Raw genomic sequence first — 57,671 nt, 5'->3', positions numbered from 1 at the left:
GCAGCGATCCGCTGACCGAACTTTCCGATATCAGCGAGGTATATGTTTACTTTGCAATGAGTGAGTCGGATTTTCTTTATTTCCGTAAAAAATATGGCAAATCGGATTCAACATCAACCGGTTCTGCCGACACGGCACAGTTGATTCCTAATGTGTCCTTGGTAATGGCCGACGGCACCGTTTATCCCGAAAAGGGGGTGGTAGACGCCATCAATGGCCAGGTAAACCGTACGACCGGATCCATCAGCCTGCGGGCTACATTTCCCAACAAAGACCATGTGCTCCGTTCGGGCAATACCGGCACACTCAAAATGGAAGAACGCCAGCGCAGCGTACTGACGGTACCCCAAGTCGCTACCACCGAATTGCAGGACAAGATCTTTGTATATACACTCCAACCAGATAATCGGGTAAAGCAACAAGCGATCGAAGTGACCGGCAAAAGCGGAAAGCAGTATATCGTAAAGAACGGAATCAAACCGGGCGACCGGATTGTGTTGTCCGGGCTTGATAAACTCGAGAACGGAATGGAGATCAAACCCCTAACTGTTCCCTCAGCATCTGCAGAGTAAACATCTTTCTCATTTATTCCCAGCTAACGCTTGATGCTATCGGCGGCGATTCCTGTCCGCTGCTGGCACACGTTTTAAACGAAATGTAATGCTCAAAACATTCATCAATAGACCCGTATTAGCCACCGTAATTTCCACCTTGCTGGTAATTCTTGGATTGGTATCGATGTGGCAATTACCCATCACCCGGTTTCCGGAAATCGCACCGCCGAGTGTCACCGTTTCGACGTCCTATCCAGGAGCCAATGCGGAAACTGTAGCCGGTGCCGTATTGCTTCCCATCGAAGAAGCAATTAATGGCGTTCCCAACATGACCTATATACGCTCGTCGGCCACCAACTCCGGATCCGGAAATATTACCGTTTTTTTTAAAACAGGTACCGATCCAAACCAGGCGTCGGTAAACGTACAAACCCGGGTTTCAAAAGCGAATGCCCGTATCCCCGCCGAAGTTATCGAATCGGGGATCACGGTCGAGCCCCGCCAAAGCGGGATCATCATGACCATCAACATTTTCAGCAACCGCCCCGATACCCTATATGATGAAACATTCCTGCAAGCCTACGCACAGATTAACCTGATGCGCGAATTGGCACGGGTAAGTGGTGTGGGCGAGGTACGGCGTGTAGGAGCCCGTGATTATTCAATACGTACCTGGTTGAATCCGGAAAAGATGGCCGTATATGGGTTGATTCCGCAGGACGTCCGGGCAGCTATCCGGGACCAGAACTTTGAAATTGCGCCCGGGAAATTCGGGGAAACTTCCGATGAGGCTTTCGAGACCATCTTACGGCACCAAGGGCGGTTTACCACGCCAGAAGAGTTCGAGCAAATTGTCATTAAAACCAACGAAGACGGTTCCGTACTTTACCTGAAAGACATTGCCCGGGTCGAACTCGGCGCCACTAACCTCGGAAGCGATAACAAGGTAAACGGACACCCGGGGCTCACCCTGAACATTCTTCAGACCAGTGGTTCCAATGCACGGGAAATCGACATCCAAATACGTGATGTATTGGAACGGCTCTCCAAAGACTTTCCCGATGGCATCCAATATGAAATTTCTTACAGTGTACGCGATCAGATTGATGAATCCATTAATCAAGTGCAGCACACGATTTTCGAAGCGTTCATTTTGGTGTTTATCATTGTATTCATTTTTCTGCAGGATTTCCGATCGACACTCATTCCGGCCATCGCCATCCCGGTTTCGCTGGTGGGCACGTTTTTCTTCCTTCAGCTATTCGGATTTTCCATTAACGTACTGACCATGTTTGCCCTCGTACTGGCCATCGGCATCGTGGTAGATGACGCTATCGTGGTGGTCGAGGCTGTGCATCAGAAGATGCACTCGACAAACCTCGGGCCCCGGAAAGCGACCCTCTCTACGATGGGCGAAATCACACGTGCCATCGTATCCATCACCCTCATTATGTCCGCCGTATTTTTTCCCGTCGGATTCATGGGCGGTCCTTCAGGCGTATTTTTCCAGCAATTTGCCTATACCCTGGCTACGGCTATTCTGATTTCAGCCCTGAATGCGTTGACACTTACCCCTGCACTTTGCGCATTGCTGCTCAGAAAGTCGGATGCACATCCGACGCCTACGACGGTGGCCGATACGATGGCTGATACCACTACGGAAAAGAAACCTGGCTTTAGCGGGTTTAAATCCCGGTTTTTCAGTGCATTTAATACCGGCTTTGCAACTGTCACAAACAAGTATATTGGTTCGCTGCGCTTTCTAACTGCACGCAAATGGTTAGCGCTGGGCGGACTCGCACTTGTTACTGCCATTGGCGTATGGCTGATGAACCGCACCCCACCGAGTTTTATTCCTACAGAAGACGACAGCTTTATCACCTACTCACTTTCCATGCCCCCGGGGGCGTCGCTGGCCCGTACCACTGCCGCACTATCCAAAGCGGACAGTATCTTGAAAAAACGGGAAGCCATCGAGGGAATGACCACCGTTTCCGGATATAACGCCATTGATGCCAGCGCGAGTTCAGCGTTTGCCGTCGGCTACATTAACCTCAAGCCTGCGAAAGAACGTGGGGAGATCCGGAACATCAACGTCCTCATGGACACCATACGTCAGGATTTGTCCAAGATTACCGAAGCATCGTTCAGCGTATTCCCACGCCCCACCATTCAAGGATTCGGCGACTTCTCCGGCCTTGAATTCGTATTACAGGATCGCATGGGTGGCTCGATGTGGGATTTTGGCATGGTGGCAGATACCTTCATGCGCGAGCTGGAAAAACGGCCGGAAGTGGCGTCTGCCTACACCACATTCAACGCCAACTTCCCACAGTACCTATTGGAGGTAGACCCCGTAAAAGCGAAAGCCCTGGGTGTGAGTATCAACGAGATGATGCGAACCATACAAGGATATTACGGAAGAGTCATGGTGAGCGATTTCAACCGTTTCGGCAGACAGTACCGTCTATATATGCAGGCAGACTTTGAATACCGTGCAGAACCCGAATCCTTCAAATCCATTTTTGTGCGCAACAGTGCGGACGAAATGGTGCCCGTAAATACCATTGTAACCCTTAAAAAAGTAATGGGACCTGAAATTGTAAACCGTTACAATTTATATAACGCCATTGCCATCAATGCGATACCGTCTGAAGGGTACAGTACCGGCGAAGCAATGAAGGCGATGGAAGAGACAGCCGCCGCATACCTGCCCGGCAACTACAGCTATGAGTGGACGGGCATGAGTCTGGAAGAAAGCCAATCGGGCAACGAGACTGTATTAATTTTTGCATTGAGTATCCTCTTTGTTTACTTTCTATTGGCAGCTCAATATGAAAGTTACATCTTACCCTTAGCGGTGATGCTCTCCGTTCCCGTAGGATTGATCGGCGTATATACACTCGTCAATCTTGTCGGATTGGAGAATAACATTTACGTGCAAGTGGGGCTTATTATGCTCATTGGGTTGTTGGCAAAAAACGCCATCCTTATTGTCGAATTCGCCGTGCAACAACGACAGGCAGGGTTGAGTATTTATGAATCTGCCCTCGAAGGTGCGCGTATGCGACTTCGGCCAATTCTGATGACCTCCCTGGCGTTTGTAGCCGGTCTGATTCCGCTAATGTGGACGGTAGGTCCGTCTGCTCAGGGCAATCATTCCATCAGTTTCGGGGCTGCGGGAGGTATGTTAATCGGCGTTACGCTCGGCATCTTTATCATCCCGGTATTGTACGTAATTTTCAAATACCTCGATGAACAGGTAAAAACTAAATTGACAACAACAGAAGAAGATTGATCATGAACACTATCATTCGATATACCGGGTTAATTCTCATTTCCGGCTGCCTTTTGTTATCATCGTGCAAAGTAGGAAAAGATTACGTCCGTCCTGAGCTACCGACTGCAGACACCTTCCGGGGAGTCGGCACGGCGGCAGATTCCGCGACGATTGCCGACATTCCATGGAATGATTTCTTCACCGATAGCATGCTGATGATACTTATTGACAGTGCCATCGTCAACAATTACGACATGCAAACGGCACTGAAGAACATCGAAATAGCCAATCAATCGTTGCGGCAATCCCGTGCAGCCTTTCTGCCCGAAATCGACGCTCAACTGGGCGGCACCAACCACCAGTGGCGGTCGCGTGACTTCTACGGTTCTCCATCATCGGGCTGGTATGATCAAGAGGGACAGTCTGATCCTCCCGAGAACTTGTTCTTGTATCAGTCGCAATATTTTTCGTCTGTCGGCCTGAGCTGGGAACTGGATATCTGGGGAAAATTGCGCAGGCAAAAAGAAAGTGCCCTGGCCGGGTATCTTCAAACGTTTGAAGCCAGGAAAGCGATACAGACCAGTTTGGTGGCTGCCATCGCCGAAGGGTATTATAACCTGCTTATGCTGGATGCACAACTGGAGGTTGCACAGCGCAACCTTAAACTCAACGACAGTACCCTCCAGATCGTCAAGCTGCAACGGGATGCGGGCGAAGTCAGTTCATTGGCTATCCAGCAAACCCAATCACAAATGTTGGTTGCGGCCTCCCTTATTCCCCAATTGGAACAGGAAATTGCCATCCAGGAAAATACCTTGCGGGCATTGACCGGACAGATGCCGGACAGCGTATATCGCTCGTCTGCATTGATGGATTGGCGTATACAGGACACCTACGATGCAGGTGTACCCTTGCAGCTGCTTGTCAACCGGCCCGATGTTCGCGAAGCCGAGCTCGCTTTGCGCGCAGCTAACGCCGATGTGGGCGTTGCACAAGCATACCGGTATCCCACACTTACCATCGAGGCTTCGGGGGGGCTCAATGCCATGTTACCCCAAAATTGGTTCAACATCCCCGGGGCGTTGTTCGGTGGCATCATCAGCGGCGTCACTCAACCCATTTTTGCTGGGAGAAGACTGAAAACGCAGCATGAGATTGCGAAACTGGAGCGTGATAAAGCAGAAATCAGCTTTCAGCAAACGGTCATGGATGCCGTACACGAAGTAACCAATGCGCTGGTGATGATTGAAAAACTTAATGACCAATATGCAATCAGTGAACAGCGCGTTGTCACAGCGCAACTTGGCGTCAAAAACGCCAACCTGCTCTTTAAAAGCGGTGAGGCAACCTATTTAGAAGTTATTACCGCGCAAAGTAACGCGCTCAACAGCGAACTGGATTTGGTGAGTATAAAACAGGAACAATTGAATGCCAAGGTCACGCTTTACAGGGCATTGGGGGGCGGTTGGAAATAGCGTAACAAAAAGGCCAATCCAGCAACAGGGATTGGCCTTTGGATCTAATCGATGATCGATCCGGTTAGTTGATAGCGTTACTCCTAATAGGCTAACACGGTGACTTCCGTGCGCCGGTTGGCCTGATGCTGTTCGCGCGTGCAGGGCACGCCGTTGCCGCAGTCGTTCACCAGCCGCGTCTCCCCGTAGCCCCTGGCCACCATCCGGTCGCGCGCGATTCCACGGCTCACCAGGTAATCCACCGCCGACTGGGCCCGCCGCTGTGATAGCGCCAGGTTGTAGGCATCGCTGCCGCGGCTGTCCGTATGGCTCGACAGCTCAATCCGCAGCGTCGGGTTGTCACGCAGCGTACGCACCAGCTCATCCAGTACCGCAGCAGCATCCGGCCGGATGTTGTGCTTGTCAAAGTCGTAATAGATATTCTCCAGCTCAAAGGTTTTGCCCACCTCGAATACAGGCTCCAGCAGCAGCGTCACCTCCAGCGTATCCGATTCCGTGATGCCCACCGTGGTTACCTTGGCCGAATCGCCGTGGTACTTCTCCTTCTGGCCCAATACCGTGTAGGATTTGTCCCTGTCAAGCACGAACTCAAACGTCCCGCTGCCGTCCGTGCGCTTCCTCGCTACGATTTCACGCATGCCGTCGTACAGCGTCACCGAGACATCCGCCAACCGGTCGTTCGTATTTTTATCCGAAGCCGTGCCTTTCAGGATGATGATGATCTTCGGTTTCTCAAACGTAAACGAATAGATATCGTCACTGCCACGGCCGCCTTTCCGGTTCGAGGAAAGGTAGCCGGCTAAGCCTTCTTCGCCTTCATAGGTGGTGATGTATGCGAAGTCATCCCCCGGCGAATTAACCGGAAACCGAAGGTTGACAGGCCGGGTCCACCCTGCCCTGCTGCCCGTGGAACGGAATATATCCAGTCCGCCCATTCCCGCAAACCCGTCGCTCGAATAATACAGCGTGCCGTCCGGTCCGACGTTCGGAAACAGCTCATCACCCGCGCTGTTGACGGTGGCTCCCGCATTCACAGGGGTACCCCAGCTCCCGTCCCCCTGCCGTTCACTGTACCAGATGTCCGTGCCCCCCTGTCCCCCGGGCATGTCGCTCACGAAGTACAGGATACCTCCGTCCACGCTCAATGCGGCATGGCCAACCGAATATTCCTCCACGTTGTTATAGGGAAACGGGGTAGCCTTCCAACTACCGCCCTCTCCCTGTGTGTAGATGTATAATTCCAGCTTATGGGTCCGGTACTTCTGCCGTTCCTCACGCGTCACGGCACCCTTCTTCCCTGGGTAGGTGCGTGTTACGTAAAGCGTGGTACCGTCTGCAGACGCAGCCACCGGACCCATGTGGTACGGCGTGTTATTGATATCTTCAACCGCTATCACCGCATCCGAAAGCCCGTTGTCCGCCCCACGGTCAGCCGTGTACACCCGAAGGAACGAATTACCCGTCCAGCCGTACGTCCCCACACCCCGCATCTGCCCGTCAGGCTCTCCGGCGTAATAGGCCTTATCCCCTACCGGAAAAACCGAAAACTCCGACAGCGAGGTATTTACCCCTTCATTGCGCAGCCGGTGCACCGTCGGAGCGGCCATCCATACCAGTGCCGAATCGCACCCCGCAAGCTGTACCGACACCCGGCTCCGGTCTCCCGTCTTCGCCGCATACGCCTCCAGCTGCTTTTTCGCCTCCGCGTATTTCGTGTTCATCTTCAGCACCTCCCCGTAGCGCAGCAGGTTTTCCGCTTCACTGCCCTCCATGGCCACCACCCGGGCGTACCAGTTCTCCGCGGCCTCGTAATCCTTCATCTGTGCATAGCAGTCCGCAAGCCGTTCCAGATCCAACAGTCTGGGCCGCCTGCTGTCTGCCAGCCTGGTGTATAAAGCCGCCGCATTGGCGTATTCGTATTTACGGTACAATTCATCCGCCCGGTCGCGCAGCGATGGCTGTTCCTGTGAAACCGCAACCCCGCTCATGCAAAGCAGCGCCGCTAAAAAAAAGAGTTGTTGCAACTGATATCTCATGGTAGTTATCTGATGTCTATATCCGGTGTCCGGTGTCTAGTGTCTCGTATCTATTAAAAAAACCTCGGGCTCAGCAGACGTTGATCCTTGCGCCCGAAGGTGATCCCCAATGTTATTTCGTGCGAACCGTTCTGTACGCTACTTAACTGGCTCAGGATGTAGTCATAGGAATAACCAATCCGGAACTTGGGTGTCACGTACAGCTGGGCGATCGCCGAAACCGAGTTCTGCCTGCTCAGTTTATCGCCGGTGAACCGCGCGTAATCCCGCTTAAATACGGTTACACCCGTACGCCAGCCGCCGCCGATCCAGAACCGGTTGTCGAAGATGAACATCGCGTTCACGTCCACGCTCGTCGGCCCTTTGAAATCCTCTTTCACCAACACGCTCGGGCGCAGCTTCAGTCCGCTGTCAAAGTTAACCAGTGCACCGCCGATGAAATACAGGTGCCGTCTGCGGCGGATGTTATCCGTGGTGGTATTGTCCCAGCGGAAGATGTTGTTGCTCTGGTCGCCCGACAGCAGGTCCATCACCGAAACGCCCGCATACCAGTTCGGATTGTAATAATACACGCCAAACCGCACATCGGGGATAAAGTTGCTGATCCGCCCCGGGGGGACGATGCCGTCCACCTGATCGTTGGGACGCAATTTGGCACCATCCAGGCTGTATTGCGTCACGCCCACACCCACACCGAAGCTCAGCCGCTGGGTATCTTCGTCATTGAGTTGCAGGCGGAACGCATAGTTGGCATACACCGAGGTGGCCGATTGCGGACCGAGCCGGTCGGCCGTAGCCTGAAAACCGAGTCCGTGCCGTTTCTGATAGGGATCCACGACACCGTCGATGGAAACGGTGCCCGTTTCCGGAGCCCCTTCGATGCCCACCCACTGGCTGCGCAGCCCCAGCTGCCCGAACCATTCTTCCTTGTATCCGGTATAAGCCGGGTTGACGCTCATCGAATTGAAGATGTACTGCGTAAACTGGATATTCTGCTGTCCTTTGGCTACCATTCCCATGCAGGAAAGGAATAACAGCGTTGACGTTTTTATGATGTTTTTCATGTTATACTTGTTCATTGCTAAGCGCCTTCCCTATTTCCGTTTGATGACCAGCCAACCTTTGTGGACGGTTTCCTTGCCATCCTTCCGCAGCGTAATGAGGTAGTAGTAGGTGCCCTCACTTATCCCCTGTGCATCCCAGTCCTGCTTGTAGCTATTGCTTCTGTAAACCTCATTGCCCCAGCGGTTGAAGATCAGCACCTCCGCATTGTCATAGTCGGCCAGGCCTACGATGACAAAGCGGTCGTTCTGCCCGTCGCCGTTCGGCGTGATGATGTTCGGGATGTTAAATCCGGAAACCGTTATTTGTACCGTGGCCACGTTTGTCCAGTTGCCGTTGGCATCCATTACCCGGTAGCTGAATTCGTCCGGCCCCGTATAGTACTGGTTCGGCGAGTAGGTCACAATACCATCCGCGCCGATTTCCAGCGTACCATGCTGCGGTTGGCTGGTAATCTCGATGGTTGAGGGATCCAATGGAGCCGTATCCGGCTGGTCGTTGCTTACCAATTGGATCTGTACCGGCCCGTTGAATGAACCCTGCTGCGTATCATCCGATGCGGCGGGCTGGCTTTGGGCGACAGCAACCGTAATGGCTGCCGGATCGGCCTCCAGGCCGTTCACGTCGCGCACCACATATTGGATGGTGCTTTCCCCGTAAAACTCGCGGATCGGCGTGAATGTAATGGTGCCGTCGGCCCCCACCGTATAGGTACCTTCACCGGGAATGGTCACCGCTTCGCTTGGTTCACCCGTTTCCGGATCGATCAGGCGTACTGTAGCCGGATCCAGCTCACTGCTGCCCTCCTCGTCGTTGTCCACGACGTTGACGGTCACCGGTGTGTTCTGCGGCGTCTCCCCTTCGTCGTTCGACGATTCAGGGCCTTCAGCCACCGGAACCAGTGTCGGAACGTCGTTGGTCACTTCGTCGCCCGATACGTCGGCCGTTGCCGTACCTGTCGGGCTTTCCGCATTCACGGTCGCGCTGGTCACCACCTGTTTTGCCAAGATATCTTCTTGTGTGATCGTATAGCGGAACATGCGTACAAAGCTTTCGCCCGGTGCCAGTGTTTCGTCCACCACGACATCCTTCAGTCCCAGTTTCGTGTCGTTCAGCACAAAGCCAGCGAGTGTGGTGTTGCCTCTGTTGGTTACGGTAAACCGGTATTCGATCTTATCACCAACGATAAAGGCGCCGTTGCGGCCCGACCCTGTGTTGGTAGCCACCGCCACCAAGGCAACAGCAGGTCTGATTTCGATCGGCGTGATCGTACAGTCCGTACAATCGCCGACGGTCGGTGCATCTGGATCCAGCGGATCGGGGTCGTGCGACTCGTCGCTCACTTCATCCCCATTCGGGGCCTCACCGGTTACTTGGGCGATGTTGTATACATAACCCGCGTCGATGTCAGCTTGTGTGATCGTGTGTGTAGCCGTTGCGTTTCTTGATTCTTCCGGCGCCAAAGTGGTGATTGTTGCAGGGGTTATACTTCCTGCGTCCGCGTTGGCATCCGTTATTACTATATTCGTTAAGCTTACGTTACCCGCGTTCGTTACGGTAATGTCATAGGTAATTACATCGCCGATGAGGGCATGCTCACCTTCCCTTGCGGTTTTGGTGACGATCAGTTCTGGCTGCTGCGTTACGGAAATATCCGTCGCATCGTCCGGATCATCCGGCGTTCCCGGGTTGTCCGAATCATCTGTCACCGTATTCCCTTTCGGGTCTATGCCCGTAGCCGTTGCTTTGTTGCTTACGCTGCCATTGTCCAGATCGTCCTGCGTGATGGCATGGGTTACCGTTACGGTAGCGCTTTTCGTCGGCTCCAATGTGCCGATATTCTCTTCACCTTCGGCAATCACGGCATTGCCATCGGTCAACACGATGTCTTTCACCGTCACGTTACCCGTGTTGGTCACCGTGATGTCGTAAGTAATTACGTCGTCCGTGCTGTCGTACGGGCCTTCGCTCGTGATGACTTTGGTTACCGTAAGCTCGGGTGCCTGCGTTACGTCGATAACTGTAGCGTCGTCGGGATCGCCCGTGCCGGGGTCATCCGAGTCGTCGGTAACTGGGTCTCCGTTCGGTGCTTTGCCGCTTACCTGGGCTTGGTTGCTCACACTGCCGTTATTCAGGTCTATCAATGTGATGTCGTGCGTGACGGGGATGGTCTTACTTGCGCCCGGCGCTAATGTGCCAATTTTCTCTTCTCCCGTAGGGATAACCGCGTTGGCATCTGTCAGCACGATGCCGTCTATGGTGACGTTACCCGTATTGGTGACCACGATATCATAGGTGATCACGTCGTCCGTGCTATCGTACGGGCCTTCGCTCGTAATTGTTTTAGTAACTGCCAATGATGGCGTGTGTGGCAATTCCGTATCCGTGGGGTCGTTGCCGTTGTCACCGTCTCCGTCGCTGTCCTCATTGCCCGGGTCTGTGATGGCGCTGCCGTTTGCACCCGTGGCCGTGTCGGACTCGTCAGTCACCTTGGTGCTTGCCGGAGATGTACCCGTTGCACGCGAGCTGTTGTTCAGCGTGCCCGCATCGATATCTTCTTGCGTAAGTGTATAGGTCAGTATGTAGGTAGCCGTCTCGCCGGGCAAAAGCGTGCCCACTGTACTACCTTCAGAAGCCGAACCGAATGCCGCATCCGCGGGAAGCTCGTAGTCGCCCGTACCGCTGAATGTAATCTCGGTCAGTTCCACACCGGTCAGTGTCACGTTGCCCGTGTTGGTTACGTTGAACGTGTAGGTGACCTTATCGCCCGCGTCAACGCGGTCGGATGTACCGGACGTGTTGTCGACCGTGAACGTCTTCACCAGATCGATACCTGGGGAGGCAGGAAGCGCCGTCTCCGTCGGATCGTTGCCGTTGTCGCCGTCACCGTCGCTATCCGTATCGGAAGGGTCGCCGATTGCGGCACCGTCCGCACCCGTGGCCGTGTCGGAATCATCCGTCACGTTATCAGCTGCGCCGCTCGGCGGTGTGCCCGTGGCCCGGGAGTTGTTTGTCAACTCGCCCGCGTCGATATCATCCTGCGTAAGTGTATACGTCAAGGTGTAGGTCGCTTTCTCCCCGGGCACTAGTGTGCCCGCGTCGCTGCCTTCCGTCGAGGATACGAACACCGCATCAGCCGGAAGCTCGTAGTCGCCCGTGCCGCTGAAGGCAAGCTCCGAAAGCGCAACCCCCGTAAGCGTAACGTTGCCCGTGTTGGTTACCTCAAACGTATAGGTAATCTGGTCGCCCGCGTCAACGCGATTGGTATTACCCGTGCTTTGGTCAATCACAAACGCCTTGACAAGGTCAATGCCTGCCGTTGCAGGAAGCGTTGTCTCTGTCGGATCGTTGTTATTATCACCGTCGCCGTCACTGTCCGTATCCAAAGGATCAGTAATGGCAATGCCATCGGCATCCGTGCCAGTATCAGACTCGTCCGTAACGTCAGCACCCGCCGGAGGCGTACCCGTCGCAAGCGTACTGTTCGTCAATTTACCCGCATCGATATCATCCTGCGTAAGAATGTAGGTCAGTGTATACGTCGCCGTCTCCCCGGGGACCAATGTGCCCTCCGAGCTGTTTTCAGAAGCCGAACCGAACACCGCATCCGTAGGAAGCTCGTAGTCGCCCGTGCCGCTGAAGGCGATCTCCGAAAGACCGACATCCGTCAGCGTCACGTTACCCGTGTTGGTCACCTCGAACGTGAAGGTGACCTTGTCGCCCACATCGACACGGCCCGCCGTGCCGGAGGTGTTGTCAACCGTGAACGTCTTGACCAAGTCGATTGACGGTGCAGATGGAAGCGTGGTATCCGTGGGGTCGTTGCCATCTTCGCCATCCCCGTCGCTGTCCGTGGTTTCCGGACCCGTTATCGCTGTCCCGTCGGCGCCCGTGGCCGTGTCGGACTCATCCGTTACGTCAGCGCCAACAGGCGGCGTACCCGTCGCCAGCGTACTGTTCGTCAGCTCGCCCGCATCGATGTCGTCCTGCGTAAGCGTATAGGTCAGTGTATACGTCGCCGTCTCGCCCGGCAAAAGCGTGCCCGCGGCACTGCCGCCCGGTGCCGGTACGAACACCGCGTCAGCCGGAAGCTCGTAGTCCCCCGTGCCGCTGAAGGCGATCTCCGAAAGACCGACATCCGTCAGCGTCACGTTGCCCGTGTTGGTCACCTCGAACGTGTAGGTAATCTCGTCGCCAGCGTCAACGCGCCCGGCAGTGCCGGAGCTGTTGTCAACAACGAAGGTCTTCACCAGATCGATAGAAGGAACGGACGGAAGGTCCGTAACCACCGGATCGTTCCCGTCTTCCCCGTCTTCGTCGCTGTCCGTGGTTTCCGGATCCGTGATGGTGCTGCCGTCGGCATCCGTAGCCGCGTCCGAGACATCCGTCACGTCCGCACCCGCCGGAGGCGTGCCCGTGGCAAGCGTACTGTTGGTCAGCTCGCCCGCATCGATGTCATCCTGCGTAAGTATGTAGGTCAGTGTATACGTCGCCGTCTCGCCCGGCAAAAGCGTGCCCGCGGCACTGCCGCCCGGTGCCGGTACGAACACCGCGTCAGCCGGAAGCTCGTAGTCCCCCGTGCCGCTGAAGGCGATCTCCGAAAGACCGACATCCGTCAGCGTCACGTTGCCCGTGTTGGTCACCTCGAACGTGTAGGTAATCTCGTCGCCAGCGTCAACGCGCCCGGCAGTGCCGGAGCTGTTGTCAACAACGAAGGTCTTCACAAGCGCAAGCACCGGGTTCATCGGAAGGCCCGTCTCCGTGTCATCGTCGTTGTCCGCGGCCGTGCCCGAGTCGTCGGTCACCGGATCGCCCTCCGGGTCATCGCCCGTGACAACGGCAGCGTTCGTAACACCGCCATTGTCGACATCACCCTGCGTCAGCACATAGTCCGCCGTGTACTCCACCGACTCCCCCGGGGCAAGCGAACCCCCGTAGGGGCCCGTGCCCGTGTAGCTGTCCGCAACAGCAGTGACCACGACAACAGGGTTCGGTGCTTCAAGGAGCACGTCGCTGACCGATATGCCGTCAACCGTGACGTTACCCCCGTTGCTCACCGTGAACGTGTAGGTGATCGTCTCGCCAGGCTGCCCGTACGTGTCCTCGTTCTCGTCATTGAACACGCCCGACTTCACCAGCGCAAGCACCGGGTTCATCGGAAGGCCCGTCTCCGTGCCATCGTCGTTGTCCGCGGCCGTGCCCGAGTCGTCGGTCACCGGATCGCCCTCCGGGTCATCGCCCGTGACAACGGCAGCGTTCGTAACACCGCCATTGTCGACATCACCCTGCGTCAGCACATAGTCCGCCGTGTACTCCACCGACTCCCCCGGGGCAAGCGAACCCCCGTAGGGGCCCGTGCCCGTATAGCTGTCCGCAACAGCAGTGACCGCGACAACAGGGTTCGGTGCTTCAAGGAGCACGTCGCTGACCGATATGCCGTCAACCGTGACGTTACCCCCGTTGCTCACCGTGAACGTGTAGGTGATCGTCTCGCCAGGCTGCCCGTACGTGTCCTCGTTCTCGTCGTTGAACACGCCCGACTTCACCAGCGCAAGCACCGAGTTCATCGGAAGGCCGGTATAGGTATGATCTGGACGAATTGCATCATAACCAGGATCCCCTGGAACAAGAGGGTCTGGATCGCTTGATTCATCAGTCACTTGCAACTCATCACCGTCTGCACGTATATAATCACCTGTTACTGTTGCTCGGTTATACACACCTCCATTGTCAATATCAGATTGTGTAACGGTGTAGGTCGCTATAGCAGTTGCAAATTCACCAGGTTGCAGTACGCCATTTTGTTCCGCTTCGCTGAAATCTAATGTTATAGCGACAACAGGATTCGGTGCTTGAAATAGCGGATCAGAAATTTCTAAATTATCAATCCAATAATCACCGGTATTCGTTAAGGTAAAGGTGTAAGTTATTGTTTCTTCGGGTTGGGCGGCGTTGTCACCTGCATTGTCTCCGACACCATTATCATTGAATATTGCTGATTTCTCTAGTGTGAGTTCCGCTCCACAGTCTTCGGTGAGGAAAGTTCGTTCGGATGTTACTTCGATACCGCACTCAGCAGTCGTTACGGTATAACGAATGGTTACTGACGTATTGCCTGTACCCGTAAACGTTAATATATTATTCTCCGCTCCGGTCAGGGTCGCTGATGCAGATCCAGCGACAATAGTAAATACGCCTCCAAAATCTCCGTCTTCATCCGTATCGGAGGGCAAAAGCACAATGGAAGACCCATTACAATAACGATCGTTCGGACCAAAATAAAATGTTCCGCCACCGATTTCAACCGCATCAATTGTAGGAACCGATGCTGCACCACAAATCTGCACTTCGGCAGTTTCAAAGGTAAACGCTGTTTCATTTGTATCACCTGAAGTACCATCCCCCATACTTCCATCAACGCGGTGCCCTACATACCCAAACTTAACTTCGCACATCTTGACTACCATGGTGGTATGCCCTCCCGATTCCACCGCGATAATTTTATCGCCCGCAACTATGCCATTAGGAACTCCAGGATCATAAGATGTACCTGAACCCTGGCCAAGCATACCGTAACTACCACTTCCCCAGTTATATAGCGTTGCATCATTGGTTAGCACATTGACAGTTGCATATAATTCATCATGTTCTTGAGGGGATATCCAGCGGATGTCGTTCATGACGTCCCCGGGGGTATTGCTATATTGTGGTTGTACCCAGCCTGTCCGAGTCGTCGTCGACCAATCTCCTAATTGTCTTCGATAGTTGTCGCCCAGCGCGTATAAATGTCCGTTTGCATATAATACGTAATAGCTTGCTGCGCGGTCTTCTAACCCAGACATCCCGATCATTTTAATCGGCTCATCCGTTTCTGTACTTGGCAAAGTCATCTGGGTCGCCTTTGTCCGCGCTGCGACCGGCGTGTTATCCCCCAAAAACGTATTTCTTCCCCACGTCCACAAGGTATAGTCACCATCATACTTCAAGGCCACCAACCCCTGGGGCGTACCCCTAACCGCTTTTATATCCGAAAGTGGATTATCAGCATCGTCAATTACCTGGTGCCAAACCGTAGCGCTCGCTGAAGTATTCCCACTACCGGTATTGGCACCATGTTGTGATATTACCCATACGTGACCGTCGCAGGTCACTATCGCGAGCGTTTGATACGTACCGAAAAGCATTTTGACATCGGTTGGGGCAACGCCAATGGGCAAACCAGTGGGATTACTACCGATCTCTAGTTTTTGAAAATCCGTACTGTTAACTACGGAGGTACTTATCAAACTTCCTGAATACCCCCATATATACAACCCTTCCGTTGTCAAAACGACACGCTGGCTATTCGCTTGCCGATCTCCTAAAGCTGCTTTAAGCACAGTACCCGATAAACCAGGATAATTTGTACTATTAATTTCGAGTGGAGAGAGCACATTACTGGTGCCATTGGCTGCCATATTCGCACCCCATACCTGAAAAGAGCCGTCGTTTGTGCGAACCATCGTAGCATGGTATCCGCCAATGAAGTTGTCGTATTCGATTGAAGCAATGTCACTAGCATTGGCCGCCCGGGAATTCCAGCCGAAATTGCTATAATCCGTACCGGGGCAACCCATCCCCGCCACAAAACCGCATCCCTGTGCAGCCGCTGTATGACTCAACACCAATAGAAATAGTGTAGCCAATAGCGAAGTCCAAACCGAATTAACACGAAATGTATTGATTGTAGTCATATGCTATATATTGCTATTTAATTTTTTGAGGCAGGCTGTAGACTTGAACTTGGTTATTGATATCCAAAAAATCGAACATGATGTAACTGTTGCTATGCACCTGTCCGCTGAGTAGATAAACAAACGTATTGACACCCGGCTTCAGTAGTATCTGCTTGTCTATAGGTAAGCCGGTTATCGAAGTCCCTGCTCCAGCTGTCCTTACCGGCGGAACCTCATAAACCACTGTATCTTTTCCATAGACACTAAAATTCACATCCACGGAAAGTGTCCGCCCGTCGGCAGGTTGCCCGCCGGCAATTTCATCGGATAGGCGGACCGTGGCAAAGTCAAACTCCATTCTGTAAGGACTGACCTCGATAGTGATTTCATTTGGATACTGGGGATGATTGCATGTAGCAGGATCATAATTCAACTCCTCCTCCACATCAATCTGATAGGCACCTGGAATTTCGAAAACCAACTTACGGATCGGACCGAATCCATTCTTCAAGACTTTACCACCCGCTAATTCTGTAATACGCCATTTCACGGTCTGGTCGAATCGGTAACTAAATGATGTGCCTACTGCCAACACAATGTATTCACTACTGCGTTTGGCAAGGCAAGTAGACGAAAGAACAATGCAAAAGAGTAAGCAAAAAAATCGGTAGTAATTTTTCATAGATACATACGGTACCGCTCAACCATCTGGTACAACGGCGCTGTTTTTCATGCCGCAAACATGTAGAGAACGACGAAAAAAAACGTCTCAAATGCTTGGGATGTCAGTGATCCCAACGATTTGAGACGTAAGGCAGCAACGATTTTGGAGATTTTTTTGTAACCTCGCCGAGAATCCGTATATTTGTCCTATCAATCAAAACCAATACCTTTCTTTTCATCAGGTTTATATGAAACAGGATAAGACAGGTATCCGTACCAGCGGGGAACCAAACGGGACCCTCTTCGAGATGAGTCCACAATGAATCCATAATCCGTCCATAATGAATCCATTATTTGCAGTGATTTCATGGACCCATTACGGATCATTAATGAAATTACTATTTTGTCATGGAGAAGACGGTCTGAACAAGTCGCAATACGGGACTCAGCCGGTACGAAAGTATAGCAACGAAAATTAAGGCTAGATTTGGAGGAAGTACTAAGATAAGCTTATTGCTAGATATATGCAAACCTATGTACTTAAATGCTTTCTGTTTTCTTTAAATTGTGAGTATTGGTCGGCGTCCATTATCGGACCGTCAAGAAGGTAATTTTGGAAATCCGACAATTCCTCGCCAGTTTTTGCGTCGATGTATCCCTCGTCCAGCGCCGACTTCTCATCCGTTGCCAGCAATTCATCAAGAATTTCCTGGGTAAGCTTGTTTTGGGCGGCCATAAATTGTAGCTATTGTTATTCCACAACCGTTTTGTTACATTTGTTTGTGATATATAAAATATCATGACACACGTAACTATTGACAATAAGAAGTACGTCATCATTCCTGAAGCCAGCTATCAGGAATTACAAAAACAAGCTGCCCTCAAGTGGAAACCGGACAAAACTTTTTCGATTGAAGAAGCGTGCACTCATAGCAAAAAGCTTATCCATAAATGGGCTTCCGAAAAGTAAGCATTCGTGAGTCTACTGCCACAAGCATAGCCGAAATCTCTTGGTATCTGGAATCGGAAGCCTTTTGGCAACAGCGGAAAAATTTACCGATGAAGCCTATGACTTCATTGCCAAACTAGGCGACAAAGAAGGCTACCGGTCATGCCGAGACCCTGAAAGATCAAGCCTTGGTTACGATTAGTTACCTGCAATCCCGCTCCGGTACTCCGTGGGCGTTGTTCCATGAAACTGCTTGAAATACCGGTTAAAGGATGCTTTGGCGTTAAAACCACTGGCCAGAAAAATCTCCGTAATTGTCCATTCAGGACGGGTACGCATCAATGCAATGGCATGGTTTATCCGGAGTTCGTTGACGTAAGTGTTGAAATTTTTACCAATGCGCAATGAAAATACCTGCGATAGGTGGTGCTTCGGAATTCTCAGCTGCTGGGCCAGTGAGGCCAGTGAGAGGCCATCATCGAGGTAAATCTGCTTTTCCTCCACCATTTGGCGTACCGATGTCTCGTAAACGTTTAACTGGTCTGGAGAAATTGCCGATTTTTGATAGGGACCACTCTCCGGAGGATGATCTACAGGGCTTTCGGCCGGTGCGCGCTCAACAACCTGCGGCGAACCTGCTTTAGCCGTAACCTGCATACCGCTGGCGGTCTGCCGAACGATATGGAAAAATAAACTAAGAGAAGCACTTAACATGCATAAGAAGACAATGGATCCGTTAAATTGCGAGCGAACGGGGCCTGAAACCATATTGGAATAAGCAAACACCAGAAACAGTACGGCTGCAAAAGCCAGTACCATGGCCATCATTGCCAACATACGCGATTCATTGATACGGCTTGCATCACTGCCGGTCGGCCGGAAAAACAAAGCCCATATGGTATACGAGAACAGGGAGAGTGCAAGTACGCCATAAAGGCTTAATCCGAAAAGGCGCTCGTAGCCACTGAAAATCCACGGAGCTGCCAGCCAAAGTAAATAGCCAAGCAGAAAAATAAAGAAAGGAAATACATGTATCAACGCCTTCTTTACGTCCAATCGGTTGCCTCCCGCCAACCAATAGGCATAATAAAGAAAAGGCCCATACAGCAACCCGTAAGGTGCGAAATAATCCAGTCGCATCTGGTCAGCAAAATACGTACGTACCACCAAGGCGTGTAGCGCGTGGATTGTCAAAAATAGTAGAAAACATCGTACGTATCGATCCATCACTGTTCGCCGCCTACCCAATATACTCACGCATATGGCCAGCAGCGATACACTGATAACTGCCACAAGGAGGTAGGTAGCTATCACTGTGGAATCGATAGCGTTTGATTAGTGATCGATTGCCGCGCGGTTCGGTATTCGGAAGGAGTCATACCGGTATACGCTTTAAAATACCGATTGAATGATGTCTTGGAATTAAACCCGCATTCATACGATAAAGAATCCAGCGTGACTTTATCGCCTAATTCCGAAATCCGGCGAACGGCATATTCGATCCGCATTGCAGCGATAAACTGATAAAATGACTTTTTGTAATAACCATTAAAAACCTGCGTCAGCTGATGGCGGGGTATGGCGGCTTCCTGCGCCAGCATATCCAAGGAGACCGACGGATTAAGATACAGCTGGGTGCGAATCAGTTCCTGTTCAATGACTACTGCCCATTCGGCTACCACCGAAGGCTGAACCGTGCTGTTTGGCTCGCCCCCGGCTTTAGACAACACTGCTTCTCCTTCATTGAAACCATGGAAAATAGGGATGCCAAGGGTAATAATATAGCGTATCATCAAGCCAAATCCGAGGGCTAAGAACAGGTAAACCATCGGTCGGACCTCAAACCCAACGTCATCATCTGGCACACTTACTTGATACAGTACCATGTAGCCGAGCAAAACCAATCCAAAACACATCATGGTCAACTGGCGGATCAGGATATCCGTTGGGGTAGATGGCTTTTTGGAATTCGTATACATCTTTGCAGTCAGCGTGGAAAAGGTCAACAGCGATAACATGCAGGAAACATAGTAGATTTTTGCGTATCCAGCTATCCAACCGCTCTCCGTGGGCTGCAGACAGGCAGCTACAAATAACACAAGGTGCAGAAAAAATGGCAACGATAGGAACATCAACTGCCGGTAAGAACCGGCTATTTCCGGCCGGTAATATGCACGGGCAAACAGGTAAAGCAACACTGGATACATCAGTCCGAACGGAAGGGGAATCTCGTATTGGCTGGGATTGCCCCAGCCCACCCATATCAGTTTATAAACAATGTGCAAACAGACCGCCCAAAAACCAACGATCAGGTAACGATTAGGTTGGCTACGGAAGTTGAAAAAGGCAGCTAATAAGAGGCCGCATGATAATAATGTGTAAACCAGTGTAACGCTGACAAAGAGTCCTTCCATGGTAGATTGTACGGTCGTATATACTTCAAAGCTACATAGTGATGTTTAAACTCAAAACTATTTAGCTTATCAGATTACGGAATATAGCAAGAAAATAAACCCAGTAACTAATTAAATAACAACACATTACAATAAATCCACAACATATACCTGAATTTATCAATTCAATAGTACCTTATCTTCCATTTGTCCATCCTTCCGCAGATACGTTATAAACGTAGAGGGCGACAAACCCGTGATATTTCTGAAAACGGTGGTAAATTGGCTGTGCGTAGCAAACCCACATTCTTCCGCCAGGTAACTGATCTTGTAATTGAGGTATCGGCTGTCCGTTTCCATCTTCGCGATGATGTAGTTGACGCGGAGTTCATTGACATAGCCATTGAAATCCTTGTTTCGGTAATTGTTGATAATATAAGAAAGGTATTTGGTATTCGTCTTCATCTTCCCCGCCAGCACCGCAATGGAAATATTCCGGTCTGTAAATTGCTGGGAAGATTCAAAGCGTTCCAGTTTCTTCAGCAGCTCCTGTTTGGTATTTTCGGGCATGATGTTCTTCTCCCGATCCATCTCTCCGTTGGTTGCTGTCTGCTCATTTACCAACACCTCCGTGCCCTGGTTTTTAAGCGCCCTGATAATGGCTTGGTATCGCTGGTAATTTTTCCGCTGCCTACGGACGTAAAGCCCCATCCCCACTCCCATGAATACGATCAGTACGGACGCCGTTAGACTTAACACTTTATTGGAAGCGGTCATGTTCTCAAGCCGGCGCTCGATGCGTGCAATGACATGGTCGGCATATCGTTTATGTTTGATCGTATTTTCCTCTATTTCTTTCAGGTATTTATCGTTGTATCGCCGATGCTTTTCGTCGTTGCCCGTTAGCCTGTAATACCTCGCCAGATCCTTATATACACTGATTTTTAGGTTTGGTAATCCGGTTGCTTCTGCAATGGCCAGTGCTTGGTGGAAACAGGAGTCCGCCTGTTCATAGTGCTTATCTGCCAAATGCACACGACCTAATCCATTATAAATAAATCCTTTAACCGGCGTACCTGCTTTCGATGCCTTCTGTTCTAGCGCTAACGCACGGTTGTAGTAGAATGCAGCAGAATCTAAAGCCTCCAATTCGAGATGGCACAAGCCGATCCGTTCGTCGTTTTGTGCAAGGGCAAAATACCGAACCACGGTATCTGGCAGATCAACAAAAAACGGTTCGGCTCTCCTGAAGTTGGATATCGCCTCTTCGTACCGCCCTTCTTCCACATCATAAAAGCCCAATTCCTGGAAACATTGACCCTTGAATTGATTTGCAGCCTCCGGATTCGCTACCTTCTCAATGACTTTCAATCCCTTTTCTATATACCGCCTACCCGCGTTATACAAACCCGTTTCGCGATGCTGCGTAGACAATACCCCACATATACGTGCCTGCCAAACGTAGTTATCCGCCTGCTCCGCTATCCGCTCCGCTTTTACGGCGTAGTGAATGGATGAATCGCGATTTGCCATCCGGTGGTACATATCGGAGATCAACATCAACGAACGGATTTTGTGAATATCACTTACAGCCGTTTGATAAAGGGAATCCGCTGACTTTAGGGCCAGGTTAACGTCTTCACTGGCTGTGTGCATATAGATATGCAGAAAGGAACGGTTAAAGCTTTCGTTTGCTGAAGTCTGAGCAAGGAGCCAATTGGCCGAAACTAAGAATACAAGAAAATAGGATAAAAGTCTTTTCATTTCAGGTTAAAGCAAGCCGGTCCGTCGATTAACACATGCGTTTACACGTTGTTCATTTCGTTCACAAAGATGGTGATTTTTTACCGGCTTTTTAGCCCCGATTGAAAATAGCACAGCTTTTGTTACCAAATAGCAGTCGGAAAAAATAATGGCTGCTACCCATCCGCTCCCCACGCGAAGAATGTACGATTACCTATTGATCAGCTTCCACCAGTTCGTTCAGCGCTTCTATTATCCGTGGGTCGGTATAATCCCTGCCACCCTCCATTCGGCCTACCATTTCACCATTTTTATCCAAAATGACCGTAGTCGGGATCGCGCCTCCCAGATAGTCAGACGGGATGTTGCTGGCGGGAACGTATACTGGCAAATCGTACTTATTCTCTTCCATAAACGCAGTGGATTGCGCTATTTTGTTGTCCACATCCACCATCAGAAACACGATGTCTTGGCTGCCCTTGAAAGTATGCTTCAGCTTGTTGATGGATGGCATTTCATGGATACACGGAGGACACCACGTCGCCCAGAAATTAATAAAAACGACCTTACCTTTTAGTGAGCTCAGCGATACGGTTTTTCCGTTTTGATCGGTAAATGAAACACCGGCGGTCGCCCCGGTTCCAACCCCTGCCACTTCCTCCTTCGAGGTATTTCGGTTTTCTGAATTACTTCCTTTATTCTCGTCAGCATTTCCACATGCCACGAATGAAATAGTTGCCAGTATGAAAAATCCCCAACAAATTGCCAAATTCTTGAATTGCATCTGCATATGATAAGTATTTTAATTGTGTAGCATTGTATATATCGTATATTCAACGGCGAACCGTTCCGCCGTGGATAGTTGTTCCGCGAAAAAAATCAGAAGGTACTAAATGATGAGCTTTCGGTATTGAAGGAATATCGGTAACGTTCCAGAAATTCTCAGGTTCCCATAAAAGGGATGAGGCTGTTCCTTGAAGCGCGGATCACCGAACGAACGAAGAAAATCCGCCGTAAGCAGGGCGACCGGCAATAGATTATTTACGGTGGAAAACCTGATTCGGAATACTTGCGTATCCACGGTTTTACCATTGCCACATTTCTCCAACCCGCTTCCCTGAAAAATAAGATTGCCTTTAGCGGTTTGCTGTTCTGTGTGGATGGGAATGCCGATTAGCGTTTTGATACTGCTTTTGATGGGGCAGGAAGTGAGCTGCACCAAAAGCAATGCAGCGAATACCAGAAAGTATCGCTGACAATCGTGCAGCCTATTGGATAACGTCTCTCTCACTAATCTGCGAATTTAGCCTTATTTGATTACGCGTGCAAGGAAATGCTGATAAATACCATTTTAAGCGTATCCAATAAACGGAAGAGATCGTTTGAACCCATCACAGTAAGACCGTTGCACCGAGGCAACCGTTTCGTACCGTACCACTTAAATGCTATCTCCTTGGATTCGATCCTTTTTCAAAAAGACCTTAACAGCTACAAAAACAAATACCGCGGCTACCAATAAGCCGATAGAAAGCAGCGAGATGCCCTCAGCTAAACCGATGACGGGCTTGATCAGCCCAAGGAGGAACGGCGCCGTCGCGCCCACAACGAATGCAAAAGAGAGCATGATGTTTTGGAGGTGCTCTCCCTAAATACAGACCAGGAAATCGGATTGCGCCAGATTGCGGACCAGTTGAAACTTAATCATAGCACGTGTGCCAACATTCTTAAAACATTGATCCTACGCGGTTACGTCGAAAAAGAAGATGGCAACTACCAGCTTGGTCCAAAGGCGTACTACTTAACGCATAATTTCTCTAACAAGCGCAGCCTACTGGAAGCGGCAAAACCTCATTTAAAGGCATTGCAAACCGAAATCAACGAAAGTTGCATCTTAGCAATCCTTAAAGATAACCTGCGGGTAACTATCCACAAAGAGACCAGCGAACACGAGTTGCAAGCAAATACACGTGATGAAAAACATGCATATTTGACGGCTACGGGCCGCGTACTCATTGCCACCATGTCCGTCCAAGAAAGGGAAGCATTTATTCAGCAATATGGAATGCCTGGCGACATGTGGTCCGAAGCGAAGCATCATACCGACCTACTCGGGCTACTTGAAAAAATAAAGAATGATCAGATGGCCTTGCATCACGCGGAGTCGGATATTGCCGGTGTGGCTGTCCCTGTTTTCCAGCAAGGGAAGCCCCAAGGTAGTATTGGCGTCTATTTACCGATAAGTAGGTTTAAAAATGAAAAAAAAGAAGCGATTATCGCCGCGCTCAAACAGACCGCCGAACGTATTAACCGTGATTTGAACCATAAGATTGGCTAAGTGTTTGGATAAGCCGGACATAAAACCGTTGGCAACCATACGAATTTGCTGGAAGAACAGAATACCGTCAGTTAGTTTCCGGCACTTCATTCGTCTGCAGCCGTTCAATCAGTGCTTTCGCCGTTGGTCCGGCTGATAACGGGTTTTGCCCGGTGATCAGTAGCCCGTCTACCTCCACGTGGGAAGTCATCGGAATAAGTGCAGCATGAAAATCAGCGCCCAATTCTTTGAGCCGTGTTTCCAACTTATAAGGGATGTTGTCGCTCTTCATCACCAGTGCTTCCTCTGCGTTGGAGAAAGCAGTCACCCTTTTACCATTCAGCAATTCGGGTTGCAGTTCCACTGCTTTGATTAAAGCCGCCGGACCGTGGCATACCGCTGCCACCGGTTTGCCGGAATTATAGAAATCAAGGATGATCCTGGCGCATGTTTCATCGTTCGCCAAGTCCCACAGCGGTCCGTGCCCCCCCGGCAAAAACAATGCATCGTATTCTTCCGGATTGACAGCGTCCAGTTTGCGTGTCGTGCCAAAGGCGGTTTGAGCAGCAGGATCATCATTAAACCTGCGGTTGGATGCCGTGAGGTTTTCGGTAAGCTTGCTTATTGGGTCTATCGGCGGCTGACCGCCTTGGGGAGAAGCCAGCGTAATTTCATATCCCTGGTCTAGCAGTTCATAGTATGGATCTGTAAATTCGCCCAGCCAGACACCGGTTTTGCTATCGGTATTTTCCATAGCCGAATGCGAAGTGAGTATCATCAGTATCTTTTTCATATCCTAATAGTTAGATTATCAGTAAAGCAGTCAAGTACCAAGCCCGCCGGAAATTGATTAACAGTTGGGGTTCAAACTTGTTTTACTTTTAATTCCTGTCGAAGCCTGCTGAACTCAGCAAGAAAGGGGGCATAAGTCGACATATGGAATTTCCGAGTAATATTCATCAATAAATAAATGAGTATTGGGTATGAAGTTTACAGTTATCGGCGGCTTATCGTTTGTGTTATGCATGATCACGGCCTCATTTCCAGGTTATGCCACCGAACAGGCTCCAGATCGGTTGGTTATCGGTGGAGACACGTTGCTTCTACATGCATTGCCGCTCGAACAATGGAAAGAACGAAACCAATGGGACAAACCGTTTTTTCCTGATTCACTTCTTGAAATAAACACCGGCTGCTGGCGCGGATACATTGCGTATTGGGAGGTGATAGATAACCGGCTGTACCTGACAGATATTTACAATTGCGACCGGAGCGCCAAGACGGAACTGGATGTGCTATTTCCGGGAAAAGTACAGGACAACCGTGTGTATGCCGATTGGTTTTCGGACACGGTGACCACTTATAACGGGGAATTGATCTATTACGAACACTCGGGGTTTTCCGCGATCTACGAGCATGAGTGGGAACTTGTATTTGCCGAAGGGCACAAGATAAGCGAGAAGTATTTTGACAATTCTTTATCCAAGAATACCCCAGTGATTATGTGGGACGGTCATGACCTAATCCCCATGATTGACTCGCTCATCAACTGGTCGACGCTTCCACCCGTCGAGGAAGAATTGAAAGTGGTGTTATGGGTAGAAACGGACGAACAGGGACGCCTGGATTCGATCCACTTTGAACGATCGGAATCCGACCCCTTCAATCGGGAGGCAGTGCGGGTATTGGGCTTGGTAACGCATCGTCTACCGATTATCTATAAACGCGGCCGCTTCCTCCCAAAAATTTTTGCTGTGCCTTTCGTATTCACCCCTGAAAAACAGCGGCGATTTCGAAGCGTTGCTAACATAACCAGTGAAGATTACCTTGCTGTGAAATAATCGTACGCGGCTTTAGAGACCTCGGCGATCGCTTTAGCACTTACGGATTCTTCCTCTTTGCTATCCGTTACTAGAACCGTCATATAAAAAACATCGCCATTCGGTAAACTGACCACGCCGATATCATTTACCGCGGCAGTAATTCCCGTTTGTTTGTTTTGTCCCGAATATCCCGTTTTATGGGCAACGACGGTTCCTGTTGGCAGGTCTCCCTTAATGCGATTAACGCCTGTCTTCGTTCCACGCATCGTATCCCACAGAAATTGATGCGATGTAGGCGATAATAGCCTTTTACGATTGGTATAATAGTCGTATAAAATATGGTTGCACGATCCAACGGTTGTCCAATTGGCAAATTGTAGGTCCCATTCTTTTTGCTGGACCGCTTCCGTTAACTTGATAGAAAGATTGCCATAACCTTTATCCGAAAAATAGGCCTGAACGGCATCCGGCCCGCCTAGTAGTTCAAAGAGAATATCGCAACCCACATTGTCACTCTCAGCAATGGTATACTTAATCACTTCGCTCAAAGGCAGGGTTACTCCATCTGGATATTTGTCTTTTATGGGACTATATAGATCGGTAGTGACCGCGGCCTTTGACACGCGAATTGGCTGGTCCAATTTTAAAATCCCGTTATCTACTTGATTTAATACCGCAATTCCTAGATGAAATTTGTAAACACTTTGAAAAGGGAAGTGATAGTTGCCCGCTACAATCAGGCTGTCGCTAAAATCCTGGTTGTGAACAGCGATTCCAATGCGGGCTTGATAGTTAGCCAAAATCCGCTCAATATCCTTTCTTAGCGTTGCCTTATCTTGAGCGAAGCCAAATTGGCATAACAGGAAAAGGAAAATAGTGGCGATGGATTTGCATGATGTGCTGTTCATATCTTTCTTATTTTGGGTTGTAAGTTCTCAATTTCCTTTGTAATTCGCAATTGAAAGCCAGGGCAAATTTAGCTGTAGCGTTTCTTGCCAATGAGAAACCGCGGCAGCCCCCTCGGCATTGCAACGCCTTCGAAAAAGATATCATTTTTCCAATTGATTCCGGTTTTCTTTCTTTTCGTCGCCCGAAGCGCCGTGTCCTACACTTGGCCAGGGACGGATTTTCGTAAAGGGCAGTTTGAAGAGCCGGCCAATAGTCAATTCACTTTCGTCGGCATAGGACGGTACGCCCGTTATGATCCTGTTTTGAGGGACATTCAGACGGACCGTGCGGTGTATCCGGTCCCAAACCGAAAAAACAATCGCGTAATTACTATCGGTTTCCCGCTTGACAACCGAATGGTGAATGCCATGCATACGCGGGGTAACAACCAGGAAATTCAACGTCTTTTCCAACCGGAATGGCATTTTTAGGTTGCTGTGGTGAAATTGTGTGGCGGCCTCAAAGGCAATTTCATAAATCAACACGGCGACAGGACTGGCGCCAATCAAAACAACGGCTGCGCCGCGGAAAAGCACCGACCCGACCAGCTCCCCGAAATGAAAACGGAATGCGGTCGTGATATCCAAGTCAAGATCGCAGTGATGCACCAAATGGAAGCGCCAAAGAACCGGCAACTTATGGAGTAAAATGTGCCACAGATAATTGCTATAATCAAGTAGCAGAAAGGCGATTGCCCCCTCAATAAGTGGAGCCGCGTCAAATAGCTGGTTGAGGCCGATGTGCCAAGACTGGTTTTTCACGGCCAGCCAAACCATTGCCGGAATCAGCATCAGCCGGAGCAGTAAAAACGCCGGTATCGAAACAATAAAATTAATAATTATCCGCTTCCATCGGCCTTGTACCCGTTTGCGCAGCTGGTAGTTGCTTTCGAGGAAAAAAAGCAAGACAAAGAAAATGACCAGTACAGGTGCGCCGTAAACATCGAAAATGGACCTAATCATGGCGCCTTAGTTTTTCTCCCTCACCTTTCTTGGTGTGCCAAGTGGCATCTTTATTCAGTCCGAGGTCCTCCTGTGTCCGGGGTGAAGAACCTTTGGGCGCTTTGCCCACCATCATGCGGACGTACCGTATGCCATCTTTTACGTTTCCCCAAAAATGCGTTGGTGCTTTATAACCGAAGGCTCGGTACCGGTTGGGCGGCACTTTGCCTTTCTGCCGGACAAAATTTTCGAAATCCCGCACCCAAGCGGAAAATGAGGCCATAAATTCGTTCTCATCAACCATATGTTCCGCTTGGTTATCGCTGTATTTCTTGTCTTTACCGGTAATGCCGCATTTCCAAAGATGATCAGGCACTTCTACGCCTCCATACCGGCATTGCCACACCAATGGCGCATACGCATTGCGTTCATTCGCAAAAGGTTCGTCAACGGGGTCGAAATAATGTTTATGCTGCAGGATTTTTGGGCGCCCGGCTTCGTCTAGTTCATCGCCTCCCTCGTCTCCATAACAAAAGAAGGCTGCGGTCCGTCCTTCCAAATGATTCAGGCTCATCGCTTCCCACTGGGCGGTGTGTTCCAAAGCCATTGCTTTTTCCGGATTCTTGTGGTCAATGCTTTTTTCATCCGGATTGCCACCATTCATGCACACCAGCCGATCGAACATCAATTTTAGGTTGCTACTGCAGCTATACCAGTTGATGGGGCCGATAATTGCCCAGGCATCCGCCATATCCAACCGGGCGTATAGATCTAGGTTCCACATCAGGTCGGGTTCTTTACGACTATCCTTTTCATAACAATTGCAGGGCCATACACAAAGGGCCATTGCCGTCGACACACAGGCATTGCAACTTTGTATTCTTTCTCTTGCGTAAACGTTGCCCAGGTCTTCGTAATCGATTTCCCATTCCTTGGGTAACATTTCCGCCATCTTTAACATCAGCGTCCTGGATTTGCTATCAACCCCCGGGCAATTATATTGCCTTCTTTGCGAGCCCGATATAATCAGCACCCGAAAGGGCCGCTGTGCCGGCGGTAATTTTGCATTTTCATCATTGGGCTTCATAGTTATCAACTCAATTAACAATGATTATCTCCTCACAAATCTCCGATGCAACTTGACCAAACGGGCCTGTGAATATCCGAGGTAGTATAAAATCCACGTGGCATAAAAAATGCCTTGCATCCGGTATATGCCATTTTCCAGGTATTTCCTGGCGGAAGTGACAACGTTGTCGTTGAGCACGGCAAATTTTCCGTGCTTCTTTAAGCGGTGTATGATCTCTTGGTCTTCCATGATGTACAAATCTTCCCTGAATCCACCCGACTTCTGAAATACCGCTTTGGTAACGAATAGACTTTGATCGCCAAAGCGGAAGGCATTAAGATCAAACCGGGTAAACCAGGCATTCGCCCTCAAAAACCAATGGTGACAGTCAAAGGCAAGCCGGAAGCATCCGCTTTTTACCCCCTGTGAATGGGCCGCGTGAATGTCATGCATAAAGTTAGTAGGTGGGGTGCTATCTGCATGAAGAAAATAAAGCATTTCTCCGGTTGCCCGGGCACCCCCTTTGTTCATCTGAGCCGCTCTACCCTTCCGTTCGCTTTGCACAACGATTGCCCGCGCAGCGGCAGCCAAAGCGACCGTATCATCGGTACTGCCACCGTCTACGACAATTATTTCTGTATGATGCGTCTCATTCGCCGCATGTATTTTGTTGAGTGTACGCACGATATGCCCAGCCTCATTGTATGTCGGGATGATGATACTTAGGAAGGTTTGCCGATTATCCATGTTGGTTCATTTTTGCCAGATGCGGCAGGTCTTTTTCTTCATCCACATCGGGCAACGGCGGCAAAAGCGAATAACTAAGTTCGTCGTTTTTGCAAATCGCTACGGTCTTCTCAAAAACGGTTGCTGTACTCCACGGAATATTTTCGAACAGCATTGGGTGCACTCGCTTCATTCCCAACAAATAGTAACCACCGTCATATGCGGGACCAATGACAACATCCCGTTTGTCCAGTGTATCGAAAGCGGCTGCTACAATCGTTTCATCGATAGCTGGGCAGTCCGCACCAACAATTACTGCTTTGGCATACCCCTGCCTGAACACATCCGCAAATGCATTTTTCATTCGCTCCCCTAAGTCGACGCCATGCTGCGTGGTGCTTCGAAAACCAGAGACAGTTCTATTATCAGGCGCCGTCTCATCGGAATAAAAAATAATTTTTTCGACTTCTACTTTCGTCGCTATATCCAAGGTATGGTTCAACAGTTGCCGATAAATTTCCAAAGCCGCGGCAGGGCCGATGGAAACGGCAAGACGGGTCTTTACCTTGCCATAAACAGGCCTCTTGGCAAATATGATTAGGATATCCGTTTGCGCCATACATGCTGCGTTAGTTAAGCAATCGTACCTCCACAGCTTGATCCCGATCCAGCTGTGCACCCATAGCAATGGTTGTCTACAACGATTTCTCTTTCCTTTAACATCTGATCATTGAATTCGCGGATGTGTTGACTCAGACAGTTGACTTTCAATTCCAACATCTGATTAAAATCGCAATCGTACAGATAGCCGTCCCATCCTACGGAAAGAGTGTTGCGGCACATTACGTTCGCCGCTGCTGCCGGATTATATGCATGGATAAGCTTTTCCATATAGTTTTCGTAATTTCCGCTCATCAGTAAATAATCAAGAAAACGGCTGATGGGCATATTCGTAATGACAAACAACTCGTTGAATTCAATGGAAAACCGCTGCCTCAGTACCTCTCTAAAAGTTTTTTCCAAAGCGGTCTGGCCGGATGGCAAAAAAGCGCCTGAAGGATTGTAAACCAGGTTGAGTTTTAATCCGGATCCCTCTTTTCCATAGCCGATACGGTTGAGCAGCTGAAGTGCGCGGATGCTGGCGTCAAATACACCGTCGCCCCGTTGCCTGTCGGTCCTGTCCTGGGCATAGAAGGGAAGAGAGGAAACGACTTCAACACGATGTTTCCGATAGAAGTCTGGCAGGTCGGCATATTTTTTATTCGCCACGATGATGGTGAGATTACATCGTACGATAACCTGCTTATCCAATCGGGTCAGTTGTTCCACAAACCAGCGGAAGTTGGGATTCATCTCGGGGGCTCCGCCGGTAATGTCTACAACGGTGAGCTGCTCATGCTGTCGAAGTACGTCAAGGCATTGTTGCATGGTCTCCGCAGTCATGATCTCTTTCCGATCCGGCCCGGCATCCACGTGGCAATGCTTACATGTTTGATTGCACATCTTACCAATATTGATCTGCAAGGTGTCAATTTGCCCGGGCTTGAGGGGATACGACTGGGATTGTGCCAATTTATCCCGGAAGGAAATAGGGATGGTAGAGCCATCTTGCCCATATACCAGGATGGCTAACTGCGCGCGGGCATCGGCAAGGGAATGATGTTGTGCCTTTAATGATTTCATCGTTACATGGCTATTTTCTTTACCTTATTCATCATTTGCACCCCGTGCACCAGGGAAGCTCCTCCCCGTATGGCCGCCGCAACATGAACCGCTTCCATCATCTGCGCTTCGCTCCATCCTTTTTCATAGGCATCCGTACTATAGGCATCGATACAGTACGGGCATTGCACGGCATGTGCTACTGCCAGGGCAATCAGCGATTTTTCCCGCGCTGATAATTCGCTGTCCTTAAATACCTCCCCATAGTAAGCGAAAAAGCGATCTCCCAACTCTTTTTGAAATTCGCCGATGTTACCGAACTTTGCTAGATCCTTTTCATCATAATAGTGTTCACTCATGGTGCTGTTTTTGGTTAAAATAAGCTTCAATACCTTTGATTCTCTATGATTAACAGCCTAAAACCTTCAATGTTTTCAAGGGGGATTAAGCTTTCCTTCTTATCCTGAAAGAATCCGTCTCCCGTCTATTCCAGACCGTATTGATAAAGTCCAAAATCAATTGCTTTTCGCTGTTCATCTTTCTTTAAGTGTGATTTAAAACCTTGTGTTGTTTTAGAATGTGCGTAGCAGTGCGTTTATCAATCCGCTGATTTGCAGGATCGGCGCGTCCCACTAAAATCGGATTGCTTTCAGGTCTATATCTACTTCGATTTCATTCTTGATCTTGTCCGCTGCCGGTAGATTGACGTCAGAAGCATAGGTCATCCCCCATTTGGTACGATCAAACGTGAAATTGGAAACGATCTCCACATCCGTAGCAGAAATCGCAATCTTGGCAGGAATATCCAACGGAAGTGATTTACCCAACAGCTTGAAATCCCCTTTGATCAAATAATTATTGCCTTTGGGATCAACTGCAGCGGTTTTCTGCGCCGAACGTACCGTGTAAACCACCTGTGGATAAAGAGCCAGGTTAAAAAAATCTGCGCTTTGCAGGTGATGTGTCAGTTCCAGCTTTTTATCCGCCGGCAGATCATTCGTGACGACAATAGAAGAAATGGGAATACTAATTTCCCCACCCGTGATCTCTTCGCCTTTTAATAGGAAGTCCTCCGCCTCCAGTGCGATCGTACCCGAATTAAAATAGCCCGTTTCAAGGTACCCCTTCCAAGCTGCAGTGGAACCTGTTTCCACAGCCAGTACCTCTTCTCCCGCTGCTACTGATCCATTTTCTTTTTTGCATGCCATAAATACAACAGACAAGCAAATGGCAATCATTACATTTTTCATTTTCATGCTTCAATTAATTTTTCTGCAAGTATCCTTACTTTGATAGCTGACTGATAACGCCGTCGACGGAATGCATGATTTCGTCGACACTTAGCTGGAAATATACTACGCGATGCGACCCTGCCATTGAAAAGGTCGTAAATCGTAGGATATGTCGTTGGTCGACAAATAATTGCACACTGTCGACCGTTGCTTGGAATCTTCGGAAATTAAATACTTTTGTATATGGAAATGAACACCAGATGGACGGCTAACGGTCGTGTGCTTATGCACGTGACTTTTTGGTTGTGTATTGTCGTCTTCCTAACCACGCTGTTCGAGGTGGAAGGGCCCGGATTTAAGGCAGCATTCAATACCGTCATGATGTTGCTTCCCGTACATGTTGTCTATTTCTATACCCTGAGCTATGTAATTATTCCCAAATACCTCTACACCCGGAAATTTTTACAGTTGACGCTGTGCTTTGTCCTCCTTGCTGTCGGTTGCGTGCTGATGTACCGGATCATTGAGATTCTTTTTGCGGATCCCTATTTTTTTAAGGAGATGCGTAAACTTAATCCTGACTGGAAATGGCAGAAAATAAAGGGTACCTTTTTGGAGCAGCTTACAAACATGGAGTACCTGATTCATGGGTTGGAGCAGAGCAATTCGGTCGTATGGATAGCGCTGGTCATTAAGTTTTTCCGCATGTGGTATGAGCGCAAGCAGGTCGCGTTACAGGCCGAGCTCAATTTTTTGAAGTCACAGATCCATCCGCATTTCCTTTTTAACACCCTGAATAATCTATATGCGCTCACGCTCAATCAATCGCCCAAATCACCGGAGGTGGTATTGGGGTTATCGGATATACTGCGTTACATGCTTTACGAGTGCAATGCCGATTACGTATCGCTGAAGCGGGATGTGGTCATTATACAAAATTACCTAACGTTGGAACAACTGCGCTATGGAGACCGCTTAGATCTTAATTTCAGTATAAAAGGAACGATAGCGGATCAACGCGTCTCTCCCCTATTGATGATCCCGCTGATCGAAAATGCCTTTAAGCATGGAGCCAGCGAGATAACCGAGGAGGCCTGGATTAATATAGACCTCGATGTGGATGCCTATCAGCTGAAACTAAAAGTATCTAACAGCAAGCCGAGTCAGCCGATCGAGCGGGACGCGGCCTGTGGCAACATTGGTCTTCAGAATTTAAAAAAGCGGCTCGAGTTGATGTATCCTGAAACCCATCGGTTAACCATCTATGATGAAGAAGATATGTATCTGGCAATTCTACAGATAAACTTTGGTACAGTCCCCTATTTGGCAACAACAACGGAAAGAGAAGCTTCGTTTGATTCAGGTCATATGGCTACTATTTTTTCGAAAACCAAAACCAGTCGGTCATGGAAATAAAAACAGTCATTGTCGATGACGAACCTCATGCACTCGACATTATCGAAAAATATATAGCCAACTTTCCGGACTTGCAACTGGTGGCTAAATGTAGCAATGCAGTGCAGGCATTCCAGATTCTCCAGAAGAACAAGATCGATCTGCTATTTCTCGACATTAAGATGCCGGGACTACTCGGTACGGACCTGGTCAGAACGCTAAAGAATCCACCCCGGATTATCTTTACTACCGCTTATCAGGATTATGCCCTTGAAGGATTTGACCTGAATGCCGTGGACTACCTGCTCAAACCCATTCCTTTCGATCGCTTTTTAAAGGCAATGGATAAGGTATTCCATGGTTACCGACCTGATTTCTTGCCCATTAGGGCATCCAGCTCAACGTCAAATGTCAAGAACGAAAGTTTTCTTTATCTCCGTGTCGACCGCAAAAATGTGAAGCTTAATGTAGACGATATTTATTGGGTAGAAAGCCTAAAAGACTATATTAAAGTTGTCCTAGCCGACAAGACGTATATCAGTAAGCAGAAAATCAGCGTGTTGGCGGAGCTACTGCCCGAAGAAAAATTTGTCCGGATACACCGTTCCTTTATTGTTTCTATTGAAAAAGTCCAAAGTTATCATTCCTTTGCTATTGAAATCTTAGGCAAGGAACTACCTATTGGCAGAAATTATAAAGATGAACTCCGTAAACGGCTGAGATAAGTTTACGCTATATTTCTGCCGTTTGTCGTCATAAATAAGCTGTCTGTCGATCTTTATTGGACAACCACTAACACCGGTTGATATTTGTAAAAATGAATATCTGTTTTCTCGAATGCAACTTACATAAACGAATAAAACATGAAATTTTTAAAAGTTTTCGGCATTGTCATGGGTGTGGTCATATTTCTGGCATTGGGCACCGGTTTGTATGTAAATTTTGCGATGCCGAATGTAGGCGATGCGCCGGATATTAAGGTTAGTAGCGATAGTGCAAGCATAGAAAGAGGAGAATATTTAGCCATGCATGTGGCGGTATGTATGGACTGCCACAGCCAACGGAACTGGCACGTCTTTAGTGGCCCTATAACAAAAGGAACCGAAGGAAGCGGTGGGGAGCTATTTGCAAAAGAAGCTGGATTTCCGGGCACGATCTATTCCACCAATCTGACGCCCTACGGCTTGTCCGATTGGACAGACGGTGAGATCTACCGTGCCGTTACCGCGGGGGTAGGCAAGGACGGTCGAGCCCTGTTTCCAGTCATGGGCTATCACCGTTTCGGGCAGATGGACAAAGCAGATGTGTACAGCATCATCGCCTACTTACGGACACTACCGGCTGTCAAGAATGATATTCCTGCACCTGAATTGGATTTTCCGGTCAATCTCCTGAACAAGCTATCTCCGTCGCCTGCGGTCCACCAATTGAAACCATTGCCAAGTGATACGACTAACTACGGTGCGTATTTGGTTAACGTTGCAGGCTGTGTCGACTGTCATAGCAAACAGGATAAAGGGCAGGTAGTGCCCGGTAGTGAATTCGGTGGCGGCATGGAATTTCGTCAGCCTGCGGGTGTCATCCGTGCTCCTAATATTACCATGCACCCGGAGACTGGGATCGGAGCATGGACGAAAGCGCTTTTTGTAAATAAATTTAAGGCGTATGCGGATAGCAGTTACCATCCCAAACCAATGGCTAAGGACGAGCTCAATTCGCCTATGCCGTGGACAATGTATGCCGGCATGAGCAAGCAAGATCTCGAAGCTATTTACGTCTACTTAAAAAGTCTGGAACCGAAGAATGTACCTATTCTGGTCAGAAGCTATGCAAAAAGGTAACTGTCTCCTGCAAGAAAGTCCCCGCAACGCTTTCACTCCCCAAAAATTTAACTGGGCAGATTGAAAACGAATTGTTAAATTTCGTCCACGAAATAACTAAACGTTGACGGTAAGGCAACGAACGACAACATCGTATGGTAAGAAATGACCGTTAAAACCAACGTAAAACGAATGAGGTTTGACAAATACATACCGATAGAAGCACTAAAGCCCTACATCAAATACTTCGTGGTGTCGGAAAGTGAATGCGAAAATGAATACAAGGTTTTTCCTTCATCGGGATTAGTAGTCGGATTTCAATATAACGGTCAGCTTTCAACAGTAAAAGACAGGGCGGTAAACCATCTTGCTTCTGCCGGCATAACCGGGATTACGGACGGCTATAAAATTTTCAGGGGTTCGGCAAACATTGGAACCATTTTGGTTTACTTTACGGAAACCGGATTTTCCAATTTTGCTATGCTCCCCTCCCACGAATTATTTAATCTAAGCATTCCACTCAATGATGTTTTCGACGCAAGAAGTATCAACGAGGTAGAAGAAAAACTAACCTGTGCAGCCACGGACAATCAACGGATAAAAATCGTTGAACAATTTCTGTCATCACAACTTAAAGATATACAAACGGATAAACTTATAGCAGAAGCCGTAAAGCTCATTCGCCAAAGTAAAGGAGCCATCCGCATTAAGGAGTTAAACGAAAAGCTGGGTATCAGTCAAAGCCCGCTCGAAAAGCGTTTCAGAAAGATGGTCGGAACCACGCCTAAAAAATTTGCCTCTATCATCCGTTTCAATGCAGTACTCGACAACTTGAATCACACAAAATCGCTCATCGAACTATGCTATCAGCATAACTTTTTCGATCAGGCACACTTCGTTAAAGACTTCAAGCAATATACGGGAGATACGCCTGAAAATTTTAAACGCTTCTTGTAAGAAAAACGATTTTTTACAATTCCAGCATTTTTCGGCAGTGCATCTTTGCAATGTAATCTTAATACAAAGATTCAACAAATCGTTTGACAGTTAAAAAAGAAAATGCGATGTTTACAGTAGAACAAATCAAGACAGCACACCGCAAAGTGAAATCTGGAGCGGACTTTCCTGCGTACATCAAGGAAATTAAAGCTTTGGGAGTCACACATTACGAAGCCTATGTAATAGATGGGCATATCGACTATCACGGCGGCGAAAACCATACCGTAAAAATACCGGCAAAATATGATCCATTGGTGATCGCTGACACCGCTTATGGTGAACAGTTCAAAGCTGAGCTAAAGGCACACCAAGAAGGCAAAACGGACTTTCTGACCTTCATCAAAATGTGCGCTGCAGTCGGCATCGAGAAATGGCAGATATCTATGGAGAAAATGACCTGTACCTATTACGACAAAGCCGGTATCGAGCAATTGGTAGAAGAAATTCGGATGTCCGTGCCGTAACAGTGTCTACATATACGATTAATTTATCTTGGGAAAAATCTTTGATCACCGATTTATTTTGAATGCCAGTGCATCCTAAACCTGTACGATCAGCAAGGGAACGGTAAGTTTGCTATTCCACAATAACTATTTTTTGTGTTCATGGTCGTGAAAAAATTCCCGTGCACGCTTTAGGCCGGTTGCGATGGCAACGCCTTCTTGCGCACCTTCCTTAAGCAGCGCGTTAGCTATTTCTACGGCCTTTTCCCTCAGTTTAACCGGTTGGTTCTTATACGAAGGCGGATAATCGCCATGATACCAAGGCATAACAATTCAATTTTTATTGCTAGAAAGATACACCTCCACTTTTGCACGGTCGTTGCCAACCGCCTGGATGGCCTGCCTTACCTTTTCGGCGCTTACCCCCAGCTTTCCTGCTAGAAAGTCTATTTCGTAATCCTGATTGCCCGCCACCCGTTCACGGTCACGCCCGCCTACTTTGCTTTTGTCGTCTGCCATAATTGTTTTTCTTTTTTAACAACAGCGCGCCGGAATTGTTGCTGCAATAGGTGGAGAAATCTACGGCAGATTCAACAGCGCTTCGGTATTAGCCTGAGGCGGATTTTCGTAAGGGCAACTTGAAAAGCCTGCCGATGATAAACTTACTTTCGTCGGCATAGGACGGCACGCCCGTTATGATCTGTGTCATGATGATGTTTGATATTAATATTCCAATACCGTCACTTCCGTACGCCGGTTGGCCTGATGCTGCTCGCGGGAGCATGGCACGCCGTTGCCGCAGTCGTTCACCAGCCGCGTTTCCCCGTAACCCTTCGCAACCATCCGGTCGCGTGCGATGCCACGGCTCACCAGGTAATCCACCGCCGACTGGGCCCGCCGCTGCGACAGCGCCTCGTTGTAGGCATCGCTGCCACGGCTGTCCGTATGGCTCGAAAGCTCAATTTTCAGCGTCGGGTTATCACGCAGCGTGCGCACAAGCTCATCCAGTATCGCCGCAGCGTCCGGCCGGATGTTGTGCCGGTCGAAGTCGTAGTAAATATTCTCCAGCTCGAAGGTTTTGCCCACCTCGAATACAGGCTCCAGCAGCAGCGCCACCTCCAGCGTATCCGAGTCCGTGATGCCCAACGTGCTTACCTTTGCCGAATCGCCGTGGTACTTCTCCTTCTGGCCCAATACCGTGTAGGATTTATCCCGATCCAGCACGAATTCGAATGTGCCGCTTTCATCCGTGCGCTTCTTCGCTACGATTTCACGCGTGCCGTCGTACAGCGTCACCGAGACATCCGCCAATCGGTTGGTTGTATTTTTATCCGAGGCCGTACCCCTTAACAGGATAATGAGCTTCGGTTTCTCATAGGTAAACGAATAGATATCGTCACTGCCCCTGCCGCCTTTCCGGTTGGAAGACAGGTAACCGGCTAAGCCTTCTTCGCCCTCATAGGTGAGTAGGTAGGCAAAATCATCCCCCGGCGAATTCACCGGAAACCGCAGGTTCCGCGGTGCCGCCCATTGCTGGTTGCTGCCCGTGGCCTCAAAAACGTCCAGTCCGCCCATGCCCGCAAACCCGTCGCTCGAATAATACAGCCTGCCGTCCGGCCCGATGTTCGGGAAAAGCTCATTGCCGGAGCTGTTGATCTGCTCCCCGGCGTTTACCGGTGCGCCCCAGCTCCCGTCCCCCTGCCGCTCGCTGTACCAGATGTCCGTGCCCCCCTGTCCCCCGGGCATATCGCTCACGAAGTATAAGATGCTTCCGTCCCTGCTCAATGCGGCATGGCCCACCGAGTATTCCTCCACCTTGTTATAGGGAAACGGTGTAGCCTTCCAGCTACCGCCGTCCCCCTGTGTGTAGATGTATAATTCCAGCTTATGGGTCCGGTACTTCCGCCGTTCCTCCCGCGTAACGCTGCCCTCCTTCCCCGGGTAGGTGCGTGTTACGTAAAGCGTGGTACCGGCTGCGTCCGCAGCTACCGGACCGATATGGTACGGCACATTGTTGATCCCTTCATCCGCTATCACCGCATTCGAAAGCCCGTTGTCCGCCCCACGGTCAGCCGTGTACACCCGCAGGAACGAATTACCCGTCCAGCCATACGTCCCCGCACCCCGCATATGCCCGTCCGGTTCACCGGCGTAATAGACCTTATCCCCTGCCGGGAAAACCGAAAACTCCGACAGCGATGTGTTTACCCCTTCGTTGCGTAGTCTGTGCACCGTCGGATCGGCCATCCATACCAGCGCCGAATCGCAGCCCGCCAGCTGTACTGCCACCCCGTCCCGGTCACCCGTCTTCGCCGCATAGGCCTCCAGCTGCTTTTTCGCTTCGGCATATTTCGCGTTCATCTTCAGCACCTCCCCGTAGCGCAGCAGGTTTTCCGCTTCACTGCCTTCCATGGCCACCACCCGGGCGTACCAGTTCTCCGCGGCCTCGTAATCCTTCATCCGTGCGTAGCAGTCTGCAAGCCGCTCCAGATCTGACAGTCTGGGCCGCTTGCTGTCTGCCAGCCTGGTATATAAAGCCGCCGCGTTGGCGTATTCATATGTACGGTACAATTCATCCGCCCTGTCCCGCAGCGAAAGCTGTTCCTGGCCGTACACGATTACTCCGGTCATTACCAGCATGATTACTGAAAATGCCGTGCTAAAAAAACGAATGCCCTTTTGTACTTTATCTTTCATAACTCGTTTGCTTCTCTTCAGCGGGAGCTGTGCAGACTCCGCCTTATAAATGTATAATCAATTGAAGTCCCATCCATGTTGAAAAAAACCCGCAGAAGGTAACGGTATGCCCTGGCCCCGTCTGTCACCTCATAAGTCAGGTTACCCGAGGAGATGATGTACCGGCCGGGCCCGATGTTCGAGACAACGATGGGCAGCTCTTCCCCGGCCGACAGCCAGACCTCAATCCGGTGAGCATACCGGATATACCGGAATCCATGGGTCCCGTCCAGAAACAGGGCAAGTTTTTCAAACAACGTGGCCATCATACCATACCTCGGAATATCCTAAAAAAACCTGGGGCTTAACACACGCCGGTTTTTCCGGCCGAAGGTAATGCCCAGTGTCACCTCGTGCGATCCGTTCTGCACACTGCTCAATTGGCTCAGGATGTAATCGTATGAATACCCCACCCGTAGCTGCGGCGTCACGTACAGCTGGGCAATTGCCGACACCGAGTTCTGCTTGCTCAGCGAACTACCCGTGACGCGCTGGAAATCCTTCTTGAAAACCGTCACCCCCGTGCGCCAACCGCCGCCGATCCAGAACCGGTCGCCGAAAACGAACATCGCGTTCAGATCCAGGCTCGTCGGCCCCTTGAAGTCCTCTTTCAGCAAAAGGCTCGGACGCAGCCGCGTACCCTCACCCAGGTTGATCAGCGCCCCGCCCATGAAATAGATGTGACGCCGACGACGGATATTATCCGTCGTCGTGTTATCCCACCGGAAGATGTTGTTGCTCTGGTCCCCCGACAAAAGGTCCATCACCGAGATGCCCGCATACCACGTCGGATTGTAATAATACACACCAAACCGCACATCGGGCACAAAGTTGTTGATCCGGTTCGGCGGAACAACCGGATCCCCTGCACTGACCGGGGCAAGCAGCGCACCGTTCAGCCCGTACTGCGTAACCCCGGCACCCACGCCGAAGCTCAGCCGCTGCGTGTCCGCGTCGTCCAGCCGTAAACGGAAGGCGTAATTGAGGTAGGCCGAGCCAGCCGATTGCGGACCCAGCCGGTCCGTGGTCAGCTGTACCCCAAGCCCGTGCCGATTGCCCGCCGCAGGGTCCAGCAAGCCGTCAACCGACAGCAAAGCGGTCTGTGGTGCACCGTCGATGCCAACCCACTGACTCCGCATCCCCAGCTGCCCGAACCACTCCTCCTTGTAACCCGCATACGCCGGATTGATACTCATCGAATTGAAAATGTACTGCGTAAACTGGATGTTCTGCTGGGCATGGAGCCCGAACGGCGCCCCTGTTGCCAATAGCCATAGGATTATTTTGATATACCTCATCTGCATCGTATTGATAAGTCCGAATGATTTCGCTTGTTCCTTTATTGCTTCTTCAAGACTACCCAGCCTTTTTCTACCTGCGTGGCATTACCCTTATGCAACGTCAGCATATAATAATACGTACCCTCTGGGATATCCCCGCCCCCCCATGAATTATCATAATCGTCGTGGCGGTAAACTTCATTGCCCCAGCGGTTGAACACCACCAACTCCGCGCGGTCAAATCCTTCCATACCCAGGATTTCGAACTTATCGTTCTGACCGTCGCCGTTCGGCGTAAAGATATTTGTGATCCTCAATGGATTAGCGGACACGGCGACGGTCACCTCGGCCGGCTCGCTCCAGTTGCCTTCGCTGTCCATTACCCGGTACGCAAACCGGTCTTCACCGACATAACCCGGGCCGGAGGTATAGGTAACGGTCCCATCCGTGCCGACGCTCACCGTGCCATGCTGCGGCTGGGCGACGACCTCCACGGATGCCGCATCCAACGGGTAGGTCCGCTCGGTATCATTGCCCAGCACCGAAATAACCAGGGCTTTGTTCGAATGACCGGTTACCCCGTCATCATTTGCCTGCGGTGGGCGTACAGGGGCTACCGAGATTTCGTCCTGATTGTTACCTTCATCGGGATCATCCTCATTGCCGCTCACTTCCGCGCTGTTCAGGTATTCCCCTTCGGCGTTCACCGTTGCGGTGATCCGCAACACCCCGGTGGCGCCATTGGCCAGGTCGCCGAGCGTCCATATACCGGAGATGTCATCATAAGACCCAGCCGATGTTGTAGCCGACAGGAAGGTATAGCCTGATGGAAGCTTATCCGTTACCTCAACTCCCGTCGCATCGTCGGGGCCCAGATTGGTCACCTCCACGGTAAACACCACGGTACTTCCCGCAAGTGGCGAGGCATTGTCAACCGCTGTCGTGACCGACAGGTCCGGAGTAGCATGATCATCATCGGCAATATCCACCGTGGCGCGGTTTGCAGTGCTTATAGACACCGTGGCGCCGGGAGAAGACCCACCCGTGAGAGTCATGATCACGGTTTCCACGGGTTCGCGGGAATCATCATTCAATACGCGTACCGGTACCATAACACCGCGCTGACCTGCGGGAATCACTGCCCTACCTGTGAAAGCGAGGTAGTCATCGCCCGGGGTGGCGGTACCGCCTACCGTATAAGTAACCGTTACGTCTTCGGATACCGTCGTGCCCGCAGGCAGGCTGATCGTAAAGGCGCCGTCCGTGTCCGGTTCCGAGCCGTCGGCTGTTTTGCTGATGGCAAGCTCCAGGTTTGCCGGCATGGGGCTTTCATCGTCTGCAATGTTTACCGCCGCGCTGCCTGTGCCGGCAAAGGTGAAGGTGGCACTGTTTCCGCCCGACAGGGTCATGATTACGGTCTCCGTTGCCTCGATCAACTCATCGTCCATTACGGTGACCGGAACTGTTATGTTGTTCTGACCGGTAGCAATGACCGCCGTGCCTGTTAACGCCACGTAGTCATCGCCTGCGGTGGCCGAACCCGACATGGTAAAGTTTACCGTAATGGCTTCGGCTGCCGTGATACCGGAAGGCAGGCCGACCGTGAAGCCGCCGTCCGTGCCCGGTTCTGCGCCATCAGCACCCTTGCTGACCGTAAGCTCCAGGTTCGCCGGCACGGTGCTTTCGTCGTCGGCGATGTCCACGGTGGCGCTGCCCGTTCCTGTGAAGGTGAAGCTGGCGCTGCTGCCGCCTGCCAGGGTCATAACTACCGTTTCCGTTGCCTCAATCACCTGGTCATCTGCAACGATTACCGGAACGGTTACACTGTTTTGCCCTGCCGGTATCGTAACCACAGCGGTAATCGCGGCATAGTCATCCCCGGCCGTGGCGGTGCCGCCGACGGTATAATTTACTGTGATAGCTTCGGTGGCCGTTATTCCTGAAGGCAGGCTGACCGTGAAGCCTCCGTCGGTACCCGGTTCCGCGCCGTCAGCGCTTTTGCTGATCGCAAGCGAACGGCTCGTTGTACTTTCGTCGTCGGCGATGTCTACCGTAGCACTGCCCGCGCCCGTAAAGGTAAAGCTGGCGCTGCTGCCGCCTGCCAGGGTCATGACTACCGTTTCCGTTGCCTCGATCGCCTGGTCGTCCATTACGGTTACCGGAATATCGGCACTGTTTTGCCCCGCAGGGATCGTAACCGCAGCGGTGATCGCGGCATAGTCATCCCCGGCCGTGGCGGTGCCGCCGACGGCATAATTTACCGTGATAGCTTCGGTGGCCGTTATTCCCGAAGGCAGGCTGACCGTGAAGCTGCCATCGGTACCCGGTTCCGCGCCATCAGCTCCCTTGCTGATTGTAAGCTCCAGGCTGGCCGGATCCGTACTTTCATCGTCGGCGATGTCCACGGTGGCGCTGCCCGTGCCCGTAAAGGTAAAGCTGGCGCTGCTGCCGCCTGCCAGCGTCATGATCACTGTTTCCGTTGCCTCGATCACCTGGTCGTCCATGACGGTTACCGGAATATCGGCACTGTTTTGCCCCGCAGGGATCGTAACCGCAGCGGTGATCGCGGCATAGTCATCCCCGGCCGTGGCGGTGCCGCCGACGGCATAATTTACCGTGATAGCTTCGGTGGCCGTTATTCCCGAAGGCAGGCTGACCGTGAAGCTGCCATCGGTACCCGGTTCCGCGCCATCAGCACCCTTGCTGATTGCAAGCTCCAGGCTGGCCGGATCCGTACTTTCATCGTCGGCGATGTCCACGGTGGCGCTGCCCGTGCCCGTAAAGGTAAAGCTGGCGCTGCTGCCGCCTGCCAGCGTCATGATCACTGTTTCCGTTGCCTCGATCACCTGGTCGTCCATGACGGTTACCGGAATATCGGCACTGCTTTGTCCCGCAGGGATCGTAACCGAAGCGGTGATCGCGGCGTAGTCATCCCCGGCCGTCGCGGTGCCGCCGACGGTATAATTTACTGTGATAGCTTCGGTGGCCGTTATTCCTGAAGGCAGGCTGACCGTGAAGCTGCCGTCGGTACCCGGTTCCGCGCCATCAGCACCCTTGCTGATCGCAAGCTCCAGGCTGGCCGGATCCGTACTTTCATCGTCGGCGATGTCCACGGTGGCGCTGCCCGTGCCCGTAAAGGTGAAGCTGGTGCTGCTGCCGCCTGCCAGGGTCATGACTACCGTTTCCGTTGCCTCGATCACCTGGTCGTCCATAACGGATACCGGAATGTCGACACTGTTCTGACCCGCTGGAATCGTAACCGCAGCGGTGATCGCGGCGTAGTCATCCCCGGCCGTGGCGGTGCCGCCGACGGCATAATTTACCGTGATATCTTCCGCTACCGTCACACCTATGGGCAGGCTAACCGTGAAGCCACCGTCTGTGCCCGGCTCCGCCGCATCGGCGGTTTTTACGATGTTGAGGGTTAGGTTTTCCGGTATATTGTCATCGTCTGTGATATCCAGCGTTGCATTACTGCCGCCGGTAAAGGCAAAGCTCGCACTGCTGCCGCCCGTCACGCCGACAATCACCGTCTCCGTACTTTCGATCACCTGATCGTCGGTGATCATCAACGGCAGATCTACGCTGTTATCACCGGCTGGGATTACCGTTACTCCGGAGAGCGGTATATAATCCTGGCCGCTAGTCGCCGTACCGGCGACGGAATAATTTACCGTGATGTCTTCCGTAGCGGTCAAATCCGCCGGAAGCGCAATATTGAATGCCCCATCGGTAGCAGGTTCTGCCCCGTCGATGGTTTTGGTCACGTTCAGCACCAGATTGGCCGGTGTATGCTCGTCGTCCGCAAGGTGCACCATCGCGCTGCCCGAACCGGTAAAGGCAAAGCTGGCACTGCTGCCGCCGTTGAGTGATACAACCACGGTTTCGTCCCCTTCGATCAGCTGGTCGTCTATTACAGCTACCGGTATCTGTATACTGTTTTGCCCTGCGGGGATTACCGCCGTACCGGTGAATGCGGTGTAATCATCACCTGCGGTGGCCGTACCTGCCACGGTGAAGTTTACCGTAATGGCTTCAGAAGCCGTGATGCCTGCAGGCAGGCTGACGGTAAAGATGCCATCGGTGCCCGGCTCTGCCGCGTCACCACTATTGGCGATGGTCAATGCCCGGTTCGCTGGCGTATTATCATCATCAGCGATGTTTACTTCCGCGCTGCCGGTGCCGGTGAAGGTGAAGCTGGCACTGCTGCCGCCCGCCAGGGTCATGTTCACGGTTTCTGTTAGCTCGATTACCTGGTCGTCTGCAACCGTTACCGGAACCGTGGCACTGTTTTGTCCGGCCGGAATCATAACGGCTCCTGTGATCGCCGCGTAGTCATCACCTGCGGTGGCAGTGCCGCCAACGGTATAATTTACAGTGATGTCTTCAGAAGCTGACACGCCGGTGGGCAGGCTGATCGTGAAGTTGCCATCCGTGCCCGGCTCCGCACCGTCACCGCCATCGCTGATCGCCAGGGACAGGCTGGTTGTGCTTTCATCATCTGCGATATCTACCGTTGCACTACCTGTGCCGGTGAAGGTGAAGCTGGTACTGACCCCGCCGGCCAGGGTCATGATCACGGTTTCTGTCGCCTCGATCGCCTGGTCGTCGCTTACGGTCACCGGTACACTTACGCTGTTCTGGCCCGCGGCGATCACCACTGCACCCGTAATCGCGGCGTAGTCGTCGCCCGCGGTGGCCGTACCGCTGATCGTATAGTCTACCGTTACATCTTCGGATACCGTTATACCTGCCGGCAGGCTGATGTTAAAGGCACCATTGGTAAGTGGCTCGGCCGCGTCCCCATCATTCGTAACCGTGAGCACCCTATTAGCCGGATCAAGATCGTCATCCACAATATCCAGGGGCACTGCGTTCGCGGCGGCATCAGCAGTGTACGTAAAGCTGTTACCGTCCGTACCACCCATAAGGTTCAACACCATGGTTTCCGTGCCTTCAATGATCTTGTCGTCCCGCACGTTAACCCTTAGCGCTACACTGTTCTGATAGGCTGGCAATGTGATGGTGAAAACCGTATAGTCCGTATTGCGCGTTGCCCCACCGGTCATGGTATAGCTGAGCGTCGTATTGGCCGAAGAAGTGTAACCTGCAGGCAGTGATACGGTATAGCTGCCATTCGAAGACGGCTCTGCCGCGTCTGTATTTTTGACGACCGACAATACCTGGTTGGCCGCCATTGCGTCATCATCCGTTATATTGACGGTAATATCACTATTGACCGGATCCGGTGGGAAAATGAATGCATTCCCTCCCCCGTCTGTCGCGCTGCCGGAGAGCAGTGTAAAGATCATGGTTTCTGTAAGCTCGATTACCTGGTCGTCGAGTACGTCGAGGTTAACGGTGACGCTGTTGGTGTTGGCAGGTATGGTAATTGTTCCGATGCCCTGGTAATCTGTGCCGGGCATCGCCGTGCCGGATACCCGATACCCTACTGTTACAGGCCATGCAGATGTGGCCACACCAGCAAGCTTAACCGTAAACGTTGCTCCGGTACTTGGCTCTGAGCCATTCGTGCCGGCAATCACCTGCAAAGGCGTACTGCTGGCGGCATTGGCATCAACAATGTTCACGGTACCGCTGTTACTGGAAGGATCAATTGTGAACGGATAACTGGCCGAAGCAGCAGCCGTTAATGTGACCTGCACACTTTCGGGCCCTTCAATAATTCCATCGTTTGTGGCATCGACGTCTATAAAAACTTCATTGGCACCAGCCGGTATTACGATATTGCTACCGTCCAATCCGAGTAGCGTATAGTCAAAGACATTTGCTGCAGTGCCCGCAAGATTGAAGCTGATCACCACATCTTCAGAACTGGTAACCCCTGCAGGCAACGCTATCCGGTATTGCCCGTTAGTGCCGCCTTCTATCGCATCGGATACTTTGGTGAGCAATACGATGTTGCTGCTGGCGGTAAAATCATTGTCGCCGATATTCACGGTAGCGCTGTTGCCCGCGCTTGGGATGGTATAGGTGTAGTTGGCCGACGTAGCCGCAGACAAGTTGAATATAACAGTTTCATTGGGTTCTACCACACCGTTGTCAATAACGTCAACCGGCACTGCAATGCCATTTGTTCCTGCGGCTATGATGATTGTGCCAGTCAACGCCGTGTAATCCGTTCCCGGAGTGGCGGTGCCGCTCACGCTGTAGTTCAACGTGATATCCTCTACGGCCAATACGCCGGCAGGGAGGCTGATCATAAAGCTACCGTTGGTATAGGGTTCCTGGGCATCCGCCGTTTTGATAACGCTAACCTCGCGTTTAGCAGCCGAGAATCCATCAACCGTAACTGTGGCGGTCACCGATTCCGCACATCCCTCAGCGTTGGTCACCGTATAGGTGATGTCTGCCGTGCCGCCGGATACACCGGTTACCAAGCCGCTGGCGTCGACGGTGGCTACGGCAGCATCGCTGCTCGACCATACACCGTCCGGTGTGGTGCTGGAAAGTGTGGTGGTTTCCCCTTCAAATAACGTAAGTGTCCCCGTGATGGCATCGACCACCGGCTGTGGGTTTACCGTAATCGTCGCCGTCTGGCTGGCGGTACAACCCTCTTCAGCGGTTACCGTATAGGTGATGGTAGCCGTTCCGGGGGCAATTCCCGTTACCTCTCCCGTGGCCGCGTCAACCGTGGCGATGGCCGCATCGCTGCTGCTCCAAACGCCCGCTTCGGTGACGCTCTGCAACGTGGTGGTATTGTCAACACATACCGCGTCAGCGCCGGTTATCGGCGCTACGGTTACCGTGTTTTTGGTGATGACGATCTCATCGGAAATGTTGCACCCGTCGGGATATTCTACGGTTACGCTGTAGGTTCCGGCATCGGTGACGGTCAGCGTATTGCCGGTGCTGCCATCGCTCCATAAATACGTAGCAGAAGGACCGGCAAAGAACCCATCTGTGTTCAGCACGATGGGGAATCCATCCGCACACACCGTAAGGTCGGGGCCAAAGCCCATTATCGGCGAAGCGCCGTCGTAAGGTGCGATGTCCCAGCCGCTACTGCCGCCCAGATCCTGGCTATGAGAGCCGGCCGTAAACTCCGCCCCACCGGTAGCTGTCATCTGCTGAAAACGGACATAATCAAAGTTTACATTACCCGTAGCTTTGGTAACGATCGCACTCGTCGCCCCACTGCTCATGATTTCCGTCAACCGGCACGGTGTACCACTGCCAAACCAGCTATCCGTTATGATGGTGTTGGTGCCGGCATTAAAGATATATCGGCTTCCTGGGAAAAAAATCAACGTACCGATGGTATTGTTTGTCCCATAGATTTTACCGCCGCCTTTAAATTCTACGGTATCCAATTGGTTGTTTGTTCCATTGATACCGATGTCAGAAGCAACATTCGTGTCCGTAAAAACAACTTTGCTGGCCGCGACACCGGAAAACACACTATGCTGAGTCCAGTAGCCGCTGATTGACACCTGATCATAGGCAAATCCATTGGCGAGAAACACGCGGGTGTTTATCATTGAACCGTCCGCAGTGAGGGAACGGTTGGATGTGCCGCCATTATACCGCCAAAGGTTGCCTGTCAGGATGGTGCTGCCTGTAATATCAACCGAAAGATTATTGTTGCGTTCGTCATTATCCACTGCATGAAGATTCAAAATAACGTCATTGGCCACCAAACTGCCTTCATACAAAAATATATCGGTTTGGCTATTGCTATAGTCATTTCCAAAGACTAAGCGCCCACCTGTTTTTCGGAGTTCGAAATCCAGATTACCCAGCGCCTGCCCGGTGATGGTGGTTTCTTCCGTGCCCCGAAATTGAATGGTCGTATTCAATGTGCTGGAAGGGTTGAGCACCATACTTTCGCCCCATGCCTCCATGTTCCAAGCCCCAGCTTTGTTCAGAATCGGATTATTTGCCGCACCTGTCCAGTTCATGTCACGGAAGTAGGCATTGCCGGCGTTTACCGTGATCGTCCTTGCGGCCGCTGTCGTACCGAAGCCACTGTTCGCATCGAAATAAACATCGTTTGCAACAGTCGGGATACACGCTCCGCCCGGTCCGCCGGATGTAGTACTCCAATGGGAAGCGTCGTTCCAATCGCCAGCTCCACCCACCCAATACCGCGCATCGCCATCGGAAGCAATGATATTCCAGCCGGTATTGCCGCCGGCATCAGCGCCGGAAAACGTGATGGGAAGCGTTAGTGACCCGCCACCGCCGGTGGCGACCATGTTTTCCATGTATACGTTAGCGATATCCACCTCTGCATCCGCTCCAAAGACGATGGTGCTAACTGCCGCACCGCTCCGTATTTCTCCCAGGCCGCTGCAATCGGGATGGGTAGCCTTGAAGTATTTGTTGATCGTATTACTATCAAAGAACCGAAAATTCCTGCTTTCGCCTGTGATCAGGGAGTCGATGCTATTCCCGCCGTACCGAATCATCCCCTGCCCCTTGAATTCCAGCGTACCGATCGTGTTGCCGCTGCCAATCCAGGCCTCGCTGGTCAGCGACGGATTACTGAACGTCAGGAAGTCAATCGTTGTATTTGCAATATCAAACGCATTGACATTCGTAGCCGAGGATTCTACCTGATAAAAACTTCCGGTTCGTATACCGATATTAGTTTTCGCCAAAATGTTAGAGCCTGCTGCATCCACAGTTTTCGCTGCGTTTAAGAATTCCCAGTTGTTCACCGTTATGGACGCGTCTCTCATAGTTAAGTGTCCACCCTGTGATTGGATACCTTGAAACACGTTGATATCCAATACCCGGTCGTGTACATCCACATCTCCCCGTAACCAAACCACCCTAGCCTGTGGATTGCTCCAATTATCCAACAAGGCAACGGTGCCGATATTTGCTGAAGGGCCTGACTTGGAGATACGAGCCTCTAAAAGGCCCTGCGTGCTATTGTTGTTCGTGAATGTCACATCCTCCGCTCCGGTAAATTGCAGCATGGCGTTCATCGTAACGTTCGGATTAAGGACGACGGAACCGTAAACCCGCAACTGGTAATTGTTTGACTCGTTGAACGTGACATTACTGGACAGATTCGCGGCCCAAGTCATATCTTGGCAATACGTATTGCCCGATGTGGTTATCACGCTGCCTGCGTTGAGCCCGCTGGCATTATCGAACACGACATTGTCCGTTACAAACGGGATACAAGCACCGCCGGTGCCGCCGCTGGTTTCGCTCCAATGGCTACGGTCGCTCCAATCGCCAGCACCGCCTACCCAATATAGTGTACGGCTGGCCGTAGTGGGTGTATTGATAATAAAGCCACTGTTCCCTTCGTTATCCACCCCATTAACCGTGAGGGGTGTAATGCTTCCCGTTGCTGCGATATTGGTCAGCAACACGTTATCGATCTCAGCGACGGCTCCGTCTGCGAAGTGAATGGTACCGCCAGAGCCGCCCATAATTTCCGTAAACCCATCACACGGTAAGCCACCGGCCCGGAAGCGTTTATTGATGGTTGTCGTACCACGGATAATAATATTCTTATTGGGCGCTGTGTACAGTGTATCAAAAACATGCGCGCCATTATCAATGATTTCCAACGCTCCGCCTATTTCGGCGTACTGAACTACGTTATTCGTTCCCCCAACAGCTGCATTCCCGGCAAAAGTCACGTACTTAATCACATTATTGTCATTCCGGACGACGCCAGCGCCCATAAAAATCAATGTGTCCACGATATTACCTGCATGGATACGTGCATTGGATGTCAGCGACGGGTTGCTGAATACCAGTTTCCGGAATGTGGTATTATAAACCGCAAACAGGTCGTTGTTGGGACTGTCTGAAAGCGCTTCGACCTCGTCAAATTCTCCGCCATCGGTCGCCAATCGGATGCCTGTCTGGATGTAGGATCCATCAGCCGTCACCGACTTATTGGCTCCCCGGAAATAAAGATTCCGTAATATAATCAACCGGCCTCCCGTGATGTCGAGATGACGAGGACTGTCGCTTTCGCTCCTAAAGTTGTATACGGACATGGTCCTGCCAGTGGCATTTAGCGTACCGGCTGTTAAAATCAGGCCGTAAGTATTATTGGCGGTAGTTCCCGTATAAATTAAGTCATCCAATAACGTTAGCCCGCTTCCCGGCTTATTGACGGTCAGGTTCAAAATACCGTTAATTTCACCGTTGGAGGTTAGCGTGGCAGGATTAGGTCCCGCAAATTCCACGTCGATCGCACCATTATACGTAACCGTTGGTGACAATACGAGATTGCCATATATAAACAGCGTATTTGAACCCGTACGGGCCAAAATGGGATTATTCGGCACATCGCTTTCCCACGTCATGTTGGCACAAAACGAATTGGCGTCCAGCGTAACCGTACGAGCGGCCGCCGTCGTGCCAAACCCGCTGTAACTGCCAAAAAACACATTGTCGCCCGTAGCGGGGACGATACTTGGCACACCGCCAGTTGGACTACCCAGCCGCCAGTGTCCATTCAGGTCGCTCCAGTTTCCGCCGCCGCCTACCCAATAATAATCAGCAGCCCGGAGTGGAACACTAGCAACAAGGACGAGGAATGCAAATAAAATTCTTTTCATAAACAATTAAGTAGCTGTCAACGATGTGAAATAAGACGACACAGGACAGGAATAAGTAGATAAAAAAGTCCATTGGTAGATGAGTCTTTATTTACGGGAACAAAAATAATCCATTCGGCTTAGCGCGGTCAATCGTATTTTTTCTAAAAATGGATCGTAAAAATATGTTTAAATAGATAGAAAAATTTCTATCTCCCTCACCGCTCAATACCATCTGGAATCAATCAATTAGAAAAAACACCAACTAATAATTAATTGATCTTGCGCCCGTCAAGTAAATTGGATACATTTACACCATTCATCGCATTATAGCCGACACAGCATTTATCTTAAGACGTGACTTCATCTATCGCCTCAATCAAAAACAGTATTTTTCCTGCTTTCGCCGCATTTTTTTTCAGTTTAAATGCGACACTCGCTGCAGACGAAACGTTCATCATTGATCACTATACCGATGAGCACGGCCTGCCCCAAAATAGTATAAAAGGAATCGGCCAAGACAACTTAGGTTTCCTATGGCTGATCTCAGAAAAAGGCCCCATCCGTTATGATGGCAATGGGCAATTCAGAACGTTTGATAATCTATCGGCGTCGTTAAGAACGGATCGAATGATGGCGCTGTATCAAGGCGGTCCGGGCGGCGAGCTTTGGGCTCAGGCCGAAAACGATACACTTGTCATGTTGAAGGATGGGCAGGCGGTTACATCGGCCGATACGTTTTGGGATGTTTTTGAGAAGCCAGGGCCGGCATTGGCAGAGACGTTGGTCACAACTACCCGATTGCCAGCACCTTATCCCGAAGCACTTCCAGAATGCCTCTTCATTCCCGATGGTACGGGAAGTGGATTTGTGGTATCAAAAGATTCAATCTCGTTCACGCCGCACCATCAAAAAACGGCACACAGGTGTTATTTTCCCAACAAAAATCCGTGGGGATTTGTGGGTTTCCAGGGAAAGTTACTGTACCTAAACCAGCTTCGATCATGCGTGGTGTTCCATCGAGATAATCGAATTACGCAAGAAGAAATCGGCGGCGACTTGCTAAGCTTACCAGCAAACACCCACTTTACCATCTACTGGAACACAGCGTCAAATCAGCTGTTTGTCTACGCCGAAAAAAAACTCTATCGGTTAACCGAGGACGGCAACGGAGGATTTAGCAGCACGTTGCTCGTTTCCGGACTCGATTTTAAAAAAAATGCCATTACCACAGCGCATTATATGCCATCGCAAGGAAAGCTTTTTCTTGGCAGCGCTACCAAAGGTCTTTTCGTGGTACAAAAGCGGCATTTCAACACGCTCCATTCAGGAGTTGACTATCCCAACAACACCTTTTACAATCAAACATTGCTGCCTAATGGCCTGTTATTGACAAATGAAGGCCGCGCTTTTGACCGGAAGGGGCAGCCGCATCTACTCCCTTTTTTGCAGGAAAAAAAACATCAATACCATCAGGTCATCGGACCCGACGGAAACCTATGGATATTTCAGTGGGATACAATCCTTCTCGTTTCTCCTCAGCTTAACCAGCTAATCGGCATCAGGCAAAATCCGGCATTGGCAAAATTTTCCGATTGGGATGAAAACTCAAACTTTTGGATTGGCGGCGATGCAGGTATACTGCAGAAGTATCAGGCAGACCGGGACAGTTTCCTAACCATGGGATCCTTTCCGGCTATCACGTATATTGAAGATCGAGGCCTTCAAGAATTATACGTTGGCACCGAAAACGGGCTGTTTGTTTTCAATACGTTGCACTGCACCAAAAAAGAAATCCCTGAATTCGCGGGCAAGACGATACGCAGTATTTATAAGGAATCTGCCAGCAGGCATTGGATAACCACCTATCAACAAGGCTTTTTTTTGTGTGAAAATGGAGAAGTGACCGCTTTCCCATTGGACAAAAACGGCTATTTGGCGACATCACATTGCATGTTGGAAGATGCGCGTGGCTTTCTTTGGATAAGTACCAATAAAGGGTTATTTAAAGTAAACAAACAACAATTACTGGCTTACAAAAAAGACCAGACAAAAGTCCCGTTCTATTTCTATTACGATAAGCGGTGGGGATTCAACACCAATGAATTCAATGGCGGGTGCAAGCCGTGCGCGATCAAACTTCCCGATGGCAACTTCTCCTTTCCCTCGTTGGATGGCCTCGTGCAGTTCACTCCAGACGCGATTAATGATCATTTTCCATCGGGAGATATTATACTCGACGGAGTGATACTGGACAAAAAAAATTTACCTACACAGGATACCATTTGCATTCCGCAAGATTTCTCACGTTTGGACATCAAAATTGCCACGCCGTTTTACGGCAGTCCGCATAATATGGAAATCGAATACATCGTGACCAGTGAAGACAAACCCAAGGGAAACTGGCTTCCTCTCAATGGTGCGGACAACACGTTATCCATCAATGAACTGTCTTCGGGAAGCCACGACATCTTGGTGCGTATGCGGAAAGGGATGGACGCCCGTGATTTCAATTATGCAACATTCCATCTGTATATACAGCCGTTATTTCACGAGACGACTTGGTTTACCTTACTTCTTTGTACGATATTAGGTCTTGCCATTTGGCTAATAATTGCTTTACGGACCCGATTTATTCTCAATCAAAACCGTTTGCTTGTCCATAAAGTCAACGAACGGACCCATATACTCAAAAGTCAATATGAATGGCAGCAACGGCTCTCTACATCCATTACACACGACATTAAAGCCCCGCTTAACTATGTAGTTAAAGCATTAGGTAATATTCAGGACATTGCGAAGGCCGAGGGCTTTTTACCCCGTGAAATGGAACAGATTTACTTATCGATCAAAAATATTTACCATTACTCGAATAATCTGACGAAATTGGCCAAACTGATGCTAACGAGCGATGTATTGGAATTCACGGATGTACCGTTATATCAGGTTGCGCAACGACAAATCGACATTTTTAAATCGGCTGCAGAATCGCGGGGTAATACCGTGCACAACCATGTTCCTATCGGCACAATTGTGCATTCCAACGCCGATGTGCTCGCCGTCATCATCCATAACCTTCTGGACAATGCAACGAAGTTTACCCAAAATGGCGAAATAGAAATCGATGTTGCATATCGGGCTGATATGACGATCTTATTCAGCATTAGCGATACCGGCGTTGGCTTGTACCCCGAACAAATCCATTATTATAATGAGATGAATAAGGAAAAACTACCTGCGCGTACTGATGAAAAAAGCATTGGATTTGGCCTATTGCTCGTAAAAGATATGGCCCGTTTCATTAACGCTGAAATGTCACTTCACAGTGTACTTGGCGGGGGCACAACCGTTTCATTCATTTTACACATGGTACATGCTAAAAGCGTCGATTAATTCTCTGACATTCCGGACACATAACTTATCGAAGATCTTACTCTTATAGGTGCCAACGGTAGAAGTATGGATAAACAGCGTCTTGGCAATTTCTCCTACGCCTTTCCCCGCGATCAATAGTTGGCTTATTTCCAGTTCTCTATTTGTAAGATTTTCTATTGGGTTGTTCTGTAATAAGCTTCCGCGATTCAGCCGGCTTTGCAGTAAATATTCCTTCAGTTTGCTGCTTAGGTACTTTCTGCCGGCGTACACCGTATTAAGGGCTTCTTTGATGTCGCCTTCATCGCTGTCTTTCTGCAGGTACCCGTCTGCGCCTGAATCAATATAACGCAGTGCATATAAGTCTTCCTCGTAGGCCGAAAGCATTAATATACGAACCGCGGCTTGGATATTCCGAATCATCGGAACCATTTGAAAAGTATTACCCCCGGGTATATTGATATCCAGGACAATCAAATCTATCGGTTGTGTTGCCAACAATCGCAACAAGGCGGGTAGATCCTGTGCAAAGTGAACGGTGCTTTCCGGCATCCATTCTTCAACCAGATATTTCATTCCTAGCCGGACAGCACTATGGTCATCGGCAATGGCAACTTGGATTGGCATATAACGGCTCTTTCAAGTATAATACAGTAATTCTCGGTAGAAAAAGATGAAATGAAACCTGTTCACTTCATTCACAAATATGATGAAAAAGAACCATCATAACTAATAAAACAACGAAAATCTTACAAAGAAAGCTATAAGGCACAACGATTGCTGTTTTCGGATAAATTCGTGATAGCAATTTTTAGCATACAATACCTGTTGAAATTTACCTTGAGGGGCTGAAAAATTCAATGAAAAATGCCTGAAGATGCCGCCCGAAAGCGGTCTCTTCAGGCTTGATGGAATTCAGCCGACTAGCGCCGGCGTTGCCACAGGCGTTGCATCAGCCACGTCACCGCGAAACTCACCACCGCACCGATGGCGGCAAGCAGCGCCGTACGTAGCATATCGTGTACGCCCCATTGGCCAACGATGCTCAGCAGCGTACCGCCCGTGGTGCCAATACCGACCTGCTGGCTAGCCTTCATCTTCTTCCCTCCTATTCTTTGCTGCACTCTCCACTGCTTCCAGCACACCCAATGCCAGTGCGAGGTATTTGGCAACGGCCACTATTTTGGGTGGCAGCTTCAGCGGCGAGGCGACGACTAACTGGCTCGCTACGGCGAGTCCTTCCTTGATCCGTTCATAAATTGTCGGTTTGCCCGCTTCAGGTAGGCCAACAGTCTCTTGGTTTTCTTTCATCTTTTTCAGCTATCGGCTTTCGGTTATCAGCAGTCAGCTTCCCGAATGCCACATGGACGATTTGTATGTTGTCCATTTTTCGTTGATCATGAATTAAAAAAGCAGCGGGGCCTTCCCCACCCCGCTGCTTAACGGCTGTTAAGGTTCTGGCTCCTCCTCCTCAGCACCTGCCAGTACCACCGTGCCGGCATACTGGCTAATGGACTGCCGTGCACGCTCACGGTGGCGCACAAACGCCCACACATGGAACTCATGACCGGCAAAAATTGCCGGAAGTTCCAGCTGCAGGGCTTCGTCCTGCCTGATGGCCGTGCGGTTGGTGGTAAACAGCTGCTCCGTGCGGTTGTACAGCAAGACGAACACCTGGTCGTCATAGTACGATCCCTTCACCTCGTCGGGGTCAATCGGTTCCTCACTGAGGTCCATCCATGCCATTGAGAGCGTGTTTGGCGCATCCGAGGCCAATGTAAGGCCCACGAGCTTGTCCATATTGCCCTGGCTCACGGATACTTTCTCGAAGTCGATCTCGTAGTCGGGATACTCACCCGTGATCGCCTGGGTGATGAACAACTGGAGTCCGCGGTTGTACCCCGTGTTGCTGCCGCGCTGCTTGTCGTTGAAGCCCAGGTTGAGTATCCACTTCATCGGTTGGAGAAAGGATACCGCCAGTGCAAACTTTGCCCGCTGTGCCAGCTGCGCCGGCGTAGCCGGTTTCTTGCTCGGTTTGGGCAAGCTGCGCATGTAATTGATTTCGCGCCAGCTGCTGCCTACCGTGTTGCCAATGGTGCCTGAGAATGCACCGTTGATCCCTTTTTTGAAAACTGCCATAACTAAAAATTTAAGCGTTAAAAATTCTGTTTATTACTCCTGAAAGCACTGTTATACCGGTATTTCCGCTTTCTGAGCACAAACGTAGCCCAAGGAGCCCGCCCCGGAAACTTTTGGCAGTGATTGGCAATAATTGGCACAAATCGCTGCCAATCACTGTCACTTCTTCGACAGTTGTTCGAGATTTCTTCGGGAGTTGTTCGACAATTGTTCGAGTACCCTTCGGGAATCGTTCGGGAATTGTTCGGTTAACCTTCGGCAGCTAGCCGAACCGCAGCCGAAAGCAGGGCGAACCTATCCATACCCAATCCCGGATGGATGTGCCGCGAAGGTCAGATGCGGCCGCGACGCTTGCTCTCTTTCC

At 50.5% G+C, this 57,671-nt stretch carries 43 protein-coding genes (2 of these 43 cut by a window edge); 12 read left to right on the top strand and 31 right to left on the bottom strand.

The window, feature by feature from the left end:
- From BMZ56_RS00675 to BMZ56_RS00665, 3 genes are all read left to right on the top strand, one after another.
- Positions 1–572 carry the end of an efflux RND transporter periplasmic adaptor subunit gene (locus BMZ56_RS00675; protein ID WP_090622630.1) on the top strand. Its footprint begins 604 nt before the window's first position, so only the last 572 of its 1,176 coding nucleotides appear in the window; its start codon lies beyond the left edge, outside the window; the stop codon is at positions 570–572.
- A gap of 88 nt (positions 573–660) precedes the next feature.
- The gene (locus BMZ56_RS00670; RefSeq protein ID WP_090622629.1) at positions 661–3,852 is read left to right on the top strand and encodes an efflux RND transporter permease subunit; all 3,192 of its coding nucleotides are present in this window, start codon (positions 661–663) and stop codon (positions 3,850–3,852) included.
- Positions 3,853–3,854: 2 nt separating this feature from the next.
- Positions 3,855–5,309 (top strand): efflux transporter outer membrane subunit, encoded by a 1,455-nt coding sequence (locus BMZ56_RS00665; protein ID WP_090622626.1) that lies wholly within the window; start codon positions 3,855–3,857, stop codon positions 5,307–5,309.
- Between the two features lie 83 nt (positions 5,310–5,392).
- Here BMZ56_RS00665 and BMZ56_RS00660 read toward each other — a convergent pair whose 3' ends face one another.
- The 5 genes from BMZ56_RS00660 to BMZ56_RS00640 form a co-directional block, all read right to left on the bottom strand.
- The gene (locus BMZ56_RS00660; RefSeq protein WP_090622623.1) at positions 5,393–7,345 is read right to left on the bottom strand and encodes an OmpA family protein; all 1,953 of its coding nucleotides are present in this window, start codon (positions 7,343–7,345) and stop codon (positions 5,393–5,395) included.
- Between the two features lie 53 nt (positions 7,346–7,398).
- A complete protein-coding gene (locus tag BMZ56_RS00655; RefSeq protein ID WP_245893019.1) occupies positions 7,399–8,409 on the bottom strand; it encodes a PorP/SprF family type IX secretion system membrane protein in 1,011 nt (336 codons plus the stop codon).
- 30 nt (positions 8,410–8,439) lie between these two features.
- Positions 8,440–16,140, bottom strand: coding sequence for a CLIPPER-2 domain-containing protein (locus BMZ56_RS00650; RefSeq protein ID WP_090622617.1), 7,701 nt, complete (start codon positions 16,138–16,140; stop codon positions 8,440–8,442).
- A gap of 13 nt (positions 16,141–16,153) precedes the next feature.
- Entirely contained in the window at positions 16,154–16,804 is a 651-nt protein-coding gene (locus BMZ56_RS00645) for a hypothetical protein (RefSeq protein ID WP_090622615.1), read from the bottom strand.
- 513 nt (positions 16,805–17,317) lie between these two features.
- Entirely contained in the window at positions 17,318–17,521 is a 204-nt protein-coding gene (locus tag BMZ56_RS00640; RefSeq protein ID WP_090622611.1) for a hypothetical protein, read from the bottom strand.
- A 63-nt stretch (positions 17,522–17,584) separates the two neighbouring features.
- On the opposite strand from BMZ56_RS00640, the gene BMZ56_RS25535 reads away from it, so the two are divergent.
- Positions 17,585–17,755, top strand: coding sequence for a hypothetical protein (locus BMZ56_RS25535; RefSeq protein ID WP_177194993.1), 171 nt, complete (start codon positions 17,585–17,587; stop codon positions 17,753–17,755).
- Between the two features lie 177 nt (positions 17,756–17,932).
- Here BMZ56_RS25535 and BMZ56_RS00635 read toward each other — a convergent pair whose 3' ends face one another.
- From BMZ56_RS00635 to BMZ56_RS00610, 6 genes are all read right to left on the bottom strand, one after another.
- Positions 17,933–19,027 (bottom strand): helix-turn-helix domain-containing protein, encoded by a 1,095-nt coding sequence (locus tag BMZ56_RS00635; protein ID WP_143072810.1) that lies wholly within the window; start codon positions 19,025–19,027, stop codon positions 17,933–17,935.
- 17 nt (positions 19,028–19,044) lie between these two features.
- Positions 19,045–20,148 carry a helix-turn-helix domain-containing protein gene (locus tag BMZ56_RS00630; RefSeq protein WP_090622603.1) on the bottom strand — a complete coding sequence of 368 codons (1,104 nt, stop codon included), beginning with the start codon at positions 20,146–20,148 and terminating at the stop codon, positions 19,045–19,047.
- A gap of 159 nt (positions 20,149–20,307) precedes the next feature.
- Positions 20,308–21,891 carry a helix-turn-helix domain-containing protein gene (locus BMZ56_RS00625; RefSeq protein ID WP_090622600.1) on the bottom strand — a complete coding sequence of 528 codons (1,584 nt, stop codon included), beginning with the start codon at positions 21,889–21,891 and terminating at the stop codon, positions 20,308–20,310.
- A 193-nt stretch (positions 21,892–22,084) separates the two neighbouring features.
- Complete coding sequence (locus BMZ56_RS00620; RefSeq protein WP_090622597.1) at positions 22,085–22,660, bottom strand: TlpA family protein disulfide reductase; 576 nt, start codon at positions 22,658–22,660, stop codon at positions 22,085–22,087.
- A gap of 99 nt (positions 22,661–22,759) precedes the next feature.
- Positions 22,760–23,161 carry a hypothetical protein gene (locus BMZ56_RS00615; protein ID WP_143072809.1) on the bottom strand — a complete coding sequence of 134 codons (402 nt, stop codon included), beginning with the start codon at positions 23,159–23,161 and terminating at the stop codon, positions 22,760–22,762.
- 147 nt (positions 23,162–23,308) lie between these two features.
- Complete coding sequence (locus BMZ56_RS00610) at positions 23,309–23,494, bottom strand: hypothetical protein (protein ID WP_090622589.1); 186 nt, start codon at positions 23,492–23,494, stop codon at positions 23,309–23,311.
- Between the two features lie 12 nt (positions 23,495–23,506).
- Between BMZ56_RS00610 and BMZ56_RS00605 the strand changes: the two genes are divergently transcribed.
- Entirely contained in the window at positions 23,507–24,205 is a 699-nt protein-coding gene (locus BMZ56_RS00605; protein ID WP_245893057.1) for an IclR family transcriptional regulator, read from the top strand.
- Between the two features lie 67 nt (positions 24,206–24,272).
- On the opposite strand, the gene BMZ56_RS00600 is transcribed toward BMZ56_RS00605, so the two are convergent.
- The gene (locus tag BMZ56_RS00600) at positions 24,273–24,977 is read right to left on the bottom strand and encodes a type 1 glutamine amidotransferase domain-containing protein (protein ID WP_218146417.1); all 705 of its coding nucleotides are present in this window, start codon (positions 24,975–24,977) and stop codon (positions 24,273–24,275) included.
- A 190-nt stretch (positions 24,978–25,167) separates the two neighbouring features.
- Between BMZ56_RS00600 and BMZ56_RS00595 the strand changes: the two genes are divergently transcribed.
- Positions 25,168–26,025 (top strand): hypothetical protein, encoded by an 858-nt coding sequence (locus tag BMZ56_RS00595; RefSeq protein ID WP_143072808.1) that lies wholly within the window; start codon positions 25,168–25,170, stop codon positions 26,023–26,025.
- Here BMZ56_RS00595 and bla read toward each other — a convergent pair.
- The 8 genes from bla to BMZ56_RS00555 all read right to left on the bottom strand — a co-directional run bounded on the left by bla (position 26,007) and on the right by BMZ56_RS00555 (position 32,609).
- Entirely contained in the window at positions 26,007–26,915 is a 909-nt protein-coding gene (gene bla, locus BMZ56_RS00590; protein ID WP_090622579.1) for a class A beta-lactamase, read from the bottom strand. The genes BMZ56_RS00595 and bla overlap by 19 nt on opposite strands.
- Positions 26,916–27,056: 141 nt before the next feature.
- Positions 27,057–27,917, bottom strand: a complete 861-nt coding sequence (locus BMZ56_RS00585; RefSeq protein ID WP_090622575.1) for a sterol desaturase family protein — start codon at positions 27,915–27,917, stop codon at positions 27,057–27,059.
- The gene (locus BMZ56_RS00580; protein WP_218146415.1) at positions 27,910–28,983 is read right to left on the bottom strand and encodes an NAD(P)H-dependent oxidoreductase; all 1,074 of its coding nucleotides are present in this window, start codon (positions 28,981–28,983) and stop codon (positions 27,910–27,912) included. Before BMZ56_RS00580 ends, BMZ56_RS00585 begins: the two co-directional genes overlap by 8 nt.
- A gap of 24 nt (positions 28,984–29,007) precedes the next feature.
- Positions 29,008–29,712: a TIGR04283 family arsenosugar biosynthesis glycosyltransferase gene (locus tag BMZ56_RS00575; RefSeq protein ID WP_090622568.1), complete on the bottom strand. Its 705-nt coding sequence runs from the start codon at positions 29,710–29,712 to the stop codon at positions 29,008–29,010.
- A complete protein-coding gene (locus tag BMZ56_RS00570) occupies positions 29,705–30,310 on the bottom strand; it encodes a TIGR04282 family arsenosugar biosynthesis glycosyltransferase (protein WP_090622565.1) in 606 nt (201 codons plus the stop codon). The genes BMZ56_RS00575 and BMZ56_RS00570 overlap by 8 nt, the downstream gene beginning before the upstream one ends.
- Before the next feature lie 14 nt (positions 30,311–30,324).
- On the bottom strand, positions 30,325–31,374 hold the full coding sequence (gene arsS / locus BMZ56_RS00565) for an arsenosugar biosynthesis radical SAM (seleno)protein ArsS (RefSeq protein WP_090622561.1): 1,050 nt from the start codon (positions 31,372–31,374) through the stop codon (positions 30,325–30,327).
- Positions 31,375–31,376: 2 nt separating this feature from the next.
- Positions 31,377–31,712, bottom strand: a complete 336-nt coding sequence (locus tag BMZ56_RS00560) for an arsenosugar biosynthesis-associated peroxidase-like protein (RefSeq protein ID WP_090624374.1) — start codon at positions 31,710–31,712, stop codon at positions 31,377–31,379.
- Between the two features lie 273 nt (positions 31,713–31,985).
- Complete coding sequence (locus tag BMZ56_RS00555; protein ID WP_090622557.1) at positions 31,986–32,609, bottom strand: YceI family protein; 624 nt, start codon at positions 32,607–32,609, stop codon at positions 31,986–31,988.
- Positions 32,610–32,828: 219 nt separating this feature from the next.
- Here BMZ56_RS00555 and BMZ56_RS00550 point away from each other — a divergent pair, with 219 nt between their 5' ends.
- The 5 genes from BMZ56_RS00550 (at position 32,829) to BMZ56_RS00530 (ending at position 37,263) form a co-directional block, all read left to right on the top strand.
- Positions 32,829–34,001 carry a sensor histidine kinase gene (locus BMZ56_RS00550; protein ID WP_090622553.1) on the top strand — a complete coding sequence of 391 codons (1,173 nt, stop codon included), beginning with the start codon at positions 32,829–32,831 and terminating at the stop codon, positions 33,999–34,001.
- Positions 33,992–34,705 (top strand): LytR/AlgR family response regulator transcription factor, encoded by a 714-nt coding sequence (locus tag BMZ56_RS00545; protein ID WP_090622551.1) that lies wholly within the window; start codon positions 33,992–33,994, stop codon positions 34,703–34,705. The genes BMZ56_RS00550 and BMZ56_RS00545 overlap by 10 nt, the downstream gene beginning before the upstream one ends.
- A gap of 138 nt (positions 34,706–34,843) precedes the next feature.
- Positions 34,844–35,821 carry a c-type cytochrome gene (locus tag BMZ56_RS00540; RefSeq protein WP_090622547.1) on the top strand — a complete coding sequence of 326 codons (978 nt, stop codon included), beginning with the start codon at positions 34,844–34,846 and terminating at the stop codon, positions 35,819–35,821.
- A gap of 171 nt (positions 35,822–35,992) precedes the next feature.
- On the top strand, positions 35,993–36,757 hold the full coding sequence (locus BMZ56_RS00535; RefSeq protein WP_090624372.1) for a helix-turn-helix domain-containing protein: 765 nt from the start codon (positions 35,993–35,995) through the stop codon (positions 36,755–36,757).
- 107 nt (positions 36,758–36,864) lie between these two features.
- On the top strand, positions 36,865–37,263 hold the full coding sequence (locus tag BMZ56_RS00530; RefSeq protein ID WP_090624370.1) for a DUF1398 domain-containing protein: 399 nt from the start codon (positions 36,865–36,867) through the stop codon (positions 37,261–37,263).
- Between the two features lie 126 nt (positions 37,264–37,389).
- On the opposite strand, the gene BMZ56_RS00525 is transcribed toward BMZ56_RS00530, so the two are convergent.
- The 6 genes from BMZ56_RS00525 to BMZ56_RS00500 form a co-directional block, all read right to left on the bottom strand.
- The gene (locus BMZ56_RS00525; protein WP_090622543.1) at positions 37,390–37,569 is read right to left on the bottom strand and encodes a DUF2188 domain-containing protein; all 180 of its coding nucleotides are present in this window, start codon (positions 37,567–37,569) and stop codon (positions 37,390–37,392) included.
- 6 nt (positions 37,570–37,575) lie between these two features.
- Complete coding sequence (locus BMZ56_RS00520; RefSeq protein WP_090622539.1) at positions 37,576–37,761, bottom strand: DUF3606 domain-containing protein; 186 nt, start codon at positions 37,759–37,761, stop codon at positions 37,576–37,578.
- Positions 37,762–37,965: 204 nt separating this feature from the next.
- On the bottom strand, positions 37,966–39,939 hold the full coding sequence (locus tag BMZ56_RS00515; RefSeq protein ID WP_090622535.1) for an OmpA family protein: 1,974 nt from the start codon (positions 39,937–39,939) through the stop codon (positions 37,966–37,968).
- A 17-nt stretch (positions 39,940–39,956) separates the two neighbouring features.
- Positions 39,957–40,247: a hypothetical protein gene (locus tag BMZ56_RS00510; protein ID WP_090622532.1), complete on the bottom strand. Its 291-nt coding sequence runs from the start codon at positions 40,245–40,247 to the stop codon at positions 39,957–39,959.
- A gap of 18 nt (positions 40,248–40,265) precedes the next feature.
- On the bottom strand, positions 40,266–41,276 hold the full coding sequence (locus BMZ56_RS00505) for a PorP/SprF family type IX secretion system membrane protein (RefSeq protein ID WP_090624368.1): 1,011 nt from the start codon (positions 41,274–41,276) through the stop codon (positions 40,266–40,268).
- Between the two features lie 41 nt (positions 41,277–41,317).
- Positions 41,318–51,817 carry a Calx-beta domain-containing protein gene (locus tag BMZ56_RS00500; protein WP_090622526.1) on the bottom strand — a complete coding sequence of 3,500 codons (10,500 nt, stop codon included), beginning with the start codon at positions 51,815–51,817 and terminating at the stop codon, positions 41,318–41,320.
- 336 nt (positions 51,818–52,153) lie between these two features.
- Here BMZ56_RS00500 and BMZ56_RS00495 point away from each other — a divergent pair, with 336 nt between their 5' ends.
- Complete coding sequence (locus BMZ56_RS00495) at positions 52,154–55,189, top strand: sensor histidine kinase (protein WP_090622522.1); 3,036 nt, start codon at positions 52,154–52,156, stop codon at positions 55,187–55,189.
- On the opposite strand, the gene BMZ56_RS00490 is transcribed toward BMZ56_RS00495, so the two are convergent.
- The 5 genes from BMZ56_RS00490 to BMZ56_RS00475 form a co-directional block, all read right to left on the bottom strand.
- Positions 55,157–55,795 (bottom strand): response regulator transcription factor, encoded by a 639-nt coding sequence (locus BMZ56_RS00490; RefSeq protein ID WP_090622520.1) that lies wholly within the window; start codon positions 55,793–55,795, stop codon positions 55,157–55,159. The two genes, BMZ56_RS00495 and BMZ56_RS00490, sit on opposite strands and share 33 nt — an antisense overlap.
- Before the next feature lie 296 nt (positions 55,796–56,091).
- A complete protein-coding gene (locus BMZ56_RS25365) occupies positions 56,092–56,292 on the bottom strand; it encodes a hypothetical protein (RefSeq protein ID WP_143072807.1) in 201 nt (66 codons plus the stop codon).
- A complete protein-coding gene (locus BMZ56_RS00485) occupies positions 56,255–56,479 on the bottom strand; it encodes a hypothetical protein (protein WP_090622518.1) in 225 nt (74 codons plus the stop codon). Before BMZ56_RS00485 ends, BMZ56_RS25365 begins: the two co-directional genes overlap by 38 nt.
- A gap of 138 nt (positions 56,480–56,617) precedes the next feature.
- Positions 56,618–57,307 (bottom strand): DUF6266 family protein, encoded by a 690-nt coding sequence (locus BMZ56_RS00480; protein WP_090622514.1) that lies wholly within the window; start codon positions 57,305–57,307, stop codon positions 56,618–56,620.
- 332 nt (positions 57,308–57,639) lie between these two features.
- On the bottom strand, positions 57,640–57,671 hold the 3' end of the coding sequence (locus BMZ56_RS00475; RefSeq protein ID WP_090622510.1) for a hypothetical protein. Its footprint extends 313 nt past the window's final position; the window shows 32 of its 345 coding nt (coding positions 314–345); its start codon lies off the right edge, out of view — the gene reads right to left on this strand; its stop codon occupies positions 57,640–57,642.

The organism is Parapedobacter indicus, assembly GCF_900113765.1.
In the GTDB taxonomy this organism is placed as follows: domain Bacteria; phylum Bacteroidota; class Bacteroidia; order Sphingobacteriales; family Sphingobacteriaceae; genus Parapedobacter; species Parapedobacter indicus.
This window is presented reverse-complemented; position numbering and strand designations above follow the sequence as displayed.

Excerpts from the sequence above, each read along its gene's own strand:
- BMZ56_RS00665 (WP_090622626.1), top strand. The coding sequence starts at position 3,855 with ATGAACACTATCATTCGATATACCGGGTTAATTCTCATTTCCGGCTGC.
- BMZ56_RS00560 (WP_090624374.1), bottom strand. The coding sequence starts at position 31,712 with ATGAGTGAACACTATTATGATGAAAAGGATCTAGCAAAGTTCGGTAAC.
- BMZ56_RS00525 (WP_090622543.1), bottom strand. The coding sequence starts at position 37,569 with ATGCCTTGGTATCATGGCGATTATCCGCCTTCGTATAAGAACCAACCG.
- BMZ56_RS00580 (WP_218146415.1), bottom strand. The coding sequence starts at position 28,983 with ATGAAGCCCAATGATGAAAATGCAAAATTACCGCCGGCACAGCGGCCC.
- BMZ56_RS00505 (WP_090624368.1), bottom strand. The coding sequence starts at position 41,276 with ATGAGGTATATCAAAATAATCCTATGGCTATTGGCAACAGGGGCGCCG.
- BMZ56_RS00650 (WP_090622617.1), bottom strand. The coding sequence starts at position 16,140 with ATGACTACAATCAATACATTTCGTGTTAATTCGGTTTGGACTTCGCTA.
- BMZ56_RS00575 (WP_090622568.1), bottom strand. The coding sequence starts at position 29,712 with ATGGATAATCGGCAAACCTTCCTAAGTATCATCATCCCGACATACAAT.
- BMZ56_RS00595 (WP_143072808.1), top strand. The coding sequence starts at position 25,168 with ATGAAGTTTACAGTTATCGGCGGCTTATCGTTTGTGTTATGCATGATC.
- BMZ56_RS00625 (WP_090622600.1), bottom strand. The coding sequence starts at position 21,891 with ATGAAAAGACTTTTATCCTATTTTCTTGTATTCTTAGTTTCGGCCAAT.
- BMZ56_RS00535 (WP_090624372.1), top strand. The coding sequence starts at position 35,993 with ATGAGGTTTGACAAATACATACCGATAGAAGCACTAAAGCCCTACATC.
- BMZ56_RS00640 (WP_090622611.1), bottom strand. The coding sequence starts at position 17,521 with ATGGCCGCCCAAAACAAGCTTACCCAGGAAATTCTTGATGAATTGCTG.
- BMZ56_RS00515 (WP_090622535.1), bottom strand. The coding sequence starts at position 39,939 with ATGAAAGATAAAGTACAAAAGGGCATTCGTTTTTTTAGCACGGCATTT.
- BMZ56_RS00480 (WP_090622514.1), bottom strand. The coding sequence starts at position 57,307 with ATGGCAGTTTTCAAAAAAGGGATCAACGGTGCATTCTCAGGCACCATT.
- BMZ56_RS00540 (WP_090622547.1), top strand. The coding sequence starts at position 34,844 with ATGAAATTTTTAAAAGTTTTCGGCATTGTCATGGGTGTGGTCATATTT.
- BMZ56_RS00620 (WP_090622597.1), bottom strand. The coding sequence starts at position 22,660 with ATGCAGATGCAATTCAAGAATTTGGCAATTTGTTGGGGATTTTTCATA.
- arsS (WP_090622561.1), bottom strand. The coding sequence starts at position 31,374 with ATGAAATCATTAAAGGCACAACATCATTCCCTTGCCGATGCCCGCGCG.
- BMZ56_RS00490 (WP_090622520.1), bottom strand. The coding sequence starts at position 55,795 with ATGCCAATCCAAGTTGCCATTGCCGATGACCATAGTGCTGTCCGGCTA.
- BMZ56_RS00550 (WP_090622553.1), top strand. The coding sequence starts at position 32,829 with ATGGAAATGAACACCAGATGGACGGCTAACGGTCGTGTGCTTATGCAC.
- bla (WP_090622579.1), bottom strand. The coding sequence starts at position 26,915 with ATGAACAGCACATCATGCAAATCCATCGCCACTATTTTCCTTTTCCTG.
- BMZ56_RS00485 (WP_090622518.1), bottom strand. The coding sequence starts at position 56,479 with ATGAAAGAAAACCAAGAGACTGTTGGCCTACCTGAAGCGGGCAAACCG.
- BMZ56_RS00545 (WP_090622551.1), top strand. The coding sequence starts at position 33,992 with ATGGAAATAAAAACAGTCATTGTCGATGACGAACCTCATGCACTCGAC.
- BMZ56_RS00520 (WP_090622539.1), bottom strand. The coding sequence starts at position 37,761 with ATGGCAGACGACAAAAGCAAAGTAGGCGGGCGTGACCGTGAACGGGTG.
- BMZ56_RS00670 (WP_090622629.1), top strand. The coding sequence starts at position 661 with ATGCTCAAAACATTCATCAATAGACCCGTATTAGCCACCGTAATTTCC.
- BMZ56_RS00660 (WP_090622623.1), bottom strand. The coding sequence starts at position 7,345 with ATGAGATATCAGTTGCAACAACTCTTTTTTTTAGCGGCGCTGCTTTGC.
- BMZ56_RS25535 (WP_177194993.1), top strand. The coding sequence starts at position 17,585 with ATGACACACGTAACTATTGACAATAAGAAGTACGTCATCATTCCTGAA.
- BMZ56_RS00655 (WP_245893019.1), bottom strand. The coding sequence starts at position 8,409 with ATGAAAAACATCATAAAAACGTCAACGCTGTTATTCCTTTCCTGCATG.
- BMZ56_RS00555 (WP_090622557.1), bottom strand. The coding sequence starts at position 32,609 with ATGAAAATGAAAAATGTAATGATTGCCATTTGCTTGTCTGTTGTATTT.
- BMZ56_RS00585 (WP_090622575.1), bottom strand. The coding sequence starts at position 27,917 with ATGATTAGGTCCATTTTCGATGTTTACGGCGCACCTGTACTGGTCATT.
- BMZ56_RS00630 (WP_090622603.1), bottom strand. The coding sequence starts at position 20,148 with ATGGAAGGACTCTTTGTCAGCGTTACACTGGTTTACACATTATTATCA.
- BMZ56_RS00530 (WP_090624370.1), top strand. The coding sequence starts at position 36,865 with ATGTTTACAGTAGAACAAATCAAGACAGCACACCGCAAAGTGAAATCT.
- BMZ56_RS00645 (WP_090622615.1), bottom strand. The coding sequence starts at position 16,804 with ATGAAAAATTACTACCGATTTTTTTGCTTACTCTTTTGCATTGTTCTT.
- BMZ56_RS00510 (WP_090622532.1), bottom strand. The coding sequence starts at position 40,247 with ATGATGGCCACGTTGTTTGAAAAACTTGCCCTGTTTCTGGACGGGACC.
- BMZ56_RS00500 (WP_090622526.1), bottom strand. The coding sequence starts at position 51,817 with ATGAAAAGAATTTTATTTGCATTCCTCGTCCTTGTTGCTAGTGTTCCA.
- BMZ56_RS00610 (WP_090622589.1), bottom strand. The coding sequence starts at position 23,494 with ATGCTCTCTTTTGCATTCGTTGTGGGCGCGACGGCGCCGTTCCTCCTT.
- BMZ56_RS00570 (WP_090622565.1), bottom strand. The coding sequence starts at position 30,310 with ATGGCGCAAACGGATATCCTAATCATATTTGCCAAGAGGCCTGTTTAT.
- BMZ56_RS00600 (WP_218146417.1), bottom strand. The coding sequence starts at position 24,977 with ATGAAAAAGATACTGATGATACTCACTTCGCATTCGGCTATGGAAAAT.